Annotated in this window: 45 protein-coding genes and 1 tRNA gene (2 of these 46 running past the window's edge); 17 read left to right on the top strand and 29 right to left on the bottom strand. The window is 62.7% G+C overall.

Features of this window, described 5'->3' with window-relative positions:
• From ACFOW6_RS03365 to ACFOW6_RS03345, 5 genes are all read right to left on the bottom strand, one after another.
• A protein-coding gene (locus ACFOW6_RS03365) for an aspartate:alanine exchanger family transporter (RefSeq protein ID WP_382420914.1) crosses the window boundary here: on the bottom strand, nt 1-1,183 show its 5' portion. It extends 443 nt beyond the left edge of the window; 1,183 of the gene's 1,626 nt are visible here — the first part of the coding sequence; it begins with the start codon at nt 1,181-1,183; the stop codon falls past the left edge of the window.
• 571 nt (nt 1,184-1,754) lie between these two features.
• The gene (locus ACFOW6_RS03360; RefSeq protein WP_382420913.1) at nt 1,755-2,594 is read right to left on the bottom strand and encodes a DUF6544 family protein; all 840 of its coding nucleotides are present in this window, start codon (nt 2,592-2,594) and stop codon (nt 1,755-1,757) included.
• A 434-nt stretch (nt 2,595-3,028) separates the two neighbouring features.
• Complete coding sequence (locus ACFOW6_RS03355) at nt 3,029-4,666, bottom strand: acyl-CoA synthetase (protein WP_382420912.1); 1,638 nt, start codon at nt 4,664-4,666, stop codon at nt 3,029-3,031.
• A gap of 20 nt (nt 4,667-4,686) precedes the next feature.
• Nucleotides 4,687-5,487, bottom strand: a complete 801-nt coding sequence (locus ACFOW6_RS03350; RefSeq protein ID WP_382420911.1) for an enoyl-CoA hydratase — start codon at nt 5,485-5,487, stop codon at nt 4,687-4,689.
• 37 nt (nt 5,488-5,524) lie between these two features.
• Nucleotides 5,525-5,680: a hypothetical protein gene (locus ACFOW6_RS03345; protein ID WP_382420910.1), complete on the bottom strand. Its 156-nt coding sequence runs from the start codon at nt 5,678-5,680 to the stop codon at nt 5,525-5,527.
• Between the two features lie 127 nt (nt 5,681-5,807).
• Here ACFOW6_RS03345 and ACFOW6_RS03340 point away from each other — a divergent pair, with 127 nt between their 5' ends.
• Together ACFOW6_RS03340 and ACFOW6_RS03335 are read left to right on the top strand one after the other, a co-directional pair.
• Nucleotides 5,808-7,073: a Y-family DNA polymerase gene (locus tag ACFOW6_RS03340; RefSeq protein WP_382420909.1), complete on the top strand. Its 1,266-nt coding sequence runs from the start codon at nt 5,808-5,810 to the stop codon at nt 7,071-7,073.
• Entirely contained in the window at nt 7,070-7,324 is a 255-nt protein-coding gene (locus tag ACFOW6_RS03335) for a hypothetical protein (RefSeq protein ID WP_382420908.1), read from the top strand. The genes ACFOW6_RS03340 and ACFOW6_RS03335 overlap by 4 nt, the downstream gene beginning before the upstream one ends.
• A gap of 77 nt (nt 7,325-7,401) precedes the next feature.
• Here ACFOW6_RS03335 and ACFOW6_RS03330 read toward each other — a convergent pair whose 3' ends face one another.
• The 8 genes from ACFOW6_RS03330 to ACFOW6_RS03295 form a co-directional block, all read right to left on the bottom strand.
• Entirely contained in the window at nt 7,402-10,164 is a 2,763-nt protein-coding gene (locus tag ACFOW6_RS03330) for a DEAD/DEAH box helicase (protein WP_382420907.1), read from the bottom strand.
• A 13-nt stretch (nt 10,165-10,177) separates the two neighbouring features.
• Entirely contained in the window at nt 10,178-10,699 is a 522-nt protein-coding gene (locus tag ACFOW6_RS03325; RefSeq protein WP_382420906.1) for a hypothetical protein, read from the bottom strand.
• Nucleotides 10,699-14,004 carry a DUF1156 domain-containing protein gene (locus ACFOW6_RS03320; protein WP_382420905.1) on the bottom strand — a complete coding sequence of 1,102 codons (3,306 nt, stop codon included), beginning with the start codon at nt 14,002-14,004 and terminating at the stop codon, nt 10,699-10,701. Before ACFOW6_RS03320 ends, ACFOW6_RS03325 begins: the two co-directional genes overlap by 1 nt.
• 1 nt (nt 14,005) lies before the next feature.
• Nucleotides 14,006-15,001: a hypothetical protein gene (locus ACFOW6_RS03315; protein WP_382420904.1), complete on the bottom strand. Its 996-nt coding sequence runs from the start codon at nt 14,999-15,001 to the stop codon at nt 14,006-14,008.
• Entirely contained in the window at nt 14,998-17,727 is a 2,730-nt protein-coding gene (locus ACFOW6_RS03310) for a hypothetical protein (RefSeq protein ID WP_382420903.1), read from the bottom strand. Before ACFOW6_RS03310 ends, ACFOW6_RS03315 begins: the two co-directional genes overlap by 4 nt.
• A gap of 760 nt (nt 17,728-18,487) precedes the next feature.
• Nucleotides 18,488-18,564, bottom strand: a tRNA-Arg gene (locus tag ACFOW6_RS03305).
• A gap of 99 nt (nt 18,565-18,663) precedes the next feature.
• Nucleotides 18,664-19,635, bottom strand: a complete 972-nt coding sequence (locus ACFOW6_RS03300; RefSeq protein ID WP_382420902.1) for an alpha/beta hydrolase — start codon at nt 19,633-19,635, stop codon at nt 18,664-18,666.
• 89 nt (nt 19,636-19,724) lie between these two features.
• On the bottom strand, nt 19,725-20,717 hold the full coding sequence (locus ACFOW6_RS03295; RefSeq protein WP_382420901.1) for an ABC transporter ATP-binding protein: 993 nt from the start codon (nt 20,715-20,717) through the stop codon (nt 19,725-19,727).
• A 117-nt stretch (nt 20,718-20,834) separates the two neighbouring features.
• Between ACFOW6_RS03295 and ACFOW6_RS03290 the strand changes: the two genes are divergently transcribed.
• From ACFOW6_RS03290 to ACFOW6_RS03280, 3 genes are all read left to right on the top strand, one after another.
• Nucleotides 20,835-21,017 (top strand): zinc-finger domain-containing protein, encoded by a 183-nt coding sequence (locus ACFOW6_RS03290; RefSeq protein ID WP_382420900.1) that lies wholly within the window; start codon nt 20,835-20,837, stop codon nt 21,015-21,017.
• Between the two features lie 46 nt (nt 21,018-21,063).
• Nucleotides 21,064-23,847 (top strand): DNA polymerase I, encoded by a 2,784-nt coding sequence (gene polA, locus ACFOW6_RS03285; RefSeq protein WP_382420899.1) that lies wholly within the window; start codon nt 21,064-21,066, stop codon nt 23,845-23,847.
• A gap of 327 nt (nt 23,848-24,174) precedes the next feature.
• A complete protein-coding gene (locus tag ACFOW6_RS03280) occupies nt 24,175-25,317 on the top strand; it encodes a 5-methyltetrahydropteroyltriglutamate--homocysteine methyltransferase (protein WP_382420898.1) in 1,143 nt (380 codons plus the stop codon).
• Nucleotides 25,318-25,430: 113 nt separating this feature from the next.
• Here ACFOW6_RS03280 and ACFOW6_RS03275 read toward each other — a convergent pair whose 3' ends face one another.
• The 3 genes from ACFOW6_RS03275 to ACFOW6_RS03265 all read right to left on the bottom strand — a co-directional run bounded on the left by ACFOW6_RS03275 (nt 25,431) and on the right by ACFOW6_RS03265 (nt 28,410).
• The gene (locus ACFOW6_RS03275; protein ID WP_382420897.1) at nt 25,431-26,738 is read right to left on the bottom strand and encodes a TRAP transporter large permease; all 1,308 of its coding nucleotides are present in this window, start codon (nt 26,736-26,738) and stop codon (nt 25,431-25,433) included.
• Entirely contained in the window at nt 26,725-27,270 is a 546-nt protein-coding gene (locus ACFOW6_RS03270; RefSeq protein WP_382420896.1) for a TRAP transporter small permease, read from the bottom strand. Before ACFOW6_RS03270 ends, ACFOW6_RS03275 begins: the two co-directional genes overlap by 14 nt.
• 102 nt (nt 27,271-27,372) lie before the next feature.
• On the bottom strand, nt 27,373-28,410 hold the full coding sequence (locus ACFOW6_RS03265) for a DctP family TRAP transporter solute-binding subunit (RefSeq protein WP_382420895.1): 1,038 nt from the start codon (nt 28,408-28,410) through the stop codon (nt 27,373-27,375).
• Nucleotides 28,411-28,727: 317 nt separating this feature from the next.
• Here ACFOW6_RS03265 and ACFOW6_RS03260 point away from each other — a divergent pair, with 317 nt between their 5' ends.
• The 4 genes from ACFOW6_RS03260 to ACFOW6_RS03245 all read left to right on the top strand — a co-directional run bounded on the left by ACFOW6_RS03260 (nt 28,728) and on the right by ACFOW6_RS03245 (nt 34,030).
• Nucleotides 28,728-29,915: an MFS transporter gene (locus ACFOW6_RS03260; protein ID WP_382420894.1), complete on the top strand. Its 1,188-nt coding sequence runs from the start codon at nt 28,728-28,730 to the stop codon at nt 29,913-29,915.
• 24 nt (nt 29,916-29,939) lie between these two features.
• Nucleotides 29,940-30,404, top strand: coding sequence for a DUF3429 domain-containing protein (locus ACFOW6_RS03255; protein WP_382420893.1), 465 nt, complete (start codon nt 29,940-29,942; stop codon nt 30,402-30,404).
• A gap of 52 nt (nt 30,405-30,456) precedes the next feature.
• A complete protein-coding gene (locus ACFOW6_RS03250; RefSeq protein ID WP_382420892.1) occupies nt 30,457-32,424 on the top strand; it encodes an acetoacetate--CoA ligase in 1,968 nt (655 codons plus the stop codon).
• A 385-nt stretch (nt 32,425-32,809) separates the two neighbouring features.
• Nucleotides 32,810-34,030: a pyridoxal phosphate-dependent aminotransferase gene (locus tag ACFOW6_RS03245; RefSeq protein WP_382420891.1), complete on the top strand. Its 1,221-nt coding sequence runs from the start codon at nt 32,810-32,812 to the stop codon at nt 34,028-34,030.
• Nucleotides 34,031-34,040: 10 nt separating this feature from the next.
• Here the strand turns inward: ACFOW6_RS03245 and ACFOW6_RS03240 are convergent, their stop codons facing one another.
• Nucleotides 34,041-34,661 (bottom strand): exopolysaccharide biosynthesis polyprenyl glycosylphosphotransferase, encoded by a 621-nt coding sequence (locus tag ACFOW6_RS03240; RefSeq protein ID WP_382420890.1) that lies wholly within the window; start codon nt 34,659-34,661, stop codon nt 34,041-34,043.
• A gap of 347 nt (nt 34,662-35,008) precedes the next feature.
• Between ACFOW6_RS03240 and ACFOW6_RS03235 the strand changes: the two genes are divergently transcribed.
• On the top strand, nt 35,009-36,781 hold the full coding sequence (locus ACFOW6_RS03235; RefSeq protein WP_382420889.1) for an ABC transporter ATP-binding protein: 1,773 nt from the start codon (nt 35,009-35,011) through the stop codon (nt 36,779-36,781).
• Here ACFOW6_RS03235 and ACFOW6_RS03230 read toward each other — a convergent pair.
• The 3 genes from ACFOW6_RS03230 to ACFOW6_RS03220 all read right to left on the bottom strand — a co-directional run bounded on the left by ACFOW6_RS03230 (nt 36,714) and on the right by ACFOW6_RS03220 (nt 41,067).
• Complete coding sequence (locus tag ACFOW6_RS03230; protein ID WP_382420888.1) at nt 36,714-39,107, bottom strand: hypothetical protein; 2,394 nt, start codon at nt 39,105-39,107, stop codon at nt 36,714-36,716. The two genes, ACFOW6_RS03235 and ACFOW6_RS03230, sit on opposite strands and share 68 nt — an antisense overlap.
• Nucleotides 39,104-39,766 carry an FkbM family methyltransferase gene (locus ACFOW6_RS03225; protein WP_382420887.1) on the bottom strand — a complete coding sequence of 221 codons (663 nt, stop codon included), beginning with the start codon at nt 39,764-39,766 and terminating at the stop codon, nt 39,104-39,106. Before ACFOW6_RS03225 ends, ACFOW6_RS03230 begins: the two co-directional genes overlap by 4 nt.
• Before the next feature lie 197 nt (nt 39,767-39,963).
• A complete protein-coding gene (locus ACFOW6_RS03220) occupies nt 39,964-41,067 on the bottom strand; it encodes a UDP-N-acetylglucosamine--N-acetylmuramyl-(pentapeptide) pyrophosphoryl-undecaprenol N-acetylglucosamine transferase (RefSeq protein ID WP_382420886.1) in 1,104 nt (367 codons plus the stop codon).
• A gap of 35 nt (nt 41,068-41,102) precedes the next feature.
• On the opposite strand from ACFOW6_RS03220, the gene ACFOW6_RS03215 reads away from it, so the two are divergent.
• The 3 genes from ACFOW6_RS03215 to ACFOW6_RS03205 all read left to right on the top strand — a co-directional run bounded on the left by ACFOW6_RS03215 (nt 41,103) and on the right by ACFOW6_RS03205 (nt 46,139).
• Nucleotides 41,103-42,317, top strand: coding sequence for a glycosyltransferase (locus tag ACFOW6_RS03215; protein ID WP_382420885.1), 1,215 nt, complete (start codon nt 41,103-41,105; stop codon nt 42,315-42,317).
• Nucleotides 42,314-43,483, top strand: coding sequence for a glycosyltransferase family 4 protein (locus ACFOW6_RS03210; RefSeq protein ID WP_382420884.1), 1,170 nt, complete (start codon nt 42,314-42,316; stop codon nt 43,481-43,483). Before ACFOW6_RS03215 ends, ACFOW6_RS03210 begins: the two co-directional genes overlap by 4 nt.
• 94 nt (nt 43,484-43,577) lie before the next feature.
• Nucleotides 43,578-46,139: an autotransporter family protein gene (locus tag ACFOW6_RS03205; protein ID WP_382420883.1), complete on the top strand. Its 2,562-nt coding sequence runs from the start codon at nt 43,578-43,580 to the stop codon at nt 46,137-46,139.
• 10 nt (nt 46,140-46,149) lie between these two features.
• On the opposite strand, the gene ACFOW6_RS03200 is transcribed toward ACFOW6_RS03205, so the two are convergent.
• Nucleotides 46,150-47,190 carry an asparaginase gene (locus ACFOW6_RS03200; RefSeq protein WP_382420882.1) on the bottom strand — a complete coding sequence of 347 codons (1,041 nt, stop codon included), beginning with the start codon at nt 47,188-47,190 and terminating at the stop codon, nt 46,150-46,152.
• Nucleotides 47,191-47,300: 110 nt separating this feature from the next.
• Here ACFOW6_RS03200 and ACFOW6_RS03195 point away from each other — a divergent pair, with 110 nt between their 5' ends.
• The gene (locus tag ACFOW6_RS03195) at nt 47,301-47,849 is read left to right on the top strand and encodes an RNA methyltransferase (protein ID WP_382420881.1); all 549 of its coding nucleotides are present in this window, start codon (nt 47,301-47,303) and stop codon (nt 47,847-47,849) included.
• Here the strand turns inward: ACFOW6_RS03195 and ACFOW6_RS03190 are convergent.
• The 3 genes from ACFOW6_RS03190 to ACFOW6_RS03180 form a co-directional block, all read right to left on the bottom strand.
• Entirely contained in the window at nt 47,846-49,558 is a 1,713-nt protein-coding gene (locus ACFOW6_RS03190) for a sensor histidine kinase (protein ID WP_382420880.1), read from the bottom strand. The genes ACFOW6_RS03195 and ACFOW6_RS03190 overlap by 4 nt on opposite strands.
• Nucleotides 49,559-49,693: 135 nt before the next feature.
• A complete protein-coding gene (locus ACFOW6_RS03185) occupies nt 49,694-50,380 on the bottom strand; it encodes a ChrR family anti-sigma-E factor (RefSeq protein WP_382421007.1) in 687 nt (228 codons plus the stop codon).
• A 2-nt stretch (nt 50,381-50,382) separates the two neighbouring features.
• Entirely contained in the window at nt 50,383-51,066 is a 684-nt protein-coding gene (locus ACFOW6_RS03180; RefSeq protein WP_382420879.1) for a sigma-70 family RNA polymerase sigma factor, read from the bottom strand.
• Nucleotides 51,067-51,323: 257 nt separating this feature from the next.
• On the opposite strand from ACFOW6_RS03180, the gene ACFOW6_RS03175 reads away from it, so the two are divergent.
• Entirely contained in the window at nt 51,324-51,866 is a 543-nt protein-coding gene (locus ACFOW6_RS03175; protein WP_382420878.1) for an invasion associated locus B family protein, read from the top strand.
• A 131-nt stretch (nt 51,867-51,997) separates the two neighbouring features.
• On the top strand, nt 51,998-53,134 hold the full coding sequence (gene rlmN, locus ACFOW6_RS03170; RefSeq protein WP_449267348.1) for a 23S rRNA (adenine(2503)-C(2))-methyltransferase RlmN: 1,137 nt from the start codon (nt 51,998-52,000) through the stop codon (nt 53,132-53,134).
• Between the two features lie 27 nt (nt 53,135-53,161).
• Here the strand turns inward: rlmN and ACFOW6_RS03165 are convergent, their stop codons facing one another.
• Both ACFOW6_RS03165 and ACFOW6_RS03160 read right to left on the bottom strand, forming a co-directional pair.
• Complete coding sequence (locus ACFOW6_RS03165; RefSeq protein WP_382420876.1) at nt 53,162-54,073, bottom strand: dihydrodipicolinate synthase family protein; 912 nt, start codon at nt 54,071-54,073, stop codon at nt 53,162-53,164.
• Nucleotides 54,074-54,177: 104 nt separating this feature from the next.
• Nucleotides 54,178-54,876 (bottom strand): GntR family transcriptional regulator, encoded by a 699-nt coding sequence (locus ACFOW6_RS03160; RefSeq protein WP_382420875.1) that lies wholly within the window; start codon nt 54,874-54,876, stop codon nt 54,178-54,180.
• Between the two features lie 394 nt (nt 54,877-55,270).
• On the opposite strand from ACFOW6_RS03160, the gene ACFOW6_RS03155 reads away from it, so the two are divergent.
• Complete coding sequence (locus ACFOW6_RS03155; RefSeq protein ID WP_382420874.1) at nt 55,271-56,290, top strand: nucleotidyltransferase family protein; 1,020 nt, start codon at nt 55,271-55,273, stop codon at nt 56,288-56,290.
• A gap of 16 nt (nt 56,291-56,306) precedes the next feature.
• Here ACFOW6_RS03155 and ACFOW6_RS03150 read toward each other — a convergent pair whose 3' ends face one another.
• From ACFOW6_RS03150 to cobT, 3 genes are all read right to left on the bottom strand, one after another.
• Nucleotides 56,307-56,513, bottom strand: a complete 207-nt coding sequence (locus tag ACFOW6_RS03150) for a DoxX family protein (RefSeq protein WP_382420873.1) — start codon at nt 56,511-56,513, stop codon at nt 56,307-56,309.
• A gap of 107 nt (nt 56,514-56,620) precedes the next feature.
• Complete coding sequence (locus ACFOW6_RS03145; protein WP_382420872.1) at nt 56,621-56,857, bottom strand: DUF2061 domain-containing protein; 237 nt, start codon at nt 56,855-56,857, stop codon at nt 56,621-56,623.
• A 202-nt stretch (nt 56,858-57,059) separates the two neighbouring features.
• On the bottom strand, nt 57,060-57,671 hold the 3' end of the coding sequence (gene cobT / locus ACFOW6_RS03140; RefSeq protein ID WP_382420871.1) for a cobaltochelatase subunit CobT. The gene runs 1,272 nt beyond the window's last position; the window shows 612 of its 1,884 coding nt (coding positions 1,273-1,884); its start codon lies off the right edge, out of view — the gene reads right to left on this strand; it ends in the stop codon at nt 57,060-57,062.

The raw sequence follows: 57,671 nt of genomic DNA, 5'->3' as shown, positions 1-57,671 counted from the left end.
CCAGTGCGCCGCCGGCGATGCCAAGAGAGAACTGTCCGAGTCCGGGCATTGGCACCACAACGCCGCCGATGGCAAAGGCGAGGAAAAGGATCGCAGCGAGCGAGCCGATATCAACGCGTGGCTGCACTGTGTGGTGCTTGTGGCCGAGGAAGATCTCAAGCTGGTCGAGCTGGTAGGGTGTGCCCACCGCCACCACGACGTCGCCATAGGCGAGCGGCTGGTCCTCCACCGGCACGAACTCGATGTTGGCGCGAATGATCCGCGTCAGTGTCGCGTTGAACCTGAGCCTTATACCCAGGTCGTGCAGCGACCTGTTCACTACGGAGATGTTCTCGACGACGATGGAGCGGGTGTCGAGCTCGGAATTTTCGTCGAAGGTCTCCTGCACCTCCTCTCCGATCTCCGCACCGGCGCTGGCGACATTCTCAGGAATCCCCTCCACACGCAGGAGGTCGCCGCGTTGCAGCACCGTGCTTCCGCTGGCGCCACGGACGGAGAGGTCGCGCAGGATACCTGAGACCACCACGTCGTGGCGCTTCAAGACTTCGGCGTCTCGGATAAGTTGGCCGTGCAGGTCGTCGTTCTCCAGCTTGAAGACGGCTGAATGCAGGTGACTGCGCTCGCTAAGCTCCGCGGCCACCTTGTCCCGGAGAACGCGTACCGAGATGCTGATGAACAGAATGACGCCGAGGAGACCGAAGGGATAGGCGACGCCGTAGCCGAAGATTACCTCGTCCTCCGGACTGAACTGCAGCGCGCTGATGAGCGCCGGGCTGGAAGTGAAGGAGCCGGCAAACAGCCCGAGGCCGATGCCGATGGGCACGCCGGTCAACGCGATGATGGCGACGGTATTGACGCCGGAGACGGCCAGCAGCACCAGGACATTGGCGATGTAGCGCCGGCCGTGCTGCTTGAAGGCGCGGAAGAAGCTCGGCCCTGCCTCTAGGCCAACGCAGAGCAGGAACAGGACGATGCCGAGATTGGCCAGGATCGCCACCGGTTCAAACTGAAAGAAATAACCCGCAACCATGGCGGCGATCAGCACGCCGCTGGAGCCGAAGCCTACACCTTTGATCGTCAGGTTGCCGAAGGCGATGCCGAGCAACGCCAAAAGAAACGTTACCAGAAGCTCCGTTCTCTGAAAGTAGATCTCCAACGCGATAAGGTTTTCGGCTTCAGGCAACAAACCAACCTTTCTATCTCATCGACCAAACAGCGCCGCTCAACCCGGCTAGACGCAGCTTCTTATCTCCTCGTACATAACGGCACAGCCGCAGAACCTCAGTCTCACTTGAGCTTTTTGGCCCTTTTAGAAGTCGGAAGCTGGGCCCACCGCGATCAGGACTCTGGCCATTAGGTTCGAGACTAATAACCAGTAACAGCCGACATTTCTTGCTTGGAACGGCGAACGGCACGGTATCGGGCAAACCTGAAATTGGCAAATCCGATCGGTGCAACGCGCATGCCTTGGGTGATTGGGTTTGAGCAGCTCTGCGGATGATCGCGATATACGGTGCGGCCGGTACGTCGTCCAGGTAGCAGACAAACTCTGGAGCTGGTTCGGAAAAGCTTCGCCCATCATGCCTCCGCATATGCCCATTCATCAGCGCGCTGGAACCGCCCTACTGCGCGACCCACGCCAGCGCAAATAGGAAGGTTTGCAGCGTGAAGTCGGCAAGATTGCCGGCGAGCAGGAAGAACAGCCACGCGATTAGCGCCAGCAGCGCGACCTGCAACAGCCAGGATTACAAAGGTCACGGCTGCACCTCTGGCAACCTGATGTCGGTGACGTTTGCGAGATAGAAGGGGAAATACTTATCAGTGCCAAACATGTTGCCGGCCTCGACCCGGAATGGCAGGCGGTAGCCATCCACCTCACGGAAGTCCGACATGAAGGCGCCGAAGGGCTGCAGCCTGTGTACCTTGCCCGGGTTTGCGTTGCTCCAGCGCTGAAATGAAACTTCAACAGGGCGCCCCTCCTGATCGACGGTGACATCGACCGCCTGTTCGAGTTCCCCATGCGTAATGGTCACGCGGGCGGTATCCTGGTCCACTGCTGACCATGTAATGCCCGGTCCGGGCAACAGCGCCGCAGGCGCCCAGATTACGGCCTCCGCGACATAGCGCCCGAAGGCTGAGCGGGTATGGTCGGGATCACCGCCGCAGCGCGCGACAGGGATCAATCCGAATACCCGGAACCGTGTCCAGCTGGCCGAATCCGATCCCGATACGGGCATGCCCCCGCGCATGCGCATCGACCAAACAAAACCCTCGGGCGCAGCGAGGATTTGGCGCGCTTCCATCGGCTGATAGTGCGGCTCGTTTTTGGTCCCAAGGCTGAACTGACCCGTCATCTCGATAACAGCGACTGGCAGAAGCGGCGCTCCCGTAAAAATGGTATAAGCGAAGTATCGTTGGGCAGGTCTGGGCAGGTCGGCCAACATCTCCGGATCGAAGATCTCAGGATCCTCAGGTTGTAGCGCAGCCAGCCTGTTCCACTCAGAACGATCAGCCCGTCGATCCAGCAGCGACAGGACCATCAGGGAAATGAGGCCGAGAACCAACGCTGCAAAAAATGCGAAGATGAAGTTCATTACAGCCCTTCTCCCCAAGTCTTCCCGGCGCTGGCCATCAGGCTCGAGACTTATAATGAATAACAATTTATAGTTATCGTTCGAAGCGGCGAATGGCACGGTATCGGGCAAACCTGAAATTGGCAAATCCGTCCGGTGCTACGTCTATCCCCTGGGTGATTGGGGTTGAGCGGCTCTATGGATAATGGTTCGTCGTCCAGGTAGCAGACAGAGTCCGCAGCCGCTTCAAAGATGCAGACGGCCGCATATGCCCGTACCTTCAAGGTGGAACGGGCCCACCCGTGATCGCAGTGCCGAGCCTCTGCGAATTATCGGACTGACCGCCTTCATGTGCGTTGCGATCAGCATTGCTTCGGGGGCCGCGCAGCTGGCCGACAGAACAGCCTCTTTCGCAAGAACGCGGATCAGAGGTTATGCCTTTCGCCAAGGCGGCTTCATTGGTTCGCGAATTCCCGGGCCTGCTCGCGAAGGGCGAATTTCTGGATTTTTCCGGTCGAGGTCCGCGGGATCGGCTTGAAGACGAAGTGGCCTGGCACCTTGTAGCGGGCCAAATGGGCGCGGCACCACTCGCGCAGCGTTTCGGCATCCGCCTGTTCGCCTCCGCCCAGTTCGATGAAGGCACAGGGTGTTTCCCCCCATTTGTCGTGCGGCATGGCCACGACGGCGGCAACCTTGACGGCAGGGTGCCGGTAGAGCACTTCCTCGATCTCGATGGAGGAGATGTTCTCGCCGCCCGAGATGATGATGTCCTTCGAACGATCCTTGAGCTGGATGTAGCCATCCGGGTGCATGACGCCGAGATCGCCGGAATGGAACCAGCCACCCGCGAAGGCCTTCTGCGTGGCCTCGGGATTGCGGAAATAGCCCTTCATCACGACGTTGCCGCGAAACATGACCTCGCCCATGGTCTCGCCATCGCGCGGCACCGGCTGCATCGTTTCTGGGTCGAGGACATCCAGCTGCTCCAGCGGCAGGTAGCGCACACCCTGACGGGCCTTGAGCCTGGCCTGTTCGGGCGCTGGCAGAGCCGACCAGTCTTCGTGCCAGTCATTCACGACGGCAGGACCGTAGGTTTCCGTCAGCCCATAGAGATGCGTCACTTCGAAGCCGGCTGCCTTCATGTCCGTCAGAACTCTTTCGGGCGGCGGTGCGGCTGCGGTCAGGAACTGCACGCTGTGATCCAGCCGGCGCTTGCTGGCCTCCGGAGCCGAGATCATCAGCGACATGACGACAGGCGCGCCACAGAGATGGGTGACGCCGTGGTCAGCAAGAGCGTTCCAGATCGGCTCGGCTTGCACCTGCCGCAGGCAGACATGCGTGCCGATGATCGTTGACAGCGTCCAGGGAAAGCACCAGCCGTTGCAGTGGAACATCGGCAGCGTCCAGAGATAGACGGCGTGTTTGCCCATCGATGCCGTCAGTGCATTGCCCTGCGCCAGAAGGTAGGCGCCGCGGTGATGCGAGACCACGCCCTTGGGATCGCCCGTGGTGCCGGAGGTGTAGTTGATGGAGATCGCGTCCCACTCGTCCTCGGGCATGAGCCAGGCAAATTCGGGATCTCCACCGGCCAGGAACGCATCGTAGTCGATCGCATCGACAGAGGTCCCGGGGCCGTCGAACTCGGGATCGTCGTACTGGATCACGAACGGATCGGCTTCCGCGCGGGCCAGCGCCTCCTGCATCAGCGGCATGAACTCGCGATCCACGATGACGATCTTCGACAGGGCGTGATCGAGCTGAAAGGCGATGGTGGCGGCATCGAGACGGGTATTGATGGAGTGCAAGACTGCGCCGCACATCGGAACGCCATAGTGGCATTCGAGCATGGCCGGGGTGTTCGCCAGCAGCGCGGACACCGTATCGCCGCGCCCGATCCCCTTCTGCGCCAGGGCGGAGGCGAGTTGTCGCGAACGGCTGTAGAACGCGGCATAACTGCGGCGGAGGGGGCCGTGGATGATCGCCGTATGATCCGGAAAGACGTCGGCCGCGCGCGCCAGGAAGGTCAGCGGGGTCAGGGGCTGATGATTCGCGGGGGTGCGGTCCAGTCCGGTGTTGTAAGGATTCGGCTGCATCGGATCATGCATCCTGTCCCTCATGAATCAGTCCATTGGGGCTCACGCTTCTCGATGAAGGCCTCGATGCCTTCCCGGGCATCGCCGGCCAGCATGTTCTCGACCATCACCTTCGAGGCATAGTCATAGGCCTCGGCCAGGGACATCTCTCGCTGAGCGTAGAAGGCGCGCTTGCCCGTGGCGAGTGTCATGCTGGACTTGGACGCGATCTTGCGTGCCATGTCGAGCGTCGCCTCGTGCAGGGCATCGGGAGGAACCGCCTTGTTGACCAGCCCGATCTCTGCCGCACGTGCCGCCGAAACCATGTCCCCCGTCAGCAGCATCTCCATGGCGTGCTTGTTTCCGACATTGCGCGAGAGGGCGACCATGGGCGTGGAGCAGAACAGGCCGATACGGACACCGGGCGTGCCGAACTGGGCCGTTTCCGCCGCGATGGCCAGATCGCAACTGGCCACAAGCTGACAGCCGGCCGCAGTCGCGACTCCTGCGACCTCGGCAATGACCGGTTTCGGGCAGGCCACGATACCCTGCATGACGTCAGAGCAGGTTTCCATGATCTGTGCAAAATAGGCCCGCCCGCCATCAGGCTTGGCGCGACCCGCCGTCATTTCCTTCAGGTCGTGACCGGCACAGAAGGCCGGGCCGTTCGCGGCGAGAATGATGACCCGGACAGAGCTGTCGGCACCGGCTTCGGCAATGGCCACACCCAGGTCCGTCAGCATTGCTTCGGACAGCGCGTTGCGTCGTCCGGGGTCGTTCAGGGTAAGGCGCAGGATGCCGTCCGCATCCAGCTCGCGGGAGAGGATTTCGCTTTCGGTCAAGGCTCGGCTCCTTCGTCGGAACTAAAGTGCGTCGGAACTAAAGGATGTTGATCTCGACGCTGTCCGCCAGGCTGTTGGCGATGAGGCAGTCGCGGTGCGCGCGGTCCTGCATCTCTTCCAGTTTCGCCGACTCTACCGTGAAGCCGCTGTCAAAGTGAACACCCGGATGAAGGTCGATGCGTGCGAGCGACATCTGTCCCCTGGCGCGCTTGGCATTGCTGTGCCCCGGGCCTGGCTCTGAGTGCCTTGACGCGAAGCCCTTGACTCCGGGTCGCACATGAATGTTCTCTATATGTTCTCATCCAAGGAACAGAGGCATCATGCGCAAACCGGAGACCATCGAGCGGCTTTATCTGGATTTCGACGGCTTCTTTGCGGCCGTCGAGCAACAGGCGGACAGGCGCCTGCGCGGCCGACCCATCGGTATCGTTCCCTTCGACGGCACCGACCGGACGACGGTGATTGCCTGTTCGCGGGAAGCCAAGGCCCGGGGCGTCAAGAACGTCATGCCGGTGCGCGAGGCCCGGCGGCAATGCCCCGGCCTGGTCCTGGTGCCCCAGAAACCCGACCTCTATCGCCGGGCGCACAATGCCCTGCTCTCGGAGATCGAGACCGTCATTCCCATCGATGCCGCCAAGTCCATCGACGAGCTGACCTGCCGCCTCGACGTCGCCGACCGGCAGGACCCGGCGGACCTGGCGCGCCGGGTCAAGGCGGCGATCCGGGATAACATCGGCCCCTGGATCACCTGCTCCATCGGCTTTGCGGCCAACCGGCAGCTGGCGAAGATCGCCTGCAAGGAAGGCAAGCACAGCGAGGGCCGTTATGGCGACGGGCTGGCCGTATGGCACCCGGAGGACATGCCGGCCCCGTTGTTTGCCGTGCCGCTTGCCGACATCCCGGGCGTCGGCAGCAACATGAGGGCGCGTCTTCAGTGCGCCGGCGTGGTCACCACGGAAGAGCTCCATGCCCTGCAGCCCAAGCAGATGCGCAAGCTCTGGGGCAACGTGACCGGCGAGCGCCTGTGGTACGCGCTGCACGGCTATGACATCCAGGCCCAGCCGGCCGCGCGCGGCATGTTCGGCCACGGCCGTGTCCTGCCGCCGGAGTCGCGCACGATCCCCGCCGCGCGCGAGATCTCCCGCCTGCTGCTGACCAAGGCGGCGCGGCGCCTGCGGCGCGAGAACTACTATGCCGGCGGGCTCTGGCTCTGGCTGTCCGTCCGCGACGGAACCTGGCTCGGCAAGACGCACCTGCCCATCGTGCGCGACGACCAGGCCGTTCTCTCGGCGTTGTCCGGGCTCTGGAAGCAGGTGGAGCAGGCCTATCCCCGTGGGGTGATGATCTTCCGCGTGGGCGTGACGCTCTATGACCTCTCGCCCGCAAGCGAACGCCAGCTCGACCTGCTGCAGCGCGACGACAGGGTGCGCCAGCGCTGGGAGCGGATCAGCCAGGCCATCGACGAACTGAACGCGCGCTATGCCGGCACCGTGGTCAGCCTGGGCCACTGGAACCCGCCCCAGGGCGGCCACGTGGGCGGCAAGATCAGCTATACGCGCGTGCCATCGGCGGAGGACTTCTGGTGAGCGGCTGGAAGGAGAACATCCGCGTCGGCGACCTGGCCGACGAGCAGACGCTGGAAGCGCGTTGCCGCAAGTGCGGGCATACGCATTACCTGACGCGGGCGATCATCTGCGTGTCGCCGGAGCAGGAATTTCTGTCCATCGCCGAACTGGAGCAGGAGACGCCCTGCAAGGCCCGCGGCTGCCGCGGGCGGGTGCGGCTGTCCCTGGTGCGCCGGAACGACCTGAGCGGCTTCGTCGGTGGGCTTGCGTGACCCCAGGCAGTGTGCCGAACAGTTTTTTTTGGCTGTCATTTCTCAGTGCATTTGGCTGACCAGGCCATGCCTCGAGGTCAGTCCATCTCTACCCAGGCAAGCATTTCCGTTGAGTAGCCTTTATCCGGATTCGCAATTCCGCGATGACCCAGTTCTCGCTGCAACATTGGCTCGATATGCTCATGAAGTAGGGCTGCTCGTTCCTTAGCTTGAAATTGAGGCTGACCAGTCGGGGCCTGGAGGCATTCGAGGTACTGCTTTTCGATGCTCGGCATGCGCTTGCCCGTTCGATCCACAGCAATAGGAACCAGATGGGAGCCTGCATCTTGTTTGGAGCCAAAGGACTGCACCAACCAGATGCTGAGTGCGACTGCCTGCTTGATATTAACATTAGCCGTAGCGCCTAACGAGGATGCTTCCGTTGAGCGCCATTGGTTCAGAAGGCGATTAATGAGCGGGTGGTCAATACCAATCAGCTCCAGCTGCTCATTCTGCTGTGCAAGATCACGGTCAAACGTGCAAATCATTGGTACTGAATTTGCTTCCGCGGTGATTTTGAAACGCAGATCATCGATTTGCTGAAAACTGCCACCATTTCGCTCAACGGCAGCTTGCAAGAACGTTGTAATGCGAGACTTGCCTTCGTCAATGTTCGCAAGCGGCTTATAATCATCAAGACTAAATTGGTCCAAATCCTGAAACAGCTCGAACACTACCTTGCGTGCCTCGCTGGCATTGTTCATCGCTGCTTCCAGTTCCTGGCGAGTCCGCTTCAGTTCGGGATCGGAAAGTGCTTCCCGATAAAGCTGGTCATAACTCAATCGGTCGGTAAGCTGACCAAGAATCTGACCGCGCAGATCTTCGGCAATGTTTCCCTGTTCGTCTACCTTGCCCAAGGCGCGTGCAATCTCCTGGAGCTTGTCGGTGAGCATCAGGAAGATCCGGCCTTCGATGGTGTCGGAAAGCACCAGGTTGTAGACCTGCGCGGTCTCCTTTTGCCCGTAGCGATGGATGCGCCCGATCCGCTGCTCGACATCCATTGGATTCCAGGGCAGGTCGAAATTGAACAGTACCCGGCTGAATTGCAGGTTGATTCCCTCTCGGCCCGCTGCGGTACAGATCAACACCCTCGGACCATCGGGCCTCCTAAACCGTCTTTCTGCTGCCAGCTTCGTGCCGTGATCGCCTCCGCGCAGCACTACCACCCCTTGACCTGGATAAGCGGTGTTGATCTCTCTGGCCAGTAGATCCACCGTCGCTAGGTAAGTCGCGAATATGACCACCTTCTCGTTCGGATTCTGTTCCCACAAGGCCCCAAGTCCGCGCAACAGCTTGTCGACCTTGGTTTCCCGCTCCTGCGGGAACACCTTGAGTAAATCCGCGATGCGCAGCCTTTCTTCCGGCAAGGACAGCTCTACTGCTGTCGTCGCGGCCTCCTCGCCTTCTGCGGTTACCATTTCTGCGGATTCAGACGAAGCCACTGCCGCCAGCCGGTCCTCATCAAGCTTGCGAATCAAACGGAGCTTGAGATCTGCTAGGACACGATCGACCTCACCTCGGCCTACGGCATCATCGGCCAGACCGCTGTGCTGATGGATCAACTGGCGCGCTTCCTCCATCAGTGCCTGGTGACCGTCAATATCGAGCGCTTCATCTTTCAGAATGGCCTCGTGAATAGTCAGAGCCAACTGGCGGTGCAGCAAGGTACTGCGCACAGCCGCAAAGCTGGAAGCAGCAATCTTCTGGAAGATGGTCATCACAAAGCCCAGGGCGCGGCCTTGGTTACCCTGCTGCTTTGCGAGATTGAACCCGTCGATCAGGTACTCTCGGAGCTTGGCGTAAAAGGCCTTTTCCGCCGCACTCATGGTGAAGGATTCGGTGTGGACCCAGCGCCGCGCGAATAGCGGCGAACCGTCCGCCGTACAGGCATCGGCTTTGGTACGCCGATAGACTACCTCGTTGAGACGATGGCGCTCGTCCACCATCTCCTCGGGGCTCTTGAATAGCGTCGGATTTAGCAACTGGATCAGCATCCAGAAGCGGAAATGATCCCCCTGATGCGGTGTAGCCGAGAGCAAAATCAGATCTCGGGTATGGTCACGCAGCGCTTCAGCCAGCTTGTAGTTCTCGGTCTTTCTCACCTTGCGGCCATTCCGGTAAGCCGACAGGTGGTGCGCTTCATCGCACACCACCAAGTCCCATGGCGGCGCTTCCTTCAATCGGCTGATCCGTGCCCGGCGCTTCAACGTGTCCACGCTGGCAATCAGGCGATTATGCTTGGCGAAGGCGTTGCTTCGGCGATCGGTCACATCGCCTTCGGCGCCGAACACCTCGAAATCCAGGTTGAAGACCTCGTTCAACTCTCGATGCCAGTTGTTGACCAACCCTGCCGGGACTACCATCAAGGCACGGTCCAACTCACCGCGGCTGGCCAGCTCGCGCAGAATCAGAGCGATCTCGATGGTCTTTCCCAAACCCACCTCATCGGCGACCAGAAAGCGTCGGGGTGCAGTCGTTGCCACCTGGTGTGTCAGCACCACTTGGTGCGGCAACAGGTCGATGCGTGCCGATGTCAGTGCCGCCGCGTTCTCCATCAGCGGCAGCGCGTGTGCTTCCACATGCAGCCAGGCATCACGCAAGCGATGCGCACCGCCATCCACGTGGGCGATGATCTGCTCGGCCCGACTCGTAGCCGGGCGCAGCGATTCACCGAAAACCTGACGCTCGCCGCTCGGAAAAAAGGCGCGCACATAGCCGTTGGCGGTGAGTTGAATCACCACGCCTTCGCCAAACTCGGTATGCAGTACCCGCTGACCCGGATGGAGGCTGGGCTCGGTCATGGCTAGCACCTTCCTAGCTGATCCGCGGATGGTGCAGGCCCGCCCAGTGCTTGCCGTCATAATCGGCATTCGGGTCGTCCGTATTGAGTAAACGCTCGACCTCATTTTCCGCGCCGGAGAAAAGCAGGCGACCAATGGGCAGGCCCTCCGGTCCCGAATGACGATGGCGCCAGTAATAGGCCTCGCTGGCGCCTTTCATGCTGATGCGATTGCGACCGCTCGGCATCCAGAAGATCAACCCAGCCTGCCCCTGGTAGAAATCCTGGAACGACAGCAAGGCCTCTTTCAGGTCGGTTTCCAGCCAGCCTCTGGCATCCTCGCCATCTAGCACATCCAGGCAGCCCTCCAGCCCCGCAACTACGAGGGCATCGCTATCTGCAGCGGGTAAATCATCTGGCCAATCATCGGTCATGGTGAAGAATTGACGCAATGACACCACCTCTTCAGGCGTATTCAGGTTGGCCAGAATGCCGGCGTCCCAAAGCAGCGCAATGCCGCGGCGCGGCCAGCCTTGATTGAAGCGTGTCCTGACCATCAGTCCTCCTCTTCGCCCATGCGCTCAAACAGGTTGAGCTGTTTGACCTTCTCCTGGTTGCGCGACGCCCAGGTCTGGTAGAGCGATGCGGCGGTGGTGGCCGCATTGCGGGTGGGCGAATCGGCCCCACGGGTCTTGAACCAGGTCAGGATTGCTCCCAAGGCCGGGTGCGGTTTGAAATTGTTGTTGTTCAGAGTCTCGCTGGCGTTGATCCCGCTGCCTTCGAAACAGGCGCCGATCAAAAACATGGCCTGCTCGTAATCGCTTTGCATTCCCCGTCGGTGCCTGCCGATCCAACCCTGCGCCAATTGCAGCGGCGAGGTGAGATGGAAGATCTTCCTCTCTTCGTAAACCCAACCTCGGCTCGCAAAATCCGATGGCCCGATGCCTGTTCCGCGTAGAAATTTCTGCAACTGGTCTCGCGGCAACTGATTAATGCCATCGAATAGACGCAGCAACATGCGCGTGAAGGGTTCGGCGTTATGGGGCGGCGGCTCCTTGATACCACCTGCCTCCTCGTCCAGCAGCTGATTGATGCCCAACAAGGCCTCCAGCACCGTCATCGGCGTGTCTTGGTCCTTGTAAACCTGGCCGTAGTGGCGGGAGAAATACTCCAACGCCTTGCCGCGCCGAATAACCTGCACATCGGCCTCCGGCAAGCCTTCTTCCTGGTGATGTTCCAGCAGGTCTTGCAGATCACGCACATCGCGCAGCACCTGCCGTCGCAGCTTGGCCCAGGAAATCGCTTTGGGGTTCTCGATGCGCTTGCGGCAGACATGAATGATGTCGTATTCGATCTTGCGAGAGCCGAACTCGCCTGAGCCCTTGGTTTCATCGCTGCGGATGGGATAGGTTGCCTCCAGGTAGAAGCCTGCATCAAACAGCGATTCGAGCACGGACACCCAGGGCGCATCTTCACTGTGGTGGAAAGTGAAGCTCAGCAGGCCACCCGGTTTGAGAATCCGACTGGCCTCGCGCCAACATTCGGTGAGCAGGCGCTGGTAAAAGCGGTCAGCGTTCTCCAGGCCTGTTTCTTCATCCCGCCCCGGGTGTCGCGCCCGGTTTGCCACTGCTTCCAGTGTCTTGGGTGTGTACTCCGGCCCGAAGTACTCGGGATAGCGATCCTTCAACGCCAGGCGCAGCCAGACATAGAAGAAGTCGGAAAGCTCGGAGTAATGGAGCAGGCCGCCAAACGGAGGGTCCGTGATTACAACATCGAACGACCCATCCTCTAAGCGAGCCAAATCAGTGGATGACGAACATATGATTTCAGCATTTCCGACCAGCTGTTCCCCATTGCACACCTTCTGGCTTTTGCCTGTCAGGAATTTTTCGATGTCGCGACGCTTATGTGCAACCCAATCAGTACTTACTAGATCAGAAGGATTCTCTTTCCAATCATACGTTTCTATCAAGGTAGAAACTGATGATTTATAATTACCTCTTCCAAGATGGGCGAAAACACTATTCTCCGCCATCGTGTTTTTGGGATGGAAATTTGAGTTGCTTAGACTTGGAGCGAGGCAGTCCTGTTGCAAGTCCCAAAAGCAGAGCATATTGTTATGCTGGATATAACGATGAATGGCTGAAAGACAGTACAATCGTGTCGACAACTCATGCTCTTCCTCATTTGACCAAGTTGCTTTAAGCAACTGACTGATGACGAGTAACTGCCGCGGATTGAACATTTTCCACCAATGGGTGTATCCGTAGTTCTCACGAAGGTCACTATTAGCGATGGCCGTCATGAAACCGTAGGGCACCTCACTCCGTGGCCAATAATCCACCAAATCCGCCTCTCTTCGGTTCTCCCATTCTTGGCAGGCGGCATCAAATGTGGACGGATCACGGCCCTCAATGAAGAATCGGCCACCGTAGGCTTGTCCCTCGTCATCGCAGTGTGGGCAGTAGCCTTGCTGGGCGTAGACAGCCTCTGGAGAGGTTTTCCTCGAGGCCTTAATTGTCTTCATAACCCCCTGAACCGTGCCACAGGCACCACAGGCGTAATTGCTGCGTTTAGGCACCGTGCCGCCATCGTTGCCGGTCAGGATGACAATGCCGGTGTCCGGACAGGTGACCGATTCGGGCAGCTTGCCGCGCACCTCGATCAACTTGCAGGTCTGCGCCCTGGCCTGGTTCCAGCGCATTGAGGCTTCCACCGGGTCCTCAACGCTGCCGCCGTAGGGACGACCCTGCTCGTCCCGGGAAGCCTCGCCCTCCAGCCACTGGGGATGCACCAGCAGTGACAGCTCCACCTTCTTGCGCTTGCCCTTACCCAGCTTGCCGAAGCGCTCGGTCTTGCCGCAGCAAGGGCACTCGGCGCTTTCCGGCTCGCCGCTGTATTGATTGAGCTGAGCAACGGCGAAGGGGCGTTCCGTATTCGCCACAACGAGCGAAACGGCGGGCGCCATGCGCGCATCCCGTTCTTCCAGATCGTAATGTTCACCGCAATGGGAACAGGTGCGGGACCAAGCCTTCACCGAAAGGGTTTTCACCGCCATGACAGGGCTGGTCATGATCGGCGTGCGATGATCGCATCCTGTCACCTGGCAGGGGCCGTGCTTGGCCCAGAAGCTGTAGATGATTTCCGGGCCGTGGTAGCGGTAATCCTTACGCTCCAGCGGCGACAATGTCAGGGGATCGAAGTCCTCACCCATGACCTCGCCGGTACTGATGCGGGTCCACTGCCCCTTGTGGCCACGCGGGCACTCGCAGGCGTAGAAGGGCATGATCTGCGGTTTGACTTCGGCCTCGATCTCCGCCAGCAGCGCTTCAACCTCGCCCTTGTCCACCTGGGCCAGCTCGTTCTTGACCACGAACCACGCCACCGGGTTGAGCTCGTTGCCGACCATCTGCATGCCAAGGCGGGAACCTTCCACGACGGTGGTGCCACCGCCCATGAAGATGTCGGCCAACTTCAGGTGCTTGAAGGCGCCTTTGCGTTGGTGATTGCCGTAGTAGGCGTCCCAGACGAACTTGGCGGCTTCGGCCGGATCATCCGGGGCCTTGATGGTGGAAGCGAGGAGCATCCCTCGAAACACACTCGAGGGTCGCCGAGCCCACCACTTATTCATCGTGTATATCGCCTTCCTTCCAGCCCCCGAAGACGACTCAATTTTAGCAATCGCGTTTATCGGGACTATCGGAAAATCGACCTCAATGCACGTTGGCGGGCGATTCGGGTCAGAAAAATCCACCGTATCAAACTGCCAGTTTTGTCCGGCCCCGACCGCCTTGGCCATTTCCTCGGCCAGCCAGTCCGCCTTGTTCATGCCTCTAGCTTTCCAGGGCTTATTGTCCGCCATGTTATTTTTTCCTGCTGAGTTCGATAAACGGCACGGCGACCTCCAGTACACTCAGGCCACCGTGGGTGAGCGTGGGATAGCCGCCCTGACTTTTCCATTTCCGCCGGCCGTTGACATAGAGATGTCGCCCATGAGCGCTTTCGATGGCCAGATCAATCGGCGGCACCCAGGCGCCGGCAAGGTCATCGCCGGGAATGGCGCGGCCGCTCTTATAGCGCTCCTTCAGGTAGTCCGACTGCTCGGCGTCGCTATCGATGAACTGCCCACTTGCGGCATAACCATGGTCGGCGGTGATGATGAGACGCCGCCCGGTGGCCAGCCGCTCGACCAATGACCAGAAGGCGTCGCTGCTGAGGTGTTCCTCCACTTCCTTGGTCAGTGTTTGCAGCCCCTTGCCAGGAGCGTCGTGATCATGGAGGCGGTGATCCGGCCAGTGGTGCCAGAATATCCAGTCCGGCTCGGAGCCAATCAGCGCCGCACAATCCGCCCAAGCGATGTCCACTGACTCCGTGCGGGCGCCGGGAAAGGCGTGAGCATTCCCCGCCCCGTTGTTACTCAGCGCAGAGCGCTGAGGAAAGCCCAAGGCCTTGGAGAAAGGCGTGGTATCCGCCGGCAGCTCGGCACCAGTGGGGCGGGCCTGATGCACGTAGAAACCGTGCGCTTCTGCCTGGTGCAAAATCCATGGTGCCTCCCGCAACGAGAATGCATCCAGAATCAGGATCGCTCGCCCAGGGGAATGCTCGTTCCACCAACCAACCAACTCCTGTGATGTGCATGGGACCACTTCTTCGAAGTGTGACCACAGATCCCAGCCCGCTGTGGCAAGATAGAGATCCACATCAGCGAGTGTGCGGTCGCGCCGCAAAACTTCTGCGACGGCTTGCCCCTGAACAAGGCTTTGCGAGCAGATTTCCCAAGCATGTTCAAGAATGGCCGTCCAGGCATCTTTCGGCAAGCTGCTCTGCAGCGTTTGCACCAGCGGGAGCGGCAAGGTCATTGCCCGTCCTCCTTCTCCAGGTCTAGCGCGTAGGTCATGCCATCCGGCAATTTGCGGATCAGTTCCTGCAGCTGTGCCCCGGTCAACTGATCCACCCGGAGCGTCAACCCGCGAAGCTGCGTACCGGTGCCGATGCCCCATTGTTCGATCTTGCCCAGCAGGTTCAATGAGGACGTTGCCGGTGCGGAAAGCTGTGTAAAGTCTCCGCCGCCGCCAAAGATGCTGCCAGGAGCCGGTTGACCTGGCGCGCCTGACTCACCAGGCTTGCCCGATTGTGGTGGATCGGCAAGACCACCATGCTCGCCGGTCGGCTGCCCTGGAAAAACCGTTCCACCGGGGGGCATCGGATGGCCGGGATCTGGCTGGGTTAGCCCACCGGTGGCTGGTACGTTCTGCGGAAGCAGGATATGGGTTTCTTCCAGGTGCTTGCCTGTGCCGATTTTGCCGCGCATACGCTTGAACGCGGCTTCCTCATCCTCACCATCGTGGGCCTGCAGGTATTCCATGCCGCGTAGATTAATCGCGACCTCACCACGGGCGCACAGCCGAACAATGCGCTCCTTGACGAGCGTTTCACCAAGCCAGGGAATACAGTCCTCGCCGCCCGGGCGGGGCTCTCTCAGCTCCCGAAGCAGTTTGCTGATGGGTTCGTTGTTCGGTGCAGCCGCCAGGATGAACGCATCAAAATCCTCGGGCATGAAGAGATTCTCGCGGATGGCCTTGTCAACGGCCTCGGGAATTTTGGCACCTTCAGCCTTGTGACTCTCGATGGAAAAGCGGCAGCTCTGCGGCTTCTGAAAATTCCAGTTCGAAATGATGGCAAATCGATCAAAGCGTAACTTAAGGATGTCGCGCAGCTCCTTCTGGTATTTGGTCTGCAGCCGGCCGTATTCAGGATTTTCCTGCTTCCAGCGCTCAGCCAGATAGACGCAGCGAGCCAATATGAGAAGGTCACGGTCCAGGAAAAGATTGCTGGAACCGTCTCTGGGCAGGAGGAAGCGAACCACATTGCGGTTGATTTGCAGGTTATCTCTCAGCCATTCACCCAGTGCTGCTTCTGTATTCGCTGGTGATTCAGGCAGGACAACGATTGGAATGCGGTTGCCCCAGTTTGCTGGCGCATCACTGTCGTCCAGCTTTTCCCAAGGGTTATTTTTCCACGCCTGGGGCAGGACGATCACTCTATGGGGGAGCTCCACATCCCCGCCACCTTCCAGGACATAGCGGACCTCTTTCGCAAGATGCCAGCGGTCCTCCTCATTCTGAAAAAGCTTTTCATTGCGTGCGCTGGCAATGAGCTTGGCCTGAGGGTTTTCTTCTTCTCTAAAGATAAACCGGTTGCCGTCTTCGTGGATGTTGAAGCTGTTTTCCACGATGGAGGTTAGTTCAACCTGGAAGGCATTGTCGTCCACTGGCTGGTCGCGGGTCACATCGACATGAAGTGTGTCTCGATCAGCACCCGCCTGATTGATTTCAGCCAGAGAGCGCAGCCATAAGGCTCCGATGATCTCTTCAAGGTGGGGAAGCTTGTGGCCGCTTCCGGCTATGGCATCATTAACGGCTTCGAGATTGCGTAGCGCCTTATCCCGCAGCTTGGCATGATGTTGGTTCGCCACCGAGTCGAGCAATGCAGTGATCCCGCTGTACTCATCATCAAGCCGGAAATCCGCAGCAGTCAGAATCGGCTGCTTTTCTCCGTTGTGCTTGAAAAGGTCCGCAAGGATCCGGATCAGATCTCGTGTGCCCTGAGCACTGGTGGCAATCAGCACCTGATCTTCCAGCAGATCCATGAGGTGTGGGGCATATGGCCAGGCCTCAATAAATTCCCCGCGAATCCTCTCCTGCTCCGCAGGGGCAATATTCTTGAGGCGGAAGTACTCGTTCACGTGGGGTTCTACCAGTTCTTGAATTGCTGCGGCATCTACCTGAATTCGGTTTTCGAACAAGCGGTGCAGCAACAGCCGCAAGCGATCGGTCTTGGCGGATGGGCCTTTAAAATCGACGATGATGGGGTTCACCCGTTGAATCTGTTGGAAGGCGTCGGTATTGCCGTTCCGCACGGAAACTACCAGTACAAGATACTCCGGGTACTCCATGGCAATCTCGGAAAGCACCTGAATGAAGTTAAAAGCCCAGGTGCGCCATGGATACTGTTTGGTATTGGTTAGACCGTCATACCAAGTTTGGAATTCATCCAAGATCAACGCCGTTGGGGTGTGCTTGAACAATTCCAGTAATATCTCGTCACTTGGTACATCCGGCTTCTTATCGCCGAGCGCCTCCCATTTTCCACGACAGTAATTGCCATTTGGGTGGTTATCGAAGACAAGATCCCATAAAAACTTGTAGCGTTGCCGGTGCAAACTTTCACTGATGACATGCATGCCACCGCGCAAGGGAATTTCACCGATCTTGGCGTCGCCCAGGGTGTGGGACCAGTTATTCAGCCAGTTCCCGGTTGCCGAATGATCGGTAAATGCATGGTAGAGCACGCCCATTAGGTGCGACTTGCCCTGTCCCCTCTCGCCTTTTAGTGTGACGGGGCGTCCCTGATCAGGGCCAATGGCTTCAATGGCCTTTAGCAGATCGTGAGATGGGTAGGTAATGCGCAGGAAATCGGACGCCAAAACCTGCGTGGCGCCGGTGTTGTTCTTATTCGTCAATTCAATGGCCGTACCTTTAAGACGACGACCCTTGAATTCATCTCGCAGGCTTAGTCCAAGCATAAAAATCTCCAACTATCTTCTATTATCTCTACCAACGTGCTCATGCTTCCTACCGCTACTCATGAGGGTGGTCTAATCATTAATTGCGATATGATAACCTTCACGTAGTCAAGAACGTGTACCTTGAACGTATTGGCAATGATACGATGATCGGCGGCAGCAGTAATTCTAGATGCCTCCTTCAAGACTTAAACAATACGGAATGTTACAGGTATGGTAGTGGAGGTGTCCCTCAGGGTCCAACTTTGAGTGGCTGGGGATGTGCTGTGTAACACGGATTCCGATTAGGAGGCTGGAAGGAGAACATCCGCGTCGGCGACCTGGCCGACGAGCAGACGCTGGAAGCGCGTTGCCGCAAGTGCGGGCATACGCATTACCTGACGCGGGCGATCATCTGCGTGTCGCCGGAGCAGGAATTTCTGTCCATCGCCGAACTGGAGCAGGAGACGCCCTGCAAGGCCCGCGGCTGCCGCGGGCGGGTGCGGCTGTCCCTGGTGCGCCGGAACGACCTGAGCGGCTTCGTCGGTGGGCTTGGCATGAAAGGATCGTGCATTCCAACCAGATGCTGGAATGGCCAAAATGAAGTGTGCCTCGTGGACCTGTCAGAATAGGGTGGCAGGATGGAACTCTCTCGAGACCAACAGCGTGAACTCGAGATCGTCCATTCGTCAGCGGATGTACTGGACCTGAGTCCGGGGTTTACATGACGACAGGACCAGTTCCCTGAGGCAGTCTAATTCACTGATTTCATTTTGGAAAATGGCGGGCCCGTAGGGATTCGAACCCCAGACCTCTTCCTCCGGAGGGAAGCGCTCTATCCAGCTGAGCTACGGGCCCGCGAACGGACGGCGGCCGTTCATGCGCGCGACACTACCCAAGGCTCCGCCAAAGAACAAGAGCGTAGGCGTCGTGTGCCGAGCCGGAGTTCGCGTGCCCTCAGGAGGCCGGCATTTTCTTGGTGAGCACCTCGGCAGAGGAGGGCAGGCGGTCGCGATCGTCTTCCTCCACCCAGGCGGCAATGTCCGAGATCACCACCTCGGCCTGCAGGTCGCGCAGCAGCAGGTGCCAGCCGTCCTCGTAGAGCGCATAGCGATGCCCCTCGTTGCTGGGCAGTGCTTCCCAGAAGCGGTCCACCGGCTTGCGCGGCACGATCTCGTCCTTCTTGCCGTAGAGCACGAGGGTCGGGATCTCCAGTTCGGGCGCGGCCGCCAAGGCCGCATCCATCAGGTTGACCAAGCCATAGATGGCATCCACCCGCGAGCGCTTGAGCACCAACGGGTCGCGCCCCAACTCGCGCAGCATCTCGATGTTGTCCGAGGCCTGGCGCTGCAGCCCCTCGCCCGAGGGGGTGAACCAGGGCACGGTGCGCACGGCCGCCCAGAGGGCCACGCGTTGGTACCAGGGCTGGGTGCTGCGCGCCCAGACTGCCGGGGCGGAGAGCACAAGGCTGTCGGCGGGCAGGCCGGAGTCCGTGGTGGCCGCCAGCACCGCCACGGCGCCGCCCATGGACTCCCCGAGCACGTGCAACGGGATGCCGGCATGTCTCTGGCGCAGCAGGTTGGCCGCCGTGCGCAGGTCCTCGGCCATGACCTCCTTGCCCGGCCAGAGGCCGCGATGGGGCGCCTCGCCGAAGCCGCGCTGGTCATAGGCATAGACGGCGATCCCCTGTTCGGCAAAGTTCTCACCGGCATTCTCGAAGGCATGGGAATAGTCGTTGAAGCCGTGCACGGCCAAAACCACCGCATCGGGGCGCGCGCGATCCTCGGGCATCCAGATCCTGAGCGGCAGCTTCAGGCCGTCCTGGGTGATCAGCGTTCCGCTGTCGCCGTCCTCCCCGATCATGATCTCGGGCTCGGTGTCTCCCGGACCCGGGGGCGCATTGCGCGGCGCGCAGGCGGAGAGAAACATGGCCATCACTGCAACAAGTAGGACGGAATGGAAAGAATACCTGGGCACCTGACTGAATTCCGCTGTTCTAAAGATATCTCGGATTCAGCCTAACTCTTTTTCCGTGTCAACTGGAGAAATATATCCTCCAGATCCGTTTCTTCCGTGCGCAGGTCCAGCACTGTCAGGTTCGCGCGATTGATGGCATCCAGCAGGTCAGCGACCGGGCTCTCGTTCGCCCGGTAGCGGAAGATCAGGCGGTTGCCTCCCGCCAACTCGGGCCCGAAGGGCCTCAGCACCTCGGGCACCTGCGAGAGGGATTCCTCGACCGTCAGGCTCAGTTCCTTGTGGTCCAGGCGCTGCAGCAGCTTCCCTGTCGCTTCGCAGGCAATGACCTCGCCGTCATTGATGATGGCAATGGTGTCACAAAGCTGTTCGGCCTCCTCCAGGTAGTGGGTCGTCAGCAGAACCGTCGTTCCCGCCTCGTTGAGCGCCTTCACCTGGGTCCAGAGCTGCTGGCGCAACTCGATATCCACCCCGGCCGTGGGCTCGTCCAGCACCAGCACAGGCGGATTGTGCACCATGGCCTTGGCGACCATCAGGCGTCGGCGCATGCCGCCCGACAGCGTGCGGGTATAGGCCTTGGCCTTGTCCGCCAGGCCCAGCATTCCCAGGATCTCCATGGTTCGCCGCTCGGCGGGCGGCACGCCGTACAGGCCCGCCTGGAGCTCCAGCAGCTCATAGGGCGTGAAGAAGGGATCGATGTTGAGTTCTTGCGGCACGACCCCGATGGAGGCCCGCGCCATGCGCGTGTCGCGGTCGATGTCATAGCCCCAGATCTCGGCGCGGCCACGGGTCTTGGTGACCAGTCCGGCCAGCATGTTGATGAGGGTCGACTTGCCGGCTCCGTTGGGGCCCAGCAGTCCGAACAGCGCGCCGCGCGGAATGGTCAGGTCGACATCCTTCAGCGCCACCTTCTCGGGCATGCGCTTGGAACCGCGATAGACCTTGCCGAGCCCCTCGACGGAGACAGCGGCCTCGGGCAGCGCCACGCGATCCGGAGCGGACGGCGCGACGGCATCTGAATGCTGGACGTTTGACATGATCGCCCTTAACTAAGTCGGGTCGTATCCGCATGCAAGTGAGCAATGAACATTGATCCGACCCGCTCAGCAGGTATCATCGCGCCGGAATCAGGGGGACCAGCAAGGATAACCGCCATGACAGAAACGGATACTCATTATGTCGACGACGAAACCGTGGCCTGCGACGGTGGCGGGGGCCCACTCGGCCATCCGAGGGTCTGGCTGAACATGGAAGGCCGCGGCGAGATCGACTGCCCCTACTGCGGCCGCCACTTCGTCCTGTCCGAGGAGGGCCGCAAGGCCATCGGCGGCCATTGAGCGCGCGCCCAGCCATGCATCCGCTCCCGCGCAGCAGACCCGCACGATGACCGACGACAAGGGCAAGGCCGCCGCCAATGGCGTGAAGCACCTCTATGTGGTGGACGGCTCGGGCTATATCTTTCGCGCCTACTTCGGCCTGAAGACCCAGATGTCCACCGCCGAGGGCACGCCGACCGGCGCCGCCTACGGCTTCACCAACATGTTGATGAAGCTGATGCGCGAGAACGAGGCCGACGGGCTGCTGGTGGTCTTCGACGCGGGCAAGCGCACCTTCCGCAACGACATCTACGACGACTACAAGGCCAACCGGCCGGAACCGCCGGAAGACCTGATCCCGCAGTTTCCCATCATCCGCGAGGCCACCAAGGCCTTTGGGCTGCCCTGTCTGGAGCTCGACAACTACGAGGCCGACGACATCATCGCCACCCTGGCCCAGCGGGGCCGCGAAGCCGGCATCCGCGTGACCATCGTCTCCTCCGACAAGGACCTGATGCAGCTGGTCACCGACGGCGTCGACATGCTGGATCCCATCAAGGGCACGCCCATCGGGGCCGACCAGGTGCAGGAGAAGTTCGGCGTGGCGCCGGACAAGGTGGTGGAGGTCCAGGCCCTGGCCGGCGATTCCGTGGACAACATCCCCGGCGTGCCGGGCATCGGCCTCAAGACCGCCGCCGAACTCATCAACGCCTATGGTGACCTGGAAACGCTGCTGGAGCGCGCCGAGGAGATCAAGCAGCCCAAGCGTCGCGAACGCCTGATCGAGAACGCCGAACAGGCGCGCATCTCGCGCCAGCTTGTCGAGCTCAATGCCGACGTCCCGCTGGACTACGAGATCAGGGACTTCGTGAAGGAAGAGCCGAACCCCGAAGAGCTGCGCAGCTTCCTGGAGAAGTACGAGTTCCGCTCCATCCTCAATCGCCTCAGCGACCTGCTGGGTGAGGGTGCGGCCGCTCCCGCGCAGGAGCGCAAGGAACCTGCCGGCTACACCCTGATCACCGAGTTCTCTCAGCTGCAGGACTGGATCGACCGGGCCCGCGACCAGGGCTGGCTGGCCGTGGACACCGAGACCACCTCGCTCGACCCGCAGTATGCCCGGCTGGTGGGCGTCAGCCTGTCGCTGGAAGCCGAGAGCGGCTGCTACATCCCCCTGGCGCACCGCACCCCCAGAGCCGAGGGCCTGGATTTCGATCAGGTCGAGGAGGGTCCGCAACAGATCGACTTCGATCAGGCGCTGACGGCCCTCAAGGACCTGCTCGAGGACGACTCCGTCCTCAAGATCGGCCAGAACCTGAAGTACGACATGCGGGTGCTGTCCAACTACGGCATCCGCCTCACGCCCTTCGACGACACCATGCTGCTGTCCTATGTCCTGGAAGGCGGCCTGCACGGCCACGGCATGGACGAACTGGCCGAGCTGCACCTGGGCCACCAGACCATTGCCTACAAGGAGGTTGCCGGCAGCGGCAAGTCCCAGGTGACCTTCGATCTGGTCCCCCTGGACAAGGCGCTGGACTACGCCGCCGAGGATGCCGACATCACGCTGCGCCTCTGGGAGGCCTTCAAGCCGCGCCTGGTTCCGGAGAAGCTGACCACGGTCTACGAAACCCTGGAACGCCCCCTGGTGGACGTGCTCTGCGAGATGGAACTGACCGGCATCAAGGTCGACCGCGACCGCCTGCGCCGCCTGTCCAACGACTTCGCCCAGCGCATCGAGACCCTGGAGGAGGAGATCTACAAGCTCGCCGGCCGGCGCTTCACCATCGGCAGTCCCAAGCAGCTGGGCGAGATCCTCTTCGACGAGATGGGCCTGGACGGCGGCGGCAAGCGCGGCAAGTCGGGCAGCTACTCCACCGGTGCTGATATCCTGGAGGGCCTGGCCAACCAGGGCCACGACCTGCCGGCCCGGGTGCTGGACTGGCGCCAGCTGGCCAAGCTGAAGTCCACCTACACCGACGCCCTGCAGGGCCAGATCAACGACAAGACCGGGCGCGTGCACACCATCTTCAGCCAGGCCGTCGCCTCCACCGGCCGGCTGTCCTCCAACGATCCCAACCTGCAGAACATCCCCATCCGCACCGAGGAGGGGCGCAAGATCCGCGAGGCCTTCGTGGCGGAGGAGGGGCACACACTGCTGGCCGTGGACTACAGCCAGATCGAGCTGCGCCTGACCGCACACATCGCCGAGGAAGAGTCCCTGCGCCAGGCCTTCGCCGATGGCCAGGACATTCACGCCATGACAGCCAGCCAGGTCTTCGGCATCCCGCTGGGGGAGATGGACCCGGCCACCCGGCGCCGCGCCAAGGCCATCAACTTCGGCATCATCTACGGCATCTCGCCCTTCGGCCTGGCCAACAACCTGGGCATCGCCCAGAAGGACGCCAAGAGCTACATCGAGGCCTATTTCAAGCAGTACCCGAACATCCGCGCCTACATGGACAACATGAAGACGCTGGCCCGCGAGCAGGGGTACGTCTCCACCCTGTTCGGCCGGCGCATCCACGTCCCGGCGCTCAAGGACAAGAACCCGGCCCGGCGCAGCTTCGGCGAGCGCGCCGCCATCAACGCCCCCATCCAAGGCACGGCGGCCGACATCATCAAGCGCGCCATGATCCGCGTCCAGCCGGCGCTGGAGGCGGAGAAGCTGAAGGCGCGCCTGGTTCTGCAGGTGCACGACGAACTGCTCTTCGAGGTTCCCCACGATGAACTGGAGGCGACCACGAAGTTGGTCACCGGCATCATGGAGAATGCCTGCGCGCCCGTGGTAGAGCTCTCCGTACCGCTGGTCGCCGAAGCCGGCCACGGCCCCTCCTGGTCCGAGGCGCACTGAGTCGCCTGGCCTTCGCACGCGCCAGATGCCCCGTTTCCCCGGGGACCTCCTTACCTCCATTGCGCAGCGTTCCAGGCGGATGGTGCCGGAAATCACGTAGACATCCATTCCTGCCTGTCCCATCCTGAAGGCAGGCTAGCCAAAAGCAGAATGTCAGGTTACGGACCTGTCTTTCGATCTCGGAGGTACGCATGGGTTTGGTGCGTACCGGGCATTTTGCCGGGACTTTCCCGATCCTGCGTACCTCATCCATGTGCGGCCGGCATCCGGCCCAACGGACCCGGAGAGCTGCCCGGCCTCAACGCACAAACAAGGGAGGAGTTCGCTATGCCCATACCCACGGAAAATGTCGGTTCACTGCCCCGCCCCGTCAAATTGCAGGAGGCGATCCAGGCCTACGACAACGGAAAGATCGGACAGGACGAACTGAAGAAGGAGCAGGACGCCGCCTGTCGGGACTCGATCGAGCGCATGGAACAGACGGGGCAGTGGATCGTCTCGGACGGAGAACAGCGCGCCTCGAGCTTTGCGACCTATCCGCTGACCGACACCCTGGCCGGTACGGGGCTGGCCGATAACCTGGCGGCGGACGGCCAGTACTTCGCGATCTTCGATGACGGCCACCACCGCCAGCTTCCCCGCCTGACGCGGGGACCCTTCCGCTACAAGACCTATGCCGCCGACTACCTGAAGCAGTCGCTGCCCATGGCAAGCAAGCCGATGAAGCAGGCGGTGATCGCGCCGTCCATGCTGTCGCTTCTCTATCCCCTGGAGGGTGAGATCGACGGCTACTCACGCCAGGACTTCTACGACGATCTCGTCGACGAGTGCGAGAAGGACATCCGACAGTGCTTCCAGGCCGGTGCCAAGCGGGTCTCGATCGACTTCACCGAGGGGCGCTTGGCCTGTCGGAACGATCCCAACAACCCGTGGACCGGGCGCAACATGCTCGATTTCTTCATCGAGCTGAACAACCGGGTCCTGGACCGCTTCTCGGCCGAGGAGCGCGTCAACATCGGCATCCACACCTGTCCGGGTGGCGATTGCGACTCTACCCACAGCGGCGACGTCGACTACAAGGAGCTGCTGCCCAGCATGTTCAAGATGAACGCGGGCTATTTCCTGATGCAGCTGGCCAGCGAAAAGGACAAGGAATATGTCTACGGCCTTGTCGGCGAATACAGCCGGGACGACGCCGAGGGCGTGCCCCAGGTCTGCTTCATCGGTGTCTGCGATCCGTTGAACCCGGAGGTCGAGACGCCCGAACAGATTTCCCAGGCCCTGCAGACGGCGGCAAAGTACATCCCCAAGGAGCGGCTGGGCGCGACGGATGACTGCGGCTTCTCGCCCTTCAGCATCGATGCCAAGCCCAAGCATGGCTCCGCCGACTTCGCCCGCGACATCGCCTTCCAGAAAATCACGGCGCGGGTTCAGGGCGCCGAACAGGCCAGCAAGGCTCTCGGCATGTGAGGAAGATGAAAACAGGTCCTGCCTGAAGGCAGTCATGGCTTAACGGACGTTCCTGGCGATCCGTTAAGCCATGCCCCTTCCCTCGGCTCCATTGAAGCCGTTACAGCCTTCCTTCACCGCCCCGTGCGGAAATCCAGGGCTTCGGGCAGCCACAGCGCGATGTCCGGGAACAGCGCGATCAGCATCAGCATGCCGACCATCGAGGCCAGCATCCAGACCACCCATTTCATGGTGTCTTCCATGCCCACCCCGGCGATGCGCGTGGTCACCATCAGGTTCACGGCGATGGGCGGGGTGAACTGGCCGATGGCGATGTTCATGGCCATCAGGATGCCGAACCAGACCGTGTTCCACTCGAAGGCATGCACGATGGGCATCAGCAGCGGCAGCATGATCAGGTAGATCGACACGCCGTCCAGGACCATGCCGGCCAGCAGCAGGAAGACCATGATCAGGCCCAGCACCACCCAGGCCTGGTCGGAGATCGACAGCAGGCCCTCGGCGGCCGCGCTGAAGACGCCCAGCGTGCTGCCCGCCCAGGCGAAGAGCCCGGCAAAGGAGATGATGATCATCACCACGGCCGTGATCTCGGCGCCGTCTGCCAGGATGCGATAGATCTCGCGCCATCCTAGGGTGCGGTGGAGCAGCGTGCCGACCAGCAGGCCATAGACGGCGGCGACGGCGGCCGCCTCCGTGGGGGTGAACAACCCGATGCGCAGGCCGCCCAGGATGATCACCGGCGCCAGCAGGCCGGGTAGGGCATCCAAGAAGCTGCGCCCCAGCGGCGGGCGTTCCGCCTCGCCCTCGGCGGAGCCGAACTTGTGGCGGTAGCTCAGCCAGATCACCGGCAGGATGATCGCCAGGCCGCAGAGCAGGCCGGGAATCAGGCCGGCGGCGAAGAGCGCGCGCAGGTCGGTGCCCGGCACCATCACGGAATAGATGATGAGCGCGATGGACGGCGGAATGATGATGGCGGTGGACGAAGAGGCGGCGATCAGACCGGCGGAAAAGGCCTTGGGGTAACCCGCCCGTGCCATGGCGGGAATCATGACGGTGGCCACAGCGGCCGCGTCCGCCGGGCCCGAACCGGACATACCCCCCATGATCAGGCTGACCAGGACGGCCACCACGGCCAGTCCGCCGCGGCGCGGTCCCACCAGGGCCGACGCAAAGCGCACCAGGCGTTCGGCCACGCCGGAGCGCTCGAAGGCGAGGCCCGTCAGGATGAACAGGGGAATGGCGATCAGCGGATACTTGGCAATGCCGTTATAGACATTGGTGCCGATCATGCTGAGCGAGGCGAGATCGAGGCCCACCAGGATCCCGGCAGCCCCGGCCAGGCCCAGCACCACCGCCACCGGCACCCCGGCCAGCAGTAGCACGACGAAAACGCCGATCAGCAGGACTTCAGGTGCGATCATGTGTCCCGCCCTCCTGCTGTGTTCTGCGATGGGCGCGCAGCAGACGCCAGGCGTAGCCCCAGGTCCGCAGAATGACGGCGACGGAGATCATCGGGGCCCAGATCGTATAGATCCAGCGGGGATGGCCGAGCCCGGGCGAGGTCTCGCCCCAGATGAATTCGTCATAGGCCAGCTGGAAGCCGTAGTAGACGACCATCGAGAACATGATCGTGGTTGCCACGACGGAGAGCATCTCGCAGAAGATCCGCCCCCCGGCAGGCAACCGGTTCACGAGCACGGTGATCCGGATATGGTTGTTGCTGGCCGAGGCCAGGGTGGCGCCCACGAAGGTCATGAAGACCAGCAGAAAGGTCGAGTATTCCTCGGTGAAGGCGAAGGAGAAGTCGGTGACATAGCGCACGATCACATTGGCGAAACTGATCAGGCAGATGAGGCCCATGGCCAGGGCCCCCAACGTGCGCTCCAGGGTGATCGGGATGCGCGCCTTCTCGACAGCGGCGGCATGCGCTATCTCCTCGCGAACCTCGCTCATGGATTATCCTTCGGAACTGGGCGGTTCGGAACTGGGACGGTCTGCTCGAAAAGCAAAAGAGGAAGGGGCCGGAGGCGGGTCTCCACCTCCGGCCGGTTGGCTTCAGCGGTTCTCGATGGCTTCCTCGGCCTTGCGAACCAGGTCTTCACCGATTTCCTGGGCCCATTCATCGTAGACGGGCCGTGTCGCCTCGACGAAGGCCTGACGCTCTTCCTCGCTCAGGCGCGTCACCTCGACGCCTTCCGCCTCGATCTCCTCGATCAGCGAGGTGTCCGGCGGTACCAGCCCGTCACGGGCGGCGTCGATGCCGACCTGACCCGCTTCGACGGCGGCCTCGCGCACGATTTTCTGATCCTCCTCGGTAAAGGAGTTCCAGACGTCCGGATTCACCGCGAAGATCAGCGGGTCGGCGACGTAACCCCAGAGCGTGACATAGTCCTGACCCAGCTCGTGCATGTTCAGGTTGGTGTAGATCGTCAGGGGATTCTCCTGTCCGTCCACAGCGCCGCTGGTCAGCGCCGGCTGTGCGTCCGCCCAGCTCATCTGGGTCGGGTTGGCGCCCAGCGTCGTGAAGATGTCGTTGAACAGGGGCGAGCCGACAACACGGATCTTCAGGCCCTCCAGATCCTCGGGCGTACGAACCTCATGCTGCGAGTTGGTGAGCTCGCGAAAGCCGTTCTCCGCCCAGGCCAGGGGCACCACGCCGTTCTCCTCGAGGATGTTGAAGAGGTCCTCGCCCACTTCGCCCTGGGTCAGGGCGTCGATGGCCTCGTAATCCGGCATCAGGAAGGGCAGCGAGAAGAGATTCAACTCCTTGATCTGCGGCGACCAGTTGATGGTGGAGCCCACTGCCATGTCGATGGACCCCCGACGCAGGGCCGTGAACTCGCGTGTCTGGTTGCCCTGCACCAACTCCGCACCCGGATGCACACGCAGGTTGATACGGCCGTCGGTACGTTCCGCGACCAGGTCCGCCCAGGTCTCGGCGGCTATGCCCCAGGGAAAGGGCTCCGGCACGACGGTCGATACGCCGTACTCATCCTTGTAATCCTGAGCGGCGGCATCCTTTATACCGGCGGCGAAATGTATCCCTCCCACCGTCAGGGCCGCAGCTGCAAACAAACTCGTGACTTTTCTCATTGTCCAGGTTTCCTCCCCATCATGATTATCCCGCAGGCTGCATGGCCCCGGGACTGCGACAGCTGTTCTTGTAGTTGCGCTTCTGCATCTTGTTAAAACACAGAAGTTCCGACAACGAAAACTCTTGAAAGGACAGCAACACTACTGTCCCCCCGAGTGCCGGAAGGATAAACCGCATCCGAGCTGTTGGGAAGTCCGGGTTGCAGGTTTCCACTGCAGTTCTGCTTTCACGAAGTTTCCTTTGGCCGAACGGCACGGCACTGCTAGCTTTGCGAGCAGGCGCTCCGCTCTGGAGCCCGCCGGTGGGTTTTCCGGATATGCGTGACAGCTCCAAGTGGTTTTCACTGACACTTCTGGTCCTGGCCGAGGCGGTGGGAATGAATCTCTGGTTCACCTCGGCCGCGGTTCTGCCCGACATGGCGCGGGAAGGGACGATTTCCCTCGACCGGCAGGCCCTGCTCTCCAGCTCCGTGCAGGCCGGCTTCGTCCTGGGCGCCCTGATCGTCTCCATAAGCGGCCTGGCCGATCGCTACGATCCGCGACGGGTGTTCGCGGTCTCGGCCCTGATGGCCGCCGCGGTCAACCTGCTCCTGCTGCTGCCGCCGCTGGGGAGTGATCTGGCCGTCGCAAGCCGCTTCCTGACCGGTGCACTGCTGGCCGGTGTCTATCCCGTGGGCATGAAACTCGCGGTCGGTTGGGGCCTGAAGGACCGCGGCCTGCTGGTGGGGCTGCTGGTCGGTGGCCTCACGCTCGGCAAGTCCATGCCCTACCTTGCCGCTTATCTGGGCGGCACCGACTGGCGGCTCGCCATCCTGGCCGCCTCGCTGCTGGCTGCTCTCGGCGGATTGCTGGTTCTGGGCGTCGGACTGGGCCCCCATCATGCAACGGCGCCGCGCTTCCGGCCGGCGGCCATCGTCCTTGCCTGGCGCGACACGCGGATTCGCCGGGCCTACATCGGTTACCTGGGACACATGTGGGAACTCTATGCCATGTGGGCCTGGGTGGCGGCCGCCGCCGGCGCCTCCTATGCAGCCCGCCTCGACCAGGCTGCCGCCGAGAGCCTGGCCAAACTGACCGCCTTTCTGGCCATTGCGCTGGGCGGTCTCGCCTGCATTCTCGCGGGACGCCTCGCCGATCGCCACGGCAAGGCGGAGGTGGCGATCACGGCCCTGGTCGTCAGCGGCAGCGCTGCGATTCTCAGCGCGCTCAGCTTCGGCGGGCCGGTCTGGCTCAGCCTTCTGCTCTTCCTGGTCTGGGGGCTCGCGGTGATTCCCGATTCGGCACAGTTCTCCGCCATCGTCGCCGACTTCGCTCCGCCTCACCTGACCGGCAGCCTGCTGGCCTTTCAGACCGCGCTGGGCTTCGGCCTGACGATCGCAACCGTCCAGTTGACGCCGCTCGCCGCCGGCGCGCTGGGTTGGCCGGCCACCCTTGCCCTCATGGCCATCGGCCCCATAATCGGTCTCATCGCCATGCGGCCGCTCTGCACCACGCGATCCGACTGACACCCTCCAGCTTTCGGTGATCCAATGCCCCTTGCCCGTGTTCCTCGCCCGGCCCTCGTCTTCGGCGTCTGCGGCCTGCTGCCCTTCATTGCCGGTAGCCTGGCCGTCTGGCTGCTGCCTCCAGGCTGGCGCGACTACGCGCTCTTCATCCAGGCGGCCTATGGGGCCACCATCCTCTCGTTCATGGGGGCCGTCCATTGGGGATTGGCGCTTGCCGGCACGGCGGCCGGCGGTGACAGTCACCGGGCCATGAGCTGGAACCGGCTCGGCTGGGGGGTGCTGCCGGCGCTTCTGGGTTTGGCGGCGCTGATGATGACGGCGGTGCCGGGCCTGATTCTGCTGATCCTGTCCTACTTCGGCCTGCTCATGGGCGATGCGGCCGCTGTTCGCAAAGGCCAGGCCCCCGCCTGGTACCTGGATCTGCGCCGGCCTCTCACCGCGGCTGTCATTCTCTGCCTCGGACTTTCCCTGATCCGCGTCCTGCTCTAGAGTCGCGGCTGGGAAATGTCGGAAAAGAACAGTCGGAAAAAACGGATTACAGATGGCACAGGCAGATACCGAAACCCCTCTCTGGACACCCAGTACGGAGCAGGTCCGGACCTCCAATATCCACGCCTTCCTCAAGGACCTGGCTGCCCACGGCGGTCCGGAGCTGGCGGACAGCAAGGCGCTTTACGACTGGTCCATCGAGAACATCGAGGATTTCTGGCTGGCGATCTGGCGCTTCTGCGAGGTCATCGGCGACGGGCCCGGCGAGCCGGTCCTGCGCAACGGCGACAAGATGCCGGGTGCCGAGTTCTTCCCCAATGCCCGGCTGAACTTCGCGGAGAACCTGCTGCGCCGGCGCGACGACGCCGAGGCCATGGTGTTCCGCACGGAGCAGGGCGGCACGCGCCGCCTGACCTTCCGTCAGGTGCACGAGATCGTCTCGCGCCTGTCCCAGGCGCTGGCCGCCGAGGGCGTCGGGCCGGGCGACCGGGTGGCCGGGTTCCTGCCCAACATGCCGGAGACCGTCCTGGCCATGCTGGCCACCTTGGCACTGGGCGCCGTCTGGTCCTCCTGCTCGCCGGATTTCGGCCACCAGGGCGTGCTGGACCGCTTCGGCCAGATCGAGCCCAAGGTCCTGTTCTGCCCCGACGGCTACTACTACAACGGCAAGACCCTGCCGGTGCTGGAGCGCGTGCGCGACTTCACCGCCGAGCTGCCCACGCTCTCGCGCATCGTGGTCTGCCCCCTGATCGGCGAGAGCGGCGGCGATACCGGCCTGGATAAGGGCCGCTGGCTGGACGACTTCATGGCGCCCTACCAGGCGGGCGATATCGCCTACGCGCGCATGCCCTTCAACGCGCCGCTCTACATCATGTTCTCCTCGGGCACCACGGGCAAACCCAAGTGCATCGTGCACGGCGCCGGGGGCACGCTGCTGCAGCACCTGAAGGAGCACCAGCTGCACAGCGACATCAAGCCCGACGACCGCGTCTTCTACTTCACCACCTGCGGTTGGATGATGTGGAACTGGCAGATCAGCGCGCTCGCCTCGAAGGCCACGCTGCTGCTCTACGACGGCTCGCCCTTCCACCCGGACGGCAACGTGCTGTTCGACTACATGGAGGCCGAGAAGGGCACGCTCTTCGGCACCTCGGCCAAGTACATCGACGCGGTCAAGAAGGCCGGGCTCTCGCCACGCAAGACCCATGACCTCTCGGCCATGCGCATGATGGCCTCCACCGGCTCGCCGCTGGTGGCCGAAAGCTTCGACTTCGTCTATCAGGAGATCAAGTCCGACCTCTGCCTGGCCTCCATTTCCGGCGGGACGGACATCGTCTCCTGCTTCGTGCTGGGCGATCCGACCCAGCCGGTCTGGCGAGGTGAAATCCAGACCCGCGGCTTCGGCCTGGCGGTGCAGGTCTGGAACGAGCAGGGCCAGCCGGTCGTCGAGGAAAAGGGCGAGCTGGTCTGCGTGAAGCCCTTCCCCTGTATGCCGATCTATTTCTGGAACGACCCCGACGGCGAACGCTATCGCAAGGCCTATTTCGCCCAGTTCCCCGGCGTCTGGTGCCATGGCGACTTCGTCAAGCTGACCCGGCATGGCGGCATTGTCGTCTATGGCCGTTCGGATGCGACTCTCAACCCGGGTGGCGTGCGCATCGGCACGGCGGAAATCTACCGCCAGGTGGAGAAGCTGCCGGAGGTCGTGGAATCCATCGTCATCGGCCAGGAGTGGGACAACGACACCCGCGTGGTGCTCTTCGTGCGGCTTGCCGATGGCGTGGAGCTGGACGACGATCTGGTTCAGCGAATCCGCAAGACGGTGCGTGAAGGGGCCAGTCCGCGCCACATGCCGGCGCGCGTGGTCCATGTGAACGACATTCCCCGCACCAAGTCGGGCAAGATCGTGGAATTGGCGGTGCGCGACATCGTGCACGGCCGCGAGATCAAGAACCGCGAGGCGCTCGCCAATCCGGAAGCGCTGGAGGAATATCGCGAGCGCCCGGAACTGAAGGAGTGAGGCGCACGCAGCTTCATGGATGCCCGCAGGAGGATGAAGATGCGGTCCCAAAAAAGTAGGCGGCCTACCTGGCCGCCTGACCGCATTTCCGGCTTTGTTGCTCCAGGGGAAGGCGTGTCAGAGTCTTACAGACAAAGCCGGAACAGGTGATACGCAAAAGCGGGAGTGGTCGAACTGCATGAAGGGAAGGACGCGGGGGCCGATCGCTCATGGGGAACATCGAAGAACGCCCTTCCCGACAACTCCACTCGATTGCACTATAGGGCAATTGACATGATCCAGGTTGTGACATGCCTGTGAAGACCAGCCGTTCTTTGTCCCTTCTGTGACACTGCCATTTGATGCATAACGAATAACGAATGCCAGAAAGAGGAAGCGCCCGATCATGACCCTCCCGTCTCCGGATTCCACAGCACCGCCACCAGAACACCCGCCAGCCGAGGGTTTTTCGCCGCCCTTGCGGCCGGAGGCCGAGAGTATCGAGGGCTCCCTGATCCAGGAGGTGTGGGAGGCCGGCTTCGGCCGCGAGAACCTGATCGGGCTGTGGGTCGGCGAGGGTGACCTGCCTACCCCCGGCTTCATCTGCGAGGCCGCCATCGCCTCGCTGAGGGCCGGCAACACGTACTACACGCCCAAGCGCGGCCTGCCCGAGCTGCGGGAGAGTCTCGCCGTCTATCACAATCGTCTGCTGGATACGGCCCTGGCGCCCGAGAACATCACGGTCACGGCCTCGGGCATGTCCTCGGTCATGCTCTGCATGCAGACGCTGGTCCGCCCCGGCGACCGGGTGGCCATCATCTCGCCCATCTGGCCCAACGTGGTGCAGGCGGTGAAGGTGGCCGGCGGCCAGCCGGTGGAAGTGGGGCTCGATGCCAAGCCCGAGGGCGGCTTCGCTCTCAACCTGCAGAAACTGGCGCGCATCCTGGAGAACGAGCGTCCGCGCGCCCTCTTCATCGCCACGCCGGGCAACCCAACCGGCTGGATGATGGAAAGCGAGGAGATGGAGGAGGTGCTGGCGCTCTGCCGCGAATACGGCATCTGGCTGCTGGCCGACGAGGTCTATCACCGCTTCACCTATGACCGCCCGGTGGCGCCCTCGTTTCTCAGCCTGGCGCAGCCCGACGACGCCCTCATCGCCATCCATTCCTTCTCCAAGGCCTGGGCCATGACCGGCTGGCGCATCGGCTGGATGGTGCACCCCGCCGGGCTCGGCAACATACTCGGCCGCCTCATCGAATACAGCACGTCGGGCGGCCAGACCTTCCTCCAGGCCGGTGCGCTGACCGCCATCCGCGAGGGTGAGGATTTCGTCGCCGAGATGGTGGAACGCTGCCGCGAAGGCAGCGAGATCGTCTACCAGGGGCTTTCCGACCTGGAGCGCGTACGCATCGCCCGTCCCCAGGCCTCCTTCTACAATTTCTTCGCCATCGACGGCATGCGCGACAGTCTGGCCTTCTGCAAGGAACTGCTCGAGGAAACCGGCGTCGGCCTGGCTCCCGGTGCCGCCTTCGGCAGCACCGGCGAAGGCTTCGTCCGTCTGTGCTTCGCCAGCTCGCCGGCCCGTCTCAGCGAAGCCATGGAGCGCATCCGGCCGTTGCTGAAATAACGTGGAAAGTTCAGAAAACGTTCCGACCGGTCAGGCCGCCGAAAAGCGTGCGCAGAAGAATGCGCAGATCCAGCCAGAGGGACCAGTTGTCGATGTACTGGAGGTCCAGTCGCACGCCGCGGCGGGCACGTTGGCGTGTGCGGATGCCGCCGCGCATGCCGTTGACCTGGGCCCAGCCGGTGATTCCCGGTTTCACGCGATGGCGTAGGGCATAGGCTTCCACGGTTTCCAGATAGGTCCTGTCATCGATCTGCATGCCGGGCACATGGGCGCGCGGCCCGACCACAGACATCTCTCCGCGCAGCACGTTGAGGAATTGCGGAAGCTCGTCGAGACTGGCCCGGCGAAGCAGGCGTCCGACGGGCGTGATCCGTGGATCGTCCGGCCGGGTTCCCTCTTCCCCGGTATCACAGGTCTCTCTGGCCATGGTGCGGAACTTCAGTATGACGAACGGCTTGCCATGCAAGCCAAGCCTGCGCTGACGGAAAAGAACGGGCCCACCAGATCCCAGTTTGATGGCAATGGCCACCAGACCCATCAACGGACTTGCGAGTAGTAGCGCCAGGGTCGCAATCAGGTAATCCTCGACACGCTTGATCACCTCCTGCCTGCCGCTGAATGGAGTCTGCATGGCATTCCTGGCACCGGGAACAGAAGCTCGATAATCCCCGCTCTGCCTGTCTTCCAGAAAAACCAACTCATTTGCTCCAAAGCAAATACTTGCGCAGGTCGCAACTTTCCGACTTCGGGTGAAGAGGACGCTCCGACGCCTCCGGCAAGCTTCGCACGGCTGAAGCTCCATCGCGGCGCTGCTGCATCATACTGTTTGTTTCCACACTGCGGCAATGCCCCATGACTGGGCACTATAAATGGCTTCAATAACGAATTCCTTTACAGAGTCGTTCGGATATTCTTTTCTCAGCGCCATCGGCAGGAAGCTTTGCCCGTTTCCTTGCCAGTCCTGCGCCCGGAATGTTCATGTCCATCCGTATTCGTCAGATCCGTGACCTCATGACCAGAGCCCAGCTTCGGGGCTTCGTGCGTCTGGCCGGATGGACATTGCTTGGAACCGCGCTCGAGGTGATGGGCATAGGCCTCGTCATTCCTGTTTCGGCACTTCTGCTCGAACAAGCCGGGCAGGGCGGAGCCCAGACAGAAGGGAGCCTTGCCTCGATAGTGTCGCAGCTGCCCCTGGACCTATCAGGGGAAGGCTTGGCTGTCCTTGGACTCGTCCTGTTGCTCCTCGTCTTTGTCGTGAAGAACCTCTTTCTCGGCCTGCTTGGCTGGATGCAGATTCGCTACGTAACGGCACTGCAGCAGGAACTTTCGAAACGTCTCTTCAGTCTCTATATGCGCCAGCCGTTGAGCTTTCACCTGAGGCGCAACACCGCCGAGCTTCTGCGCAACGTCACCACTGAGACCACCGAATTCGGGCATAATGGAGTCATGCCCCTGTTGCGGATCATGGTGGAAGGGCTGGTCTGCATCGGGGTTGGGGTCCTGCTGTTCGCAGTGGAGTTCAAGGGTGCTCTGGTTGCCGTCTGTCTGGTGGGAGGCGCCTCCTGGGGCCTGCACCGACTGACACGGCGCACACTGGCAAAGTGGGGCCTGCGCCGCCAGCAGCACGAAGGTCGGCGCTTGCGCACCCTCCAGAAGGGATTTGCCCTGTTCAAGGAGCTCAAGCTCATGGGCCGGGAGGCGGAGGTCATCGACTGGTATGGCCAGCACACCGGCGTGATGACGCGCGCCGTACGGCGTCATGAGACATTACAGCGCATTCCCCGCCTCTGGTTTGAGGTCCTGTTCGTGGCCAGCATGGTCGGCGTTATCCTCGTGCTGCTTGCCAGGGACGCGAGCGTGACGGAGATGATCCCGCTGCTGGGTGTCTTTGCGGCAGCGGCTTTTCGCCTTATCCCCTCGATCAGTTGGCTGATCATGTCCCTGCAGTCCCTCGAGCATGCCCGACCGGTGATCACCACCCTGCAGGCGGAGATTGCCGAGTTGGAAGCCGGAGCGCGCGAGGCTGCCGGAACCAGCGTGGAGGGCCCCCTTCCTTTCCGAGACGAGCTCCGCTTGGACTCCGTCAGCTTCCGTCACGAGAGAGCAGCACAAACCGGGTTGGTCGATGTCTCGCTGACCATCCGCAAAGGGCAGAAGGTCTGTCTGATGGGACCCAGCGGCGCTGGCAAGAGCACCCTTGTGGATGTTGTGCTCGGACTTCTGGAGCCCTCACGCGGCCGGGTCCTGGTGGATGGGCATGACATCGCAGAAGCGCGCCGGGCCTGGCAGCGCCGGATCGGCTATATCCCGCAGACTGTTGTCCTCTTTGATGACAGCCTGCGCGCCAACGTCGCGTTGGGCCTGGCTTCCGAATCCGTGGACGAGGCACGAGTCCATCGCGCTCTCTGCCAGGCCGGGCTCCAGAGCCTTGTGGAGAGTCTCCCGGCCGGCCTGGAAACGCCCCTTGGCGAAAACGGGACGCGGTTGTCCGGCGGTGAGCGTCAGCGGGTCGGGATTGCGCGTGCCCTCTATACGGATCCGGCTGTCCTGGTGGCCGATGAACCCACCGCGGCCCTGGATCCGCAAACGGAAGAAGTCGTGCTACAGACTCTCATGGCCCTGGACGATATGACGGTGCTGATCGTCACGCACCGGGACTACCTGGCAAGGTATTGCGACAGGGTCATTCGACTTGAGGCCGGCCATCTGGTCGATCCGATCCTCCAGGCAAGCGAAGCCACCAGGCAGTGACGCGCTCCCCAGCGACCGTATCGGACTGGGCCAGGGGCACGGCCAAGGCTTCGTCATAGCGGCCTTGCAACAGGACCAGGCGGGCCACCAGGGACCTCAACATCTCCGGGGTGCCCAGGAAAGCGCGCTGGTTCACGCTGTCCAGCAATACCCCCGGATTTCCCTCCGTCTGTCCGAGAGACACATCGCGCAGGCCTTGAGGGCCTGCGATCCGCAGAAGGTTGGGCGGAATCGCGGCCTGCTCGCCGGTCGCCCGATTGCGCACGATCAGGCGAGATTCGTCAGGCGCCTGCGGTGTTCCGACAAAGCGCTCGATGATCCAATTGTTCGCGCTGCGCACGCCCATCGGACAGTCGTAGCGGCCGTTGTCTCCCACCTCACAGGCATGCCATCCGGTTGACCAGACCCTCGCGCCGGGCGCCTCCTGTCGGGCACGATCAAGTCGGTCCATCGGCTCTTCGCCACTGTCCTGAGGCTGTGCCGACGCCCAGAATCCCGAGAGCATCCAGCCTTCCTGATGCAGCAGGTTACTCGAGGTCAGCAGGACGAACGGCCCTTCGCAAGAACGCGGATGCGTATTCGCTCCACAGGCAGCGGCCATCAGCCTGTCACGGTAGGTATCGCGATCCTCCGGATCGAGAGCAAGCAGGCGGCCGACATCATGGACGCGCGGATAGCGTAAGCTGGCGCCGTCGACTGCTACGTTCCGCTCTGTCCAGAAGCTTGCCCAATGACCGATATCCCACCACCCTAGAAGAACGGCTTCCGCAGGCGTTTTCCGCTGAAGCTCCGTCAAGACCGTTGCCCAGGCCGTCGTGAACGCAGGGCGGGTATTCGCGATCAAGTCACGGGCCTGCACAGCCATGACTCCCAGCAGTGGCAAGCCCAGCAACACCACCAGCCCTATCCGGGCCACTGGTCGCAGCCCGAGCCTGCTCAACGATCCAGCCAGCCCTGCTACACAAAGACCCGCCAGCACGGCCAGGACCGGGGCAAGCAGGAACAGATACCGCTCGCCCGTTCGTGCAACCCAGAGGGCCCCCAGAAGCCAGGCGAGCAGGAGCAGCAGACACGCAGGAAAGGCCGGGGACGTTGTGGCCTGCGCCTTGGGCAGGGAAACGAAGCGATCCAGCCAGTTGGCCCATGGCAGTTTGAGAAGCGTCCTGGCCAGAGCAAGCAGCGCCAGTCCAGCCAACAGCAGACCAGCCAGCGCCAGCAGCATCAGCGGCCAGCCCAGCAGTTCCAGCAGGCGCTGGAAATCGGGCGGCTGCAGTTCCCTGACGGAGGCGAAGGAATCACCCGATGGATCACCGGTGCTGCCACGAAGCGTGTCCGTTGTGCCTGCAGCAAGTCCCTCCAGCACGCTCGGGGCCAACAGATAGGCCGAAACCAGGAATCCGGCCGCCATGAAGAGCGGGACGACCAGTGTCGCACCCAACGCGCGCCGCCGTCGATCGTGAGCGTCCACGACCACGACGGCATGGAGCAGGGCCGCAAGCCAGGCAGAGCCCACCATGGCCATGGCAAACGGCCAGCCGCCCGAAGCTGCTGCAAGCATGCCGATGGCTGACCCGGCAATCGGGGCACTTACCCAGGCGAATCGCCCTGTGGATGACTTGCCAAGGGCAGATCCCGCGCTCAGCAAGGTGATCAGCAGCAGCAGGGCGAGCCAGCCGTCATCATCGATGGTGAAGGTGCGCTGGATCACCACAGGTGTGAGGACCAGGGCAACGGCACCCATGGCTCCGCCCAGGGCCGCACCGGAAGTGTCCAGACCCAGTTCCTTCGACAGCCGCATGACCGCGAGGTAGATCAGTCCGGCGCAGGCGATGAGCAGCAGGGCATTGTGGATCCGCCCGCTGTGCAGGAGAGCGGGCGAATCTCCGAGCGCCTGGCGAGCACTGTGGACCAGGGCGATGGACCAGGGATGCGGCGCGCGGGCATCGAACATGGGGCGCCCTTCCGGGGGCAGAATCCGTGTCTCCCAGCAGCGCCCCTCCTGCTCCGGGCAGGGGGATCCCTCGTTCGCGATCTCCCTGGCAAGGCGCAGAAAGTAGTAGCTGTCGCGCCCGTCCGGCCAGGCCGACCAGGCCCCCTCGCTGTCTCTCCAGCCATGATCGTCCCTGAAGGCCTGTTCCAGGGCCGCGCGTTCGTCCGCAGGGGCCCGGCCCGAGTCGATCACATTCTCGGCCCATTCCTCGGCGAAGGGAAGCGACGCATGATAGGCGTGAAGCCCGCCGACCAGCAGCGCAAGCCCGGCCAGGACGGCCAGGGTCCAGAGGACAGGCAGACAACGCCGCATCGCGGGGAACTGGCGAAGCGTCATTCACTCGGCCTCATCAGGATTTCGAGCTGGTGGTCTGGTTCAGCCTTGTCATTCGTAAACTGCCGCAGGCGGGACAGGGCTTCTTCACGATCAATCCAGACCGGTTGCTGACAGCAATGTTCGTCCTCGATCAGAGCAACCGACGCAGCAAGGGCAAGCAGCTTGCACGCAAACCCAAGAGGATCATGACCGCGGCACCGCAATCCGTACGGCCAGAATTCCACCACTGCCAGTCTTGCCCGAGCGAGGGATTGCAGAGCACCCGCGACAACCTCGGGTTCATAGCCCTGAACATCGATCTTGAGCAGCAGCTGCGAGTCCTCATCCTCCAGAAGCGCATCCAAGCCCACCAGCGGTGCTTCCGAGCTATCCAGGGTTTCGTCACTAACGCGGATATCCCCGCCATTGCCGGGATGACGTTGCAATAGGACATATCGACCGGGGTGCTTCGGGGCGCCGGCGGCCACCCTCAGCACTCTGACCCGGCCTGACAGGCCCTGCGTCTTCATGTTGGCAACCAGCAAGGCGTGCGCTGCTCCATCAGGCTCCAGAGCCAATGCCCTGAAAGGAGCGCGGCGCAGCAAACCGATCGTCACAAGGCCGATGTTGGCCCCCGCATCCAAGAAGAGTACCGGCTTTCCGGCCTTCTGCGCCTCCATCCCCGCCCGTGCCAAGGCCTCGACAACCGCAATCGACCAGGTCCCACAACGGCCGTAATGACGCAACATGACCTTGTCGTCAGCGAACCCTGTGACAGGCCCCCATCTCCCGGTAATGCTCAGGGTATCCTGTCGCAGAAGACGCGCAGCGCTGAAACGCGCACGTGCATGCAAGCGCTTGAACGGGGACTGCAGAGTCACGTTTCGCGCCTTTCCTGCCTGTCTTGTTTCAGGCAGTGCGCGCGAAGGGTCGAGACGGTCTCCGTGAGGTCCCGCACGGGCGCGGTGCAAGTGCGCCGTGGTGCATCGAACACTTCCTCCAGATGGTCGGCAACCGTGTCACTGCGCCAGTCCCGTTCGGCCAGCCAGGTCAGGCCCTGGCGCGCGGCCAAGGCCCGGGCATTGGCTTCCTGGTGGCCGTCGGCCACCGCCGCCTGGGGCACCACCAGACCTCCCGTGCCGGAGGCTGCCATCTCGGCCAGCGTTCCCGCCCCGGCGGAGCAGAGCGCTGCATCGGCCCAGCCCCACCGCCTGTACAGTTCCGGGTCAAATCCGCTGACCGTTACCTTGGCGATCCCATCGCTCGGCCCCGCCACACGATAGGCTTTCTCGACAGTCTCTTTCTTGTCCGTGCCGGCCTGATGATGGACCTCGAGCCTGCGGCCACGGCCGGCAAGGAGCGCGATCAGTCCGGGAGCTTCCCGATTCAGTACATCGCTGCCGAAGGTGCCCCCGGTTATCAACAGGCGGGTCGGGCGACTGTCCCTGGTTTTAGAGTCGACCCAGGCCTCAGGTGCACGCAGGGGAAGCTCCATGGACAGTGCGTTCTTCCAGGAAGCGAAAGAGCGTATCTCCGACATTGCGACGAGTTTCAGCGACGCGAAGGGCGCCAGGAGTCGATTGGCCCGACCCGGCCGTGCATTGGCCTCGAAGACAACCAGCGGGCACCCCAGGCTGGCGGCAGCCAGGCCAGCCCCTACACAGGCAAAACCGCCAAAACAGATCAGGGCATCGAGCCGTCTGCGACGCATGTCGCGCCGCCCGGCCAGAAAGCCTCCGGCGGCGGCCCGATAGGCTGCGAGACGCCGGAGAATTCCGCCGCCTTGTTCCGGCAGGGCGGGCAAGGACTGGAAAGACAAGTCGAAACCACGTAGTAATTCCGCTTCGAGCCCATCGGGCGAGCCGTAGCAGATCAGGTGATCCCCCGGGTAATGGGTCCGCCAGGCTTCTGCCAATGCGACAATGGGCATGACATGGCCTGCGGTATGCCCACCGGAAAATCCGATGGTAACATCCTTCATCCTCTTCCCCGTCCTTCCACCTGATGGCCCGATATATGCCAGCTTTTACCGAGGACTCCAATATCAGGGCGCTTTCAGGTCGCAGGATCCTCGTACTGGTTCAGGGGCCCCTGGAGCAGTCGCCACGCATGGCCGCCCATGTCCATATGCTTCTGGAGGCGGGCGCCGCGGTGAACCTGCAGGGCTATGGCGCAGCCCGGGACTTTCCCTTCACCCACGAACGCCTTGCCATAACGGCCCTTGCGGGAAGCGGCCGGAACAGCAGTCGGCCTTCGTCCCGCCTGCCGCTGGTTGGCGCGCTGCGCCACATGGCCCGCATGGCCGGCGACCTCCGTGGCCATCTCAGGCATGCCGTTGCAGGCGCGGACCTGCTGTTCGTGCAGGTGCCGCCCGTTGCGCCCGGCGTCGCACTGGCGGCGCGCGCTGCCAGGCGGCAGGGGATCCCGCTGGTGATCGACTGGCATAACCTGTCGCACGCCATGGCCGCCTTGAAGCTGGGTCCGCGCCATCCTGCCGTGGCCGTCCTGCGCGGCCTGGAAAGCCGAACCGGCCGAAGAGCGAGCGGACACCTCGCCGTAACCCGGGCCATGGCGGATCATCTGCAGGCGCGCCTGGATCGGGAGGTGACCGTTCTGCGCGACCGGCCCTCCGGGCTGCAACAGACCGCCAGCCTTGCAGACAATGCACCACCCCATGAACCGGAAGCCGGACTGCAGTGGCGAACCCTGGTCAGCCCGACGAGCTGGAGCCTGGACGAAGACATGGATCTGCTGCTGGATGCGCTCCGCCAGGTCACACTTCCACCGGGCCGCGGCCTGCATGTAATGGCCACCGGCAAGGGGCCGGGACGCGCGGATTTCGAAAAACGCGCCGCCGAGTTCGAACGTCACAACCTTCGTATCGAGACCGCCTGGCTGTCGCATCCGGCCTACCTGGAGCTGCTGGCCCGGGCTGATGCCGGCATCAGCCTGCACCGCTCGGCCTCCGGTCTCGACTTTCCCATGAAGATCATAGACATGGAGGCGGCCTGCCTGCCCGTCCTTGCCCTGGACTACGGTCCCGCCCTGCGAGAGGGGCTGGACGGACTTTCCGGGGCGGCAACTTTCACGGATGCCGCCGGACTCGCGCGCCACCTGGAACAGCTCCTTTCGAACGACAGGCCCAGGGGGCGCGTCGAGTCCCGCGCCGATCACTGGGAAGCGGCCTGGACCAGAGCCGCGTTGCCCCTGTTCCAGAGGTTGCTTTCATGAAACCCGATGCTCTCCTCTTCATCGGCAACCTACGGGAACGGGGCGGTGGGCTGGCTGTCGGACTCTGGACGGCCCAGGCGCTGGCAGAGCGCTATCGTGTCACCATCGTCTCCTGGGCTCCGGCCGACCTTGCGATGCTGGATGCAACCTACGGGACCAGGTTGGCAAAGCTATCGAACCTTGAAGTCATCCATGCACCGGCGTGGCTGCGCAGACTTTTCCGACTCTCCGCCGGCCGTCTGGTTCTTCTCAAATCCATGCTGCTGATGCGGATTGCCCAACGCCTGGTTCGGCACCGCGAGCCGGCCGTGATCGTATCGACCTCGAACGAAACGGATCTCAAGCGCCCGCTGCTCCAATACATCCACTTCCCCTGGCTGTACTGGCCACGGCCCGACACCGACCTGCGCTGGTACCACCACAGCCTTTTGGTTCTGGCCTACAGGAAGCTTTGCAGGATCATCGGCAACTACGATCCGGAACGGGTCCGGCAGAACACCACCCTTGCCAACTCGCACTGGACGGCCAGTCTCTATCGCCAATGGTATGGCCAGGAGGCCGATACACTTCATCCGCCCGCGGTCATCCCGGACGGCGCCATGGATTGGGCGGCGCGCAAGCAAGCGGTCGTATGCCTGGGCCGGATATCTCGTGAAAAACGCCAACTGGACGTCATCGAGATCGTCCGGCGTCTGCGCGCCCGCGGCCACGGGCTTGAACTCTATATCTGCGGCTTTTCCCAAGACAGGGACTACCTCCAACAAATCCAGGAAAAGGCGGCGCGAGTTGGATCCTGGGTGAAGCTGCACCTGGACTTACCGCGCGCCGAAATGCTGACCATTGCCGGGGAATGCCGCTATGGGATTCATGCCATGGTCGACGAGCACTTCGGGATCGTCGTCGCCGAGATGCTGCAACTGGGAGTCCTGCCCTTCGTGCACGAGTCGGGCGGCGCAGCCGCCATCGTCGAGGACAAGCGTCTGCTGTGGGACAACGAAGAGACCGCAGTCGAGCGGGTGGCTGCCTGCCTCGAAGGCCCGGACCATCTGGCGAGCTTACGCCGGCATTGTGAACAGCGTGCCCAAGCCTATTCGCACCGGCATTTCATGGACAGCATTCTCACCTATGCACGGCAACTTGAAACCGAAACATCAAAGTTTTCATGAATTTTAAAGGTAATACTGCTATTCACACTGTCCGTTCGTATCGACCACTAAAAGCGCTACGGCGCGAAAACCAGAAACATTGCGTCGAGAGGCCATGAGAAGACTTACACTCCCAAGCATCGGCCGCGTGTGCCTTGCCATCGTCCTGCAGGCCGCGCTCGCCCTTTCCCCCCTTGCTGCAGCCGCGCAATCCATCGAGGTTGAGGGTGAAGTTGAGGCAGGAAGCTCCACCCTCCCGGAAGGGAATCAAGGCTCCCCCTTCTATACCAACGGAGACCTCACCGTCGGCTCGACAGGCACAGGAAGTCTGATTATCGAAGACGGAGGCGAGGTGTATAGTGAGGAGGTCAGGGTTGGCTATGAGAACGGCTCCGATGGCACGTTGATCATAAGGGATTCGAACTCCGCTCTTAGGCTCTCATCCGGGAAATTTTTTGTCCTGGGATGGGACGGCACAGGTATAGCCGAAATCAAGGACGGCGCCGTGCTGCATAGCAGCACCGGCTATATCGGAGCGTTCTCCACAGGAAGCGGGTCCATGACCGTCAGCGGCCACGGGTCATCCTGGTCCAATAACGATGATCTGACAGTTGGACACCAAGGCACCGGCACGCTTGTGATCGAAGAGGGTGGGCACGTTACCTCAGTGGACAGCTACATCGGCAGATTGAGCGGAAGCGAAGGCACTGTCACGCTTAGCGGCAGCGATTCGAAATGGACCAATTCCGGCACGCTGATTCTGGCTCGGTACATAAACTCCACAGGCACCCTCAACATCGGTGCAGAGGAAGGGGCCAGTCCTCTACAACCCGGTGTTCTCGATGTTGACGAGATCGAATTCGGCTATGGTGATGGGACCGTCATCTTCAATCACGACAGCAGCGATTACGAATTCTCGCCAAGCTTTCACAGTTTCTCAGGTAACGCGGAGATGGAGATACGACATCTCTCCGGTACAACGACATTCAGTGGCAACAGCGCCGGCTTCATGGGACAGACAACCGTATCGTCCGGTACTCTCAGGATCGACGATGGCGCGCACCTTGGCGGTACGACGACCGTTGACGGTGGCACGCTGGGCGGCGATGGAACCCTCGGCGATACAACGCTGGCTTCTGGCGGCACGCTGGCACCCGGAAATTCCATCGGAGAGCTGACGGTAGACGGCAATCTGACCTTCCAGTCCGGCTCTGTCTACGAGGTCGAGGTAGACCCCGCCGGCAGCGATGCCGATCACACTCATGTCACGGGTGCTGCGGACCTGAGTGGCGGAACAGTACGCCATGTGGGCTTGGACGGGGAGTACGACCCCTCGTCCAGCTACACCATCCTGACCGCCAACAGCGGTTTCGGCGGCACGGAATTCGCCGACGTTACATCGGACTACATCTTCCTGGACCCCAGCCTGTCCTATGATACGCATACTGTGGACCTGGAACTGACCCGCAATGACACCGACTTTCGGGACAAGGGTCGTAGCGGGAACCAGAAATCCACGGGCGGAGCGATCGAGAGTCTGGGCCCCGGCAACGCGCTCTACGATGCCATCCTGACCTATACCGGTAGCGAAAACGGCCTGCAGAAGGCCTTCAACCAGCTATCCGGCGACACCAGGCCTTCGACCCAGACGGCGCTGACCCAGGCCGGACAGGTGGTCCAGAACCTGATCCAGAACCGCGCCCTGGGCCGAATCTTCTCCAACAGCGGCGTTGGCGGCCTCCAGCAGGTCCAGCGCACGCCGCGCGAGACGCAGCTGGCCTCCAGCCGGCCTCTGCCCGGCCTCGCCACCGCCGAACGCAGCCCACAGGGCGAGAGCCTGCGCCACCGCGCCTGGGCCCAGGCCTTCGGCGGTTGGGGCCGGACCTCTGACGACGACGACACGGCCGAGGCCAGCTATCGCACCGGCGGTCTGCTGGCTGGGCTGGACGGGCGTATCGCAGGGGATTGGACCCTGGGCGGCTTCGCCGGCTACAGCCGCTCGGATGTGAACAGCGACAACCGCAATGCCGGCAGCAACGTGGACAGTTACCACCTGGGCCTTTACGGCGGCCGCGCATTCGATGTGGGGGGACCGGGCCGTTTGGGCCTGAGCCTGGGCAGCAGCTTCACCTGGCACGAGGTGGATGCCCAGCGTCAAGTGAACTTCCAGGGCTTCAACGACAAGCTGACGTCCGACTATTCCGCGCGCAGCCTGCAGCTGTTCGGTGAACTGGGCTATCGCATGGAACTGGAGGAGGCCACGCTGGAGCCCTATGGTGGCTTGGCCTGGCTGCGACACACCACAGAGGGCTACGACGAAGAAGGTGGCGCCGCCGCCCTGGAAAGCGATCGGAGCACCGAGAACACCTTCTACACCACACTGGGATTCCGGGCGGGAACGGATTTCGAGGTTCGGGACACCAGGATCGACCTTTACGGCGGTCTGGGCTGGCGCCACGCCTTCGGGGATCGCACCCCCTCGGTGACTCAGCGTTTCCAGGGTGGAGAGAGTTTCACGGTGTCCGGCACGCCGATCGCCCGGGATGCCGCGGTCCTCGAAGCCGGTCTCGGCATCTCGCTCAGTGAAACCTCCCGCCTGTCCGCCACCTACGAAGGCCAGCTTGCGCCCGGCAGCCAGGACCACATCGGACGCCTCGAATTATCAATCAGGTTCTAAGGAAATCGGCTTAGAAAGGGCTGTCCTGTGCCACGCGGACCTGTCCGACCTGCCGGCCGACGACGTTCTTCACCGGCTGGACCAGCAGGTCGGAGAGCGCTGCGCGGGCGTCGTCATCGATCAGATTCAGCTTCTCCAGCACCCGGCCCGCCGCGACTTCAGCGGCGCGGGTGGCGCCATCGTCGATCTTGAGGGCTACGCCGATGCCCATTTCAGGCAAGATGATGGAGAAGACGCCTTCCGCGCCTGTCTTGACCAGCACCCGGCCCTGCGTCGCCTCCATGACGCGTGTGCAGAAGCGATTGCTGCCCGCCACCAGGAAGGGGTGCGCCGCCATGGCCGAACAGATGCGTTCGCAGGCCGCCTGGCGGCGCTCCGGTTGGTCCACGGGATCAGCAAACTGGGCGAAGGCCAGCGCCACATGGCTCAGCGGAATGGCGATCTGCGGGATGCCGCAGCCGTCGATGCCGCGCGGCGCATTGCGCAGCTCGCAGCCGCTCATCATCTCCAGGATACCCAGGATGCGCTGCTGCACCGGATGCTCGATGCGGATATAGCCCCGCGTCGGCGCGCCCAGGTGCAGAGCCGTGGCCAGGTAGCCCACATGCTTGCCCGAGCAGTTGTTGTGCAGGGTCGTCGGGCTCTCGCCGGCGCGCAACAGGGCCTCGGCCGCCGTAGTGTCCTTGGGCGCGTGGGCGCCGCACTCCAGGTCGGTTTCGGAAAGCCCCAGGCGCTTCAGCCAGGCCTGCGCCACCTCCACATGCCGCGGCTCGCCGTTGTGGCTGGCGCAGGCAAGGGTGATCTCCGCATCGCTGCAGCCGAAGGCCTCGGCGGCGCCGCTCTCCACCAGGGCCAGCGCCTGCAGCTGCTTGATTGCCGAGCGCGGATAGACCGGATGGCCGATGTTGCCGGCGGACATCAGGACACTGCCGGCTGCATCCACCACGGCAACGGCGGCCCGGTGACGACTCTCCACCAGGTCCCCGCGGGTGACCTCCACCAGCACGGGATTGGGTGAGCCGCTGTCGGACTGTGGCGCGGAAGACGACATGGATTGGCAATCCTTGATGAACGAGGGGTCTCATGAGGCGCCGCATCCGGGTGCGGACTGCGGCGACAAGGACCTTGCCCAAAGGCTCCGGACTGTGCAAGTTCCGCCCCATGCGTGGATATTTCGGAATCGGTGTCGAGCGGATCAGCAAGTCCATGAACCTCGGCAGCCTGCAGCGCTCGGCCAATGCCTTCGGCGCCAGCTTCTTCTTCACCGTCGCCGCCAACCTCAAGCAGCGGGAGGTGCGCCTGTCCGACACCTCGTCGGCGGCTGAGCACCTGCCCGTCTATCACTTTCCCGATATCGAGGCGCTGACCCTGCCGCGCCACTGCCGCCTGGTCGGCGTCGAGCTGACCGACGACGCCATCGACCTGCCCAGCTTCCAGCACCCCGTGGCGGCCGCCTATGTCCTGGGGCCGGAACGCGGCAGCCTGTCGCCGGAGATGCAGGCGCGCTGCGATGTCGTGGTGAAGATCCCGACGGAGTTCTGCATCAATGTCGCCCTGGCCGGCGCGCTTGTGATGTACGACCGCGTGCGGGTCATGGGCCGCTTCCCGCCGCGCCCGGCCAGCAGCCTTGTGCGGCCGGACCCGCTGGAGCCGCACGTCCACGGCGCCCAGAAGATCCGCAGCAAGACCCCGGATTCGAGCTCCAGCTAGGAGCAGGCGAGTTCCTCCTGCCGCACCCCGGCGGCCAGGACGGCAAGCGGCAGGTAGATCTCGAACTCCGTCCCTGCGCCGGGTTGTGTCGTGACCGCGATCGCTCCTTGGTGATCGAGGATGATGCCCAGCAGGGCGGCCAGGCCGAGCCCCGTGCCTTCCCCCACGACCTTGGTGGTGAAATAGGGCTCGAAGATATACTGCAGGGTTTCCCCGTCCATGCCGATGCCCGCATCCGCGACGCTCAGCCGGGCATGCGGACCGGCTGCCAGCAGGCCGATCCAGGTCCGGTGCGCCTCGCCGGTACCGCCCTCCTGCAGGAGACGCGGCGGGTCTTCATGCGATCCGCTGTCTCGCAGGCTCGCCGCACGCCCGCCGTCGATCTCCAGCAACCCCACCTCTATGCGGATCCGGCCCGGCGAGTCTTTCATCGCCTGGGCGGCGTTGACACAGAGATTGGCCAGGACCTGGTGCAGCTCGACGGGGTCGCCCTCCACCGGCAAGGAGTCGTTCGAGGATTTCAGGTCCAGTTCCGCCGGTGCCAGCGTCACCCGCAGCCACTCGACCGTTTCCGTGGCAACCTCTCTCAGGTCCAGAACCTGCCGCGCCGGTTCCTCGCTGCGCGTGAAGGTCATGATGCGCCCGATCAGCGCCTGTCCTCTTTCGGCCGCCGTGATGATCTCGTCGACGCCTCTGTGGCCTGTCTCGTCCGGGCGCAGGCTGTCCTTCAACATGTCGCCGTAGCCCAGGATGATGCCCAGGATGTTGTTGAAGTCATGGGCAATGCCGGCCGCCATGCGGCCTACCGCGTCCCGCTTCTGGGCCTCGTGGAACAGCCGGTCCGCCTTTTCCCGCTGGGCCTGCTGGAGTGCCGCTTCTTCACGGCTTTGCTTGAGGGCGGCCGCCAGCGTGTTGAAGCTGTCCGCCAGCTGGCCGAGCTCGTCGTCGCTTTCGACGGGGATCCGCGCTTCGAAATCGCCGGCCTGCATCCGCTGCATGCCCTCGGTCAGCGTGCCCAGGCTCTGGTGCACGGACAGCAGGATGGCCCGCATCGCGATGGCGGAAGCCACGGCCGCACCCAGCAGCGTCACGCCCATGATCGTCTCGCGCGGCTGGCCGGTCAGCGGCGAGACCTCTGGCACGAACAGCAGGGTGACGGCAATGGAGCCGAGGGGGACCAGAATTCCGCCTGCCGCGATCAGGATCATCTTGCCGCCGAGCGTGGCCTGCCCCGGCCGCACCGGCAGACCATAGTCGAGGAAGAACAGCCGTCGCATCCGGCGCGTATAGTCCAGGATCAGGAAATAGGCCGTGTAGGGCAGGAGGACACACCAGGCGACAGCACGGGCGATCAGGATCAGCAGGACCTCGCCGCTCGGCTCCAGTCCGTGCACGAGGAAGGGGGTCGTCAGGAAGGCGCTGATCGAGAAGATCGCGGCTACCATCAGGCACCAGGCTCCGGCACGCGGCGCGAGACGTTCCAGGGCCGTCAGCGCCGGTTCGGCCTCGCCCGTGCCGGCAAGGAACCGAGCGATGGGACGGTGGAGCCACCAGCCGCCCGCAAGATTCACCGCCAAGAGGATGACCAGAATCTCGGGGAGGCGGTAGAGCAGCGCCTGCGGCATGCCGGCCAGGCTCACGAACAGCCCGGAGAGCAGCAGATCCAGCGTGGGCATCGCCAGCAGGGCAAGGTAGTAGCGCTTCGTCATGAAGCGATCCTGGACGGGGAAAGTGAACAAGTGATTAGCAACCAGAGCGATTGCCGGTGCGACACAGCGGGCCGGCGCCTTGTCACCGGGGCTGGAAAGGATGGCGACGTGGGCTGTCCTTTCCAGCCGAGGTTATCAGTAGCGGATGAACGGATTGAGGAGGCGCCCGAAGGGCCCGGTGAACCTGAGTGGCGCGTCGGTCAGCACCAGGCAGAGACAGGGGTCTCCCGGCTCGGCGGTCGGGCGATGGTCGACCTCGGCGTCCGCCACCTGCAGGTCGCCGCGCGCGAAGCGCCCGCTCTCGTCGTTGTATGCGCCCTGCAGGACCAGCGTATACTCCACGCCCTTGTGGGTATGCCGAGGCACGCTCGTGCCCGGGGCGATGCGCATCAGGCGCAGTCGCCAGCGCGTTCCCTCGTCTTCCCCGGCCTCCAGATCGGCTTCTTCCAGGCCGCTCATGACCCGCCGCCAGGGCAGGCCGTCCAATTCCTTGCCCACATACCGGCGCAGGGGACGCGGCAGGAGTGACGCCGCGTCGTGCACACCCTCGTCATCGGCCGTGTCCTCGTCCGGCGCTTCAGTCTGGCTGCGTTCCTCGTCCTGCTCCAGTCGCGCCATGACCTCTGCGAAGCAGTCCGAGCTGACCTCGGCGGGCTCCAGGTCCTCCAGCAGCAGGCCGCCGATGCAGTCGTAATCCTTCACGTGGCTGCGGCTTTCCGGATCCAACGCCAGGTGCGTCTCGATCACCAGCGCGGCCGGCGCGTTGAGCGTGCCGCGTGCGTAATCGAACAGCAGCTCTTCCGGTGCATGATGAACCGGCATGTTCACTCTTGCTCATCCTCTTTCAGGGTTCTGCGCAACCGACCCAGGGCCAGGCGCAGGCGTGATTTCACCGTACCCAGTGGCAACTCGCTCTCCAGTGCGATCGCACCATGGGCCTTGTCCTCGAAATAGGCCTTGCGGATCAGCTCCGCCTGTTCCGGCGGCAACTGCTCCAGTGCGGCCCGGACGCGCTCGCTGTCCTGGCGCGCCTCCACGGCCTTGTCGGCCGAAGGTTCCGCCTCCGGCTGCAGCAATGGGTCCTCGCTGTCCAACTCGCCCCGGCGGTCGCGCCGCAGCGCGTCGATCCGCTTGTTGCGGGCGATCGTGAAAATCCAGGTGCTGACGCTGGCCTGGTTGGCATCGAAACTCGCCGCCTTGCGCCAGACCAGTATCATGACCTCCTGCACCAGTTCCTCTGCCGCACCGCTGTCCGACCCCAGGCGCACCAGATAGGCCTTCAAACGTGGTGCGAAATAGGCGAACAGCTCGGCGAAGGCCTCCCGGTCGCCCTGCTCGGCCACGGCCTGCAACAGGATGGCATGACCGGCGGGTCGAAGGGCGGAACTGTCATCGGTAAGAGACATGCGTCCATGAAAAGCGATTCCTGCCGCCGCTGCAACAGCTTCGCTACCTGTCGTGAACGCGTTCTCCACCGGCCGTTCCAGTAGGTCGACGCTCTGTTCCATGCCGGCTTCTACGCAGACAGCACTCTTCCGGATCATCCCTGCGGCACCGCAAAGGCGGATTTTTTCTGCTCTTGCTCTTGCGGGTTCAAAAGCGCAGATTAAACCGCATTTTAGACAACAAAGCTTGCATGCAGCTTCAAATTTGGCTTCATTTTGGCAGAGGCTTGAAAGGGCTTGCGCTCGGACGTCGAAGCCTCCAAACCTTGGTAAGAAGGATCGTCCTGGAGAACGAAGGCCAATCGAGCGGAATCCGCATCATGAAGATTACTGCGACCTTACGTAACAGCTTCCTGACCCTCGCTGTCCTGGCCCTGGCCGGTGCAAGCTTCGCCGGAAGTGCGGCTGCGCAATCGGTCAAGCGCATCGGCGATTATCGCGACTGGTCGGCCTACACCACCACCGAGAACGGCGATCCCGTCTGTTTCATCGCCAGTGTACCCACCAAGTCCGAGGGCAACTACACGCGGCGGGGCAACGCGTTTGCCATCGTCACCCTGCGCCCGGCCGACAATCGCGACCCGGAGGTCTCGTTCATTGCCGGCTATACCTACGAGGAGGACAGCGCGGTGGAAGTCACCCTGGACGGCAGCCAGCAGTTCCGCTTCTTCACCCAGGACGATGCCGCCTGGCTGCCCAACGAGCCGGGCGCGGATGCCGAGATGATCGAGGCCATGAAGGAAGGGCTGGAAATGGTGGTGAAGGGCACCTCCAATCGCGGCACACTGACCACGGACACCTATTCCCTGCGTGGTTTCACGGCCTCCTATGGCGCCATGCAGGAGGCCTGTCCCGACGCCTGAGTCCGGAGCACTTTCCGTGAAGGCTTGAACGCGGGCCAGAGGAAGCGTAGGTAGGGCCCATGAGCACACTGCCAGAGACCTCTGCCCCAATGGACGGCACAGCCGACGCCCGCGCCCGGGAGGCGCAGGCGATGTCGGAGGAGTCCGGCCATGCGCCGGCGCCGCGCGAGCTCATTGGCCTGCCCTATGACGCCCTGGAAGCGGCCGTCATCGAGCTGGACGAGCCCAAGTTCCGCGCCAAGCAGCTCTGGCACTGGCTCTATCATCGCGGCGCCACGGATTTCGCCGAGATGTCGTCGCTGTCCAAGACATTCCGGGAGAAGCTGGCGCAGCATGCCGTCGTGTCCCGTCCGGGCGTGAGTTCGCATCATGTCTCCACGGACGGCACCCAGAAATGGCTTCTGCGCTTTGCCGATGGCAACGAGGCCGAGATGGTCTTCATTCCCGAGGAGGACCGCGGCACGCTCTGCGTCTCCAGCCAGGTGGGCTGCACGCTGACCTGCAGCTTCTGCCATACCGGCACCCAGCGCCTGGTGCGCAACCTGAGCGCCGGCGAGGTGCTGGGGCAGATCATGCTGGCCCGCGACACCCTGGGCGAATGGCCCTCGCCCAAGGAAGGCCGGCGGCTGACCAACATCGTCATGATGGGCATGGGCGAGCCGCTCTATAACTATGACAACGTGGCCACGGCGCTGAAGATCGCCACCGATTCCCACGGCCTGGCCTTCTCGCGCCGGCGCATCACCCTGTCCACCTCGGGTGTCGTTCCGATGATGCAGCGCTGTGGCGAGGAGATCGGGGTCAACCTGGCGGTCTCGCTCCACGCCACCGACGACGAGACGCGCAACGAGTTGGTGCCGCTCAACAAGAAGTACCCGCTGAAGGACCTGCTGGAAGCCTGCAGGACTTATCCGGGGGTCCACAACGCCCGGCGCATCACCTTCGAGTACGTGATGATCGACGGCGTCAACGATTCCCTGGAAGAGGCCGAGCGCCTGGCCGAGCTGCTGCGCGACATTCCGGCCAAGATCAACCTGATCCCCTTCAATCCCTGGCCGGGCACGAAGTACGAGTGCTCGTCGTGGGAGGCCATCGAGGCCTTTTCCGATCGCCTGGCGGAGCTTGGCTACTCCGCGCCGGTGCGCACGCCGCGCGGACGCGACATCAATGCCGCCTGCGGCCAGCTCAAGAGCGACAGCCAGAAGAAGCGCCGCTCGCAAATCCTCAAGGAGCAAAGGGAACAGGCCGCCGCCCCGGCGTCCACCTGATCCCGCCTGCTGTCCCCGCTCGCGCGGTTAGGCCGCCAGTTTCGGCAATTGCGGACGCCGTTTCATCGCGGCGTCGATCACGGCCTCCACATGGGCCCGCTCCTCGCCGACCAGCGGCAGGCGCGGCGCGCGGACATGCTCGGTGCCCAGGCCGACCTTGGCCTCGGCCAGCTTGATGTTCTGCACCAGCTTCGTCGAGACATCCAGCTCCAGCAGCGGCACGAACCAGCGGTAGATCTCGCGCGCTTCCTCCAGGCGCCCGGCCTTGAAGAGCTGATAGATCGCCACCGTCTCTTCGGGGAAGGCGTCCACCAGCCCGGCCACCCAGCCGTCGGCGCCCATTGTCAGGGCTTCCAGCGCCAGATTGTCGACCCCGCAGAAGATGCGGTAGCGATCGCCCATGGCGTTGATCAGGCGGGTGACCCGGCGCACGTCGTCGGAGGATTCCTTGATGGCGACGAAACGCTCGTTCGCCGCCAGCTCCGCGAACATCTCGACGCTGACGTCCACCTTGTAGGCGACGGGATTGTTGTAGACCATGATGGGCAGGGTCGAGGCCCCGGCCACCGCCTGCAGGTGGGCCATGGTTTCGCGTGGGTCCGAGACGTACTGCATGCCCGGCAGGACCATCAGGCCGTCCAGGCCCTGGGCCTCGGCCCGGGCCGCCACGTCACAGGCGGTGCGCGTGCGCCGCTCGGACACGGTCAGCAGCACCGGCACCCGCCCGGCGCTGACCTTCTGCGCCAGGGCCGCGATCTCCAGCTTCTCGTCCGGCTCCAGCGTGCTGGCCTCGCCCAGCGAGCCGCAGACGATCAGGCCGTCCACACCGGCCTCCACCTGGGCCCGGAAGTTCTTCTCCATCTCCCCCATGTCGAGGCTTTCGTCGGCATGGAACTTCGTGGTGACGGCGGGGAAGACGCCGCTCCAATTGCTGGTCATGGTCTGGCCTCCTTGCTTCTCGACTGTGGGGTCTCACCAATCAGTTATCGATTGTATACAATTATCTCAAGGAAAAATGCGCGCCACCCACATTCCGTGGCCCGTCACTGTACCTCCAGGGCCTGTTGCGACAGCTCCAGCAGGTAGTCGACCAGGGCGTTGCTTGCCTGCTCGGCCGACGCGGGCTGGCCGGCCACGATGGCGTCGATCAGGTCGCAGTGCAGCCGGGCGGCCGTCTGCAGGTGGCTGTCCACGCGGTGCAGGAACCAGAAGCGCCGGCAGTGCGCGTGCAGGGGCGCGGCCGCCGCAGCCGCGAAGCGATTGCCGGCAGCCTCCTTCAGCAGGCTGTCGAAACGCTTGTCCGGGCGCATGAAGGCGGTGGTGTCGCCGACCTCGGCCGTCTCGCGCATGTCGCGGGCACAATCCAGCATCTCGCGGCAGTGCTCGGGCTGGCGCCGGCGCGCCGCGCTGGCCACCAGCAGGGCATCCAGCGCCCGGCGTGTCTCCAGCAGGTTCAGGTGGTCGCTCAGGTTGATCTCGCTGATGAACAGGCCGCGGCGCGGCATCATCACCACCAGATTGTCGTTGGCCAGCTGCTGGAGCGCCTGGCGCAGCGGTGTGCGGGAGACGCCCAGGGCCTGGCTCAGCTCCGTTTCCGAAATGACCTGGCCGGGCTGCAGCTTCAGGGTAACGATCTGCTCTTCCAGCAGGCGATAGGCGCGCTCCGCCAGGCTCTCGATCTTGGCCTGGCCGCTGCCGGTCTCCTCACGAACCTCCGTCTGCTCCATCCCAACGGCCGTCATCGTGGCCGCTCCTTCCTTGCGAAGTCTCAATTCTCACAAGGTATAAGCATGATCCCGGCCAAGGGAAACAGGCAAAATGGGAGCAGCAGAGCTATGGGGAAAGCGTCTCAAGGGCAAGTACAGGCCTGTTCGCCCTTGCTGAGTATCGGCAGATTGCCAAACGCAGATGGCTTACAGCTTGTTCGGGACCTTCCCAAATGCCGGAGGTGTAAACCATGTGATCGGAATGCCCCCCTGGAGCCTCGACGCCCTGCGCAAGCACTGAATCACACCCACAGTCGAGACAGCCTGTCTTCCGGAAAGATTTGTACGCATCAGTAATTTTTTTGATGCACAAAACGCCTGTGTGTATCAAATTATAGATTGATGCACACAAAGCGAGAAGCGGCGAGACATGGAAATTTCTGCTCACAGTCGTCCGGCAGTGGTGGCCTACCAGGACCTGCTCCGTCTCCATCTCGACGAAAGGGCTTCAAACCTGGTGGGCACCATTGAGGAGCGGCAACGTAACGGCCGAACCTATCTCTACGAACGCTTCCGGATCGGCACCGAGATGATGAGCCGGTACCTGGGCGAAGACAAACCGGAGCTGCGGGCGCGCTTGGAACGCGCGGAAACGCTGAAAGCCGACAGGGAAGCCCGACGAAAGCGGATGACCAGGCTCGCCAAGACGCTCCGGGCCGAAGGCTTCATAACGACGGACCGGGAAACCGGTTCGATACTTCTCGCCTTTTCTCGAGCAGGAATGTTCCGACTTGGTGGCACCCTCGTGGGAACATCGGCTTATAGCCTCTACCAGGGCGAGCTCGGGGTGCGCATGGATTACGAGGAATTGGCCCAAACCGGAGACATTGATTTCGCCAGTTTCGAACGGCTCTCGGTTGTTCTGGAAGACAAGGTCGAAGAGAACCCTGCCGAAATCCTCAAATTGCTCAAATTTGACCCGGTTCCCGGTATAAACGATCGACAGGTTTGGAAATGGCGACAGAGCCACTCGGAAGCAATGGTCGAGTTTCTGACGCCGGCCTTCGGCGACGAAAAGGTTAAGCCGCTACCTGCTTTGGGGGTAAGTGCCCAAGCTCTAAACTACCTGAACTTTCTGATCGCGGACCCGATCCATGCGGTTGCTCTCTACCGCTCCGGCGTTCTGGTCCAGGTCCCCCGGCCCGAGCGTTTCGCGATTCATAAGCTGATCGTGGCCGATCGGCGCCGCAGCGGGCCCAATCAGTTGAAGTCCCGAAAGGACCGGGCCCAAGCCGAGTTCCTTGTGGCGGTCCTTTCCGAAGACCGCCCAGACGAACTCGCAGAAGCCTATGAAGACGCGCTATCGCGTGGTCCGCGTTGGCATGACCGGATCAAGTCAAGTTTGAAACGTATGCCTGAGACGGCAGAACGGCTATCGGCCTTAGTTTAGCACACTGATAAGGTTCCTATCTGGCGCAGCAAAAGTCTGCGCCGGCCACCCTCATGAAACTGTAAACCATGTGATTGGTATGAACCGAGAAGGGTGCGACCGTGCCTTCACTGCGTGGGAAGCCCAGCAGCTTCTGGGTGCCGTGCGCCAGGAAGATGAGGGCCGACACGATGCGCAGGATACTGAGCATGCGCGGAGTCCAGACGCTCATGGTGTTTTCCATAACGTCTCTCTCCTCCTGGAAAGCGAACTGATCTTCAGCTCATAGCCTAGCGCAAGGGCTGTCGGTTGGGAACGCGCCCCTGGCGGAGCCTGCCGACCTTGCCGTTTTCACGCATGGGCGCCCCGGTGGTGCCGGGACAGGTCTTCGGCATCTGTCTGCTTGCGACGACCCAGGCGTTTCCAGACGCGTTCGTGGAAGAAATAGAGGACCGTGTTGGCCATGGGCTCGATCAGCGCGATGCCGCTGGCGATCGCGACCGAGCCTGTCAGGGCGAACGCGATGCTGAAGCCCACCAGGATGTGGAAGAAGCCATAGCTGAGTGTCTTGATCAGATCGCGTTTCATGGATGTCACCTTGGACTCTCCTTCATTTCTTAGAATGATTATAATAACGATTTGCAAACAGTCAAGGGAGTCCTGCCGCATCTGGTGAAAAAGTACGGGGGTCAGTCACGCGCAGGCGAGAATGCCTTGGCATTCCCTACAGTGCACAGCCGGGCAGCGGCGGCCCCAAACCCGTTCAGCGGATCGACAGGGCCTGGGCGAGTCAGCCGGCGCGGCGTTTCTGGGTCTGGCGTGCGCGCGCGTCCTGAAGCGCCGGTTCGTCGAACAACTCGGCCAGGCGCTCCAGCATGGTGCCACCCAGCTGTTCCGCGTCGACGATGGTGACCGCCCGCTTGTAGTAGCGGGTGACGTCGTGGCCGATGCCGATGGCGGTCAGCTGCACCGGGCTGCGGGTCTCGATATAGTTGATGACCTCGCGCAGGTGCTTTTCCAGGTAGTTGCCCGGGTTGACCGACAGGGTGGAATCGTCCACCGGCGCGCCGTCGGAGATCACCATCAGCACGCGCCGCGCCTCGTTGCGGGCGAGCAGGCGGTTGTGCGCCCAGAGCAGGGCCTCGCCGTCGATGTTTTCCTTGAGGATACCCTCGCGCAGCATCAGGCCCAGGTTCTTGCGCGAGCGCCGCCAGGGCTCGTCGGCCGCCTTGTAGACGATATGGCGCAGGTCGTTGAGACGGCCGGGCAGGGCCGGCTTGCCCGCCGAGACCCAGCGTTCGCGTGACTGGCCGCCTTTCCACATGCGTGTGGTGAAGCCCAGGACCTCGACCTTGACCCCGCAGCGTTCCAGGGTGCGCGCCAGGATGTCCGCGCTCATGGC

It is taken from the genome of Fodinicurvata halophila (assembly GCF_042651425.1).
Lineage (GTDB): Bacteria > Pseudomonadota > Alphaproteobacteria > Kiloniellales > DSM-21159 > Fodinicurvata > Fodinicurvata halophila.
Note: the sequence above shows the minus strand (reverse complement) of the source record. Positions and strands in the feature narration are given on the sequence as shown.

Excerpts from the sequence above, each read along its gene's own strand:
- ACFOW6_RS03360 (WP_382420913.1), bottom strand. The coding sequence starts at position 2,594 with ATGAACTTCATCTTCGCATTTTTTGCAGCGTTGGTTCTCGGCCTCATT.
- ACFOW6_RS03355 (WP_382420912.1), bottom strand. The coding sequence starts at position 4,666 with ATGCAGCCGAATCCTTACAACACCGGACTGGACCGCACCCCCGCGAAT.
- ACFOW6_RS03345 (WP_382420910.1), bottom strand. The coding sequence starts at position 5,680 with ATGTCGCTCGCACGCATCGACCTTCATCCGGGTGTTCACTTTGACAGC.
- ACFOW6_RS03340 (WP_382420909.1), top strand. The coding sequence starts at position 5,808 with ATGCGCAAACCGGAGACCATCGAGCGGCTTTATCTGGATTTCGACGGC.
- ACFOW6_RS03330 (WP_382420907.1), bottom strand. The coding sequence starts at position 10,164 with ATGACCGAGCCCAGCCTCCATCCGGGTCAGCGGGTACTGCATACCGAG.
- ACFOW6_RS03325 (WP_382420906.1), bottom strand. The coding sequence starts at position 10,699 with ATGGTCAGGACACGCTTCAATCAAGGCTGGCCGCGCCGCGGCATTGCG.
- ACFOW6_RS03320 (WP_382420905.1), bottom strand. The coding sequence starts at position 14,004 with ATGGCGGACAATAAGCCCTGGAAAGCTAGAGGCATGAACAAGGCGGAC.
- ACFOW6_RS03315 (WP_382420904.1), bottom strand. The coding sequence starts at position 15,001 with ATGACCTTGCCGCTCCCGCTGGTGCAAACGCTGCAGAGCAGCTTGCCG.
- ACFOW6_RS03310 (WP_382420903.1), bottom strand. The coding sequence starts at position 17,727 with ATGCTTGGACTAAGCCTGCGAGATGAATTCAAGGGTCGTCGTCTTAAA.
- ACFOW6_RS03300 (WP_382420902.1), bottom strand. The coding sequence starts at position 19,635 with ATGTTTCTCTCCGCCTGCGCGCCGCGCAATGCGCCCCCGGGTCCGGGA.
- ACFOW6_RS03295 (WP_382420901.1), bottom strand. The coding sequence starts at position 20,717 with ATGTCAAACGTCCAGCATTCAGATGCCGTCGCGCCGTCCGCTCCGGAT.
- ACFOW6_RS03290 (WP_382420900.1), top strand. The coding sequence starts at position 20,835 with ATGACAGAAACGGATACTCATTATGTCGACGACGAAACCGTGGCCTGC.
- polA (WP_382420899.1), top strand. The coding sequence starts at position 21,064 with ATGACCGACGACAAGGGCAAGGCCGCCGCCAATGGCGTGAAGCACCTC.
- ACFOW6_RS03280 (WP_382420898.1), top strand. The coding sequence starts at position 24,175 with ATGCCCATACCCACGGAAAATGTCGGTTCACTGCCCCGCCCCGTCAAA.
- ACFOW6_RS03275 (WP_382420897.1), bottom strand. The coding sequence starts at position 26,738 with ATGATCGCACCTGAAGTCCTGCTGATCGGCGTTTTCGTCGTGCTACTG.
- ACFOW6_RS03270 (WP_382420896.1), bottom strand. The coding sequence starts at position 27,270 with ATGAGCGAGGTTCGCGAGGAGATAGCGCATGCCGCCGCTGTCGAGAAG.
- ACFOW6_RS03265 (WP_382420895.1), bottom strand. The coding sequence starts at position 28,410 with ATGAGAAAAGTCACGAGTTTGTTTGCAGCTGCGGCCCTGACGGTGGGA.
- ACFOW6_RS03260 (WP_382420894.1), top strand. The coding sequence starts at position 28,728 with ATGCGTGACAGCTCCAAGTGGTTTTCACTGACACTTCTGGTCCTGGCC.
- ACFOW6_RS03255 (WP_382420893.1), top strand. The coding sequence starts at position 29,940 with ATGCCCCTTGCCCGTGTTCCTCGCCCGGCCCTCGTCTTCGGCGTCTGC.
- ACFOW6_RS03250 (WP_382420892.1), top strand. The coding sequence starts at position 30,457 with ATGGCACAGGCAGATACCGAAACCCCTCTCTGGACACCCAGTACGGAG.
- ACFOW6_RS03245 (WP_382420891.1), top strand. The coding sequence starts at position 32,810 with ATGACCCTCCCGTCTCCGGATTCCACAGCACCGCCACCAGAACACCCG.
- ACFOW6_RS03240 (WP_382420890.1), bottom strand. The coding sequence starts at position 34,661 with ATGCAGACTCCATTCAGCGGCAGGCAGGAGGTGATCAAGCGTGTCGAG.
- ACFOW6_RS03235 (WP_382420889.1), top strand. The coding sequence starts at position 35,009 with ATGTCCATCCGTATTCGTCAGATCCGTGACCTCATGACCAGAGCCCAG.
- ACFOW6_RS03230 (WP_382420888.1), bottom strand. The coding sequence starts at position 39,107 with ATGACGCTTCGCCAGTTCCCCGCGATGCGGCGTTGTCTGCCTGTCCTC.
- ACFOW6_RS03225 (WP_382420887.1), bottom strand. The coding sequence starts at position 39,766 with ATGGAGGCGCAGAAGGCCGGAAAGCCGGTACTCTTCTTGGATGCGGGG.
- ACFOW6_RS03220 (WP_382420886.1), bottom strand. The coding sequence starts at position 41,067 with ATGAAGGATGTTACCATCGGATTTTCCGGTGGGCATACCGCAGGCCAT.
- ACFOW6_RS03215 (WP_382420885.1), top strand. The coding sequence starts at position 41,103 with ATGCCAGCTTTTACCGAGGACTCCAATATCAGGGCGCTTTCAGGTCGC.
- ACFOW6_RS03210 (WP_382420884.1), top strand. The coding sequence starts at position 42,314 with ATGAAACCCGATGCTCTCCTCTTCATCGGCAACCTACGGGAACGGGGC.
- ACFOW6_RS03205 (WP_382420883.1), top strand. The coding sequence starts at position 43,578 with ATGAGAAGACTTACACTCCCAAGCATCGGCCGCGTGTGCCTTGCCATC.
- ACFOW6_RS03200 (WP_382420882.1), bottom strand. The coding sequence starts at position 47,190 with ATGTCGTCTTCCGCGCCACAGTCCGACAGCGGCTCACCCAATCCCGTG.
- ACFOW6_RS03195 (WP_382420881.1), top strand. The coding sequence starts at position 47,301 with ATGCGTGGATATTTCGGAATCGGTGTCGAGCGGATCAGCAAGTCCATG.
- ACFOW6_RS03190 (WP_382420880.1), bottom strand. The coding sequence starts at position 49,558 with ATGACGAAGCGCTACTACCTTGCCCTGCTGGCGATGCCCACGCTGGAT.
- ACFOW6_RS03185 (WP_382421007.1), bottom strand. The coding sequence starts at position 50,380 with ATGCCGGTTCATCATGCACCGGAAGAGCTGCTGTTCGATTACGCACGC.
- ACFOW6_RS03180 (WP_382420879.1), bottom strand. The coding sequence starts at position 51,066 with ATGGAACAGAGCGTCGACCTACTGGAACGGCCGGTGGAGAACGCGTTC.
- ACFOW6_RS03175 (WP_382420878.1), top strand. The coding sequence starts at position 51,324 with ATGAAGATTACTGCGACCTTACGTAACAGCTTCCTGACCCTCGCTGTC.
- rlmN (WP_449267348.1), top strand. The coding sequence starts at position 51,998 with ATGTCGGAGGAGTCCGGCCATGCGCCGGCGCCGCGCGAGCTCATTGGC.
- ACFOW6_RS03165 (WP_382420876.1), bottom strand. The coding sequence starts at position 54,073 with ATGACCAGCAATTGGAGCGGCGTCTTCCCCGCCGTCACCACGAAGTTC.
- ACFOW6_RS03160 (WP_382420875.1), bottom strand. The coding sequence starts at position 54,876 with ATGACGGCCGTTGGGATGGAGCAGACGGAGGTTCGTGAGGAGACCGGC.
- ACFOW6_RS03155 (WP_382420874.1), top strand. The coding sequence starts at position 55,271 with ATGGAAATTTCTGCTCACAGTCGTCCGGCAGTGGTGGCCTACCAGGAC.
- ACFOW6_RS03150 (WP_382420873.1), bottom strand. The coding sequence starts at position 56,513 with ATGGAAAACACCATGAGCGTCTGGACTCCGCGCATGCTCAGTATCCTG.
- ACFOW6_RS03145 (WP_382420872.1), bottom strand. The coding sequence starts at position 56,857 with ATGAAACGCGATCTGATCAAGACACTCAGCTATGGCTTCTTCCACATC.